We start from the raw sequence: 57,671 nt of genomic DNA, 5'->3' as shown, positions 1-57,671 counted from the left end.
GGCAGGAAAACGCGTTACTTTTAATAGATAAGCTATGAAAATAAGATTATATATTTTGATTATTCTATGTTTTTCGGTGCTGTCATGTGGTGAAAATATTGTAAAAAAGCCTCAAAAATTTCTTTCGGAAAGAGAAATGCAGAATTTGATGTATGATTTAATCCTTTTAGACGCTATAAAAAGTACAGATTACACAATGATGGACACATTAAATATCTCTTTTCAGGAATTGATATACAAAAAATATGAAATTGATAGTTTAATTTTAGCTCAAAATATGGAATATTATGCTTCTTTTCCTCAAAAATATGATACAATAATCAAAAATGTTGAGTTACGATTGAAACGAGAACGAGATAGCATCATTCCAGAAATTGATGCAACATCAGTCACACCTTTAGAAGTAGACTAAAAAATACAGAACCTTGGAAAGTCATCTATTATCTCCGCCTTTTTTATCCTGGATTTTCCCATTATTCCTCTTTGTTTTTGGGGTTATAGCCTTTATGAAAATGGTTTATCCCAATCATTTTTCGGAATATGTAAAATTACCATTAAATGATAAGTACATTGTGATTTACGAGAAAAAAGAACGAAAAATACATCTTTTTACGTTTTTTTTATTTTTTTTGCAATGGTTTTCGTTGAGCTTATTTTTCTATGTTTGTGGACAGATATATGATCTACAGTTTCCTGTTAGTACTGGATTTTTATTTTTAGACATCGCTGTATTACTTCTGTTGCTTTTAGGTTTAAAGCTTGTTGTACAAACTTCTATAGCTCAAGTGTTTGAGTTGAGAGGGTTTAGTAAGGGGTACATGTTTAGTCGTATAGCATATTCAAGTTATGGAGCTATTTTGGTGGTTGTAATGTTATTCTTTATTCTATATGCAGTGTCTTTAGAAAAAAAATACATCTATTTACTTTTCGGCATACTATTAATAATCAACGTATTAGGTTGGATTTCGATTGTAAAATCCAATCAAAAGATGATAAAACCTTACATTATTTATTTTATTTTGTATCTTTGCACCCTTGAAATAGCACCGTATGTCTTCTTTATCTATGGGATTAGATTTTTATAGAAACAAATTCGGTGAACTAATAACATCCGTAGGATTTATTTAGCACAAAGCAAACAGTAATTATTTATGAAAGTAAAAAGTATCTTGGTTTCACAACCAGAGCCGAAGGCAGAAAACTCTCCGTATGCTCATATTATTGAAAATCAAAGGGTTAAAATTGATTTTATTCCATTCATAAAAGTCGAAGGGGTTAGTGCTAAAGATATACGTTTACAGAAAATAGATTTAACAAAATTTTCTGCTATTATATTAACCAGCAGAAAATCTGTGGATCATTATTTTAGAATTGCAGAAGAAATGCGTTTTAAGGTACCTGACACCATGAAATATTTCTGTCAATCTGAAGCGATTGCATTCTACTTGCAAAAGTACATCACTTACAGAAAAAGAAAAATTTATGTAGGAAAGAAAGAATTTTCTGATTTGTTGCCTATTTTGAAAAAATACAAAGAGGAAAACTTCTTATTCCCCGGTTCAGATACTTGTAAGGCAGAACTTGCCACAGCTCTTAATGATTTGAAAATCAAATGGGAAAGAGCAATTTTTTATAGGACTGTTCATTCTGATTTATCAGGAATAAGCAACTTTAATTACGATATTTTGGCTTTCTTTAGTCCTGCAGGTATTGAATCGTTGTTTAAAAATTTTCCTAATTTCACCCAGAATAACACAAAAATAGCCGTTTATGGTGATTCAACTTTAAAAGCAGCCCAAGAGGCGGGGTTGGTCATCGACATAAAGGCTCCTTCTCCTGAAACGCCTTCAATGACAATGGCTTTGGAGCAGTATATTTCAAAAGTAAATGGAAAAAAATAGTTAGGGCGATCAATGATACAAGTTATATAATCTGAAGGCAATAGTGGAATCTAATTTGCCTTTAGCTTTTAGTACAACACTAAAGTTTTACCCTATTCCATGAAATGACCTGAGTGCCATCGGAATAGTGACAAAGGTGATAGTTAGGTGATAAAGAAATGTTTTTCAGATGATAATTTATATTTAATTTGTTTATTTTCAGACCTCTAAGATTCCATTCTTGATGATGTATGTCATACCGAAACAAAGATTCTTTTATATCTAAAAACAGGCAATAACGTTCTGTAAGCCAAAGGTCTAAAGGTGTCTTTTCAAGTATAATTTCCTCTATGTCAAATGATACGTCCAAAAGGAAATTCTTGTTTTTGTTTTCTGAATTATATTGATTATCAGCACGTTTTATCGTTGCAAACTCATATGGAAGTCCTGATAAGCATTTCGCTACAATAGCTGATAGTAGTTTTCCTGCTTCAATATTTAAAAAATAGACCCCTTTTTTACCATCTTTTTCTACATACGTTCGGATATTTATCTCATGAAAGTCAGAAATAAAGGAAATGGCGGGTAGTTGTTTTGGTCTTATTTTCTCCATAGTGAATGCTACTAACGAGATGTAGCAATCATTATTGTAACTATCTAATTGTAAGCCGGTTGGAACTAATTGACGCAACAACTCATAAGGTACTTTATAATGTAAAAACAAGGCTCGATTCCACTCTTGATAGTATGTCCAATTGCCTTTCGGAAGTGGATATGGTCGATGTTCGTTGTTTTTTAAAATGTTTGTGATAATGCTCATTTTAGGTTTGTTCAGTTATTTTCTCTTCTTTTGGAAAAGCTTTTTTGTTGAACATAAGCAATAGCCCTACGGCAACGCATATGGCAGAATCGGCAACATTGAAAACTGGTTCAAAAAACTGAAAACGGTTACCTCCCCAAATTGGCAACCATTCAGGAAGAGTAGTGTCAATCAAAGGGAAGTAGAACATGTCTACTACTTTGCCGTGAAACCAAGTCCCATAGGGTTGTTCTGAGAACAGAGTCGCTACGTTGTTGTAGCTATGGTCAAAAATCACTCCGTAGAAAACAGAATCAATAATATTACCTAATGCTCCTGCTAAAATCATTGATATAGAAATGATTAAAATAGGATGCCGTTGCTTTTTTATGGATGATATCAACCAATAGCCTATCCCGAAAACCGCAAAAATACGGAAAAGTGTTAAGGCTAGTTTTCCATAAACTCCGGGGATTTCAGCTCCCCATGCGGCTCCGTTGTTTTCAATGAAATAGATTTTAAACCAACTAAAAACGTCTACACTTTCATTCAGAATAAAATTTGTTTTAATGTATATTTTACTAACTTGGTCAATGATTAATATCGCAAGAATGATAAAAATGGCGTGTTTTAATTTCATAGAATTATAAGTATATGAGGGGCAAAAGTAAGTCTTTTTTGGTAAATAAGCTAAAAAACTTAGTATTGAACTTACTTAAATTTGCATTTACTAATAGGTTTAAAATTTCAACAATTGTGTAAAGAATCTATTTTGGTTACATGAATTTCAATAACTCTTCGAGATGTTCTCGGCTATTGGAAAGTCGTGGCACTTTGTTTTGTCCTCCTAGTTTTCCTTTGTTTTTGAGCCAATCGTGAAACAGATTTTGTCGGGCTACATGAACGGTAGGCATGTTAAGAGTCATGTTATTATAACGCTTAGCTTCGTAGTCGGAGTTTACTTTTTTGAGTTCTTCATCTAATATTTCGGTGAATTTTTCGATGTTCAAAGGTTCTTTATCGAACTCAATGATCCACTCATGTCCGCCTTTGAGTTTATCTTTCATGAAGATAGGAGCTACTGTATAATCTTTCACATGGCTATTGGTAAGTTCACAAGCTTTTTTTAGTCCTTTTTCCGTATTTTCGATAATAAGTTCTTCTCCAAAAACATTGATAAAGTGCTTGGTACGTCCTGTAATTTTGATACGATAAGGTGAAACAGAGGTGAAACGAATCGTATCTCCGATGATGTATCGCCAAAGTCCTGCATTTGTGGTGATTACCATTGCGTAGTTCTTTCCGAGTTCTACTTCGGATAGAGGAATCACTTTTTGTTGGTTGGTTCCGAAAGTATCCATCGGAATAAATTCGTAGAACACACCATAGTCTAGCATCAAAAGCAATTCATCGGAATTATTTCTGTCTTGAATCCCAAAAAATCCTTCTGAGGCATTGTAAATTTCATAGTAGCGGAAAGTATCGGAAGGGATTATTTTTTTGTATTGTTCGCGATATGGGACAAAACTAACTCCTCCGTGAAAATATACTTCCAAATTTTTCCATATTTCGAGTAAATTATTTTTTCCAGTTTCTTCTAACACTCGGTTGAGTAGGACAAGCATCCATGAGGGAACTCCAGCCATGCTGGTTACATTTGCGTTTTTAGCTTCTTTGACAATAGCTTGTAGTTTTGTTTCCCATTCGCTCATGAGCGACACCTTATTGCTTGGAGTAGAACTAAATTCTGCCCAAAATGGTAAGTTTTCAATTAGTATTGCTGATAAATCACCGAAATAAGTGTCGTTCTCTTGATATAGTTCTTTGCTTCCTCCAAGGCGTAAACTCTTACCTGTAAATAGATTAGAGTTTTCATTATTGTTTAAGTATAAACAAAGCATATCTTTGCCTGATTTGTAATGACAATCCTGCAAAGCCTCTTCGCTGACGGGAATAAATTTACTCTTAGCATTAGTTGTCCCACTACTTTTAGCAAACCATTTGATGGGAGAATGCCAAAGAACGTTACGTTCACCCTTTCTGGCTCGGTCAATATAGGGTTCAAATTCCTCGTAGGTTACCAAGGGTGTATTTCGTACGAATTGCTGGTAATTTTCAATTTCGGAAAAACCATATTTTTTTCCAATTTCGGTGTCTTTAGCAGCGTTTAGCAATTCCGCTAAAACACGCTCCTGTGTCTGGTGGGGGTTATTTACAAATTGCTGAATTTGGTCAATACGTCGTCTTAAAAACCAAGAGGTTATCGAATTAAATAGTGCTAATGGCATTTTTAATGTTTTTTAAAATTGATTGAAACTTCCGATATGATTTGTTCAATTGCTTTTTATCTCTCGCATATCGTTTGTATAATAGATTTTGATAATCAGAACTTTACAGAGTTTTGTTGTTGTTTATCAAATACATTTTTCTCAAAAGTTATTACGAATCTGTTAAAATTAAAAATTCCTTAATACAAACAGAATGAATAAAATCTAAATTTTGCACAGTCCTAAACTTCCGTAAAAATGAGGGGTAAATTCTAATTGAAATAAAACATGTGCCTGAAATTATTACTTTTGCAACACAAATGATTATATCATCGAATATATATTCTGAATATACCACCTTCTAAAATCGGGTAAATTTAATAAAAAAAATAGATATGTTTCAAGGAGTATTACAAAAAATGATGACCGAAATGGCAAATCCTGTACGCTACTACTTGCAATTGGAGAACGATTTTTTATCGGTCAATAGTTTGCTAAATCAACAGATTAAAATAGAATTATCTCATTTTCAATGTTTAAGCTGCGGAAATAACGAACCTATTTTTCGACAAGGGTTTTGCAAAAAATGTTTTTTTGAAATTCCACAAGCCGCCGATTGGATTATGCATCCAGAACTTAGCAAAGCTCATTTAGATATTGAAGATCGGGATTTGGACTACGAAAAACAGATGCAACTGCAGCCTCATTATGTGTATTTGGCAAATTCAAGTAAAGTGAAGGTGGGGGTTACGCGTCATTCACAGGTGCCTACACGCTGGATAGATCAAGGAGCTCATGAAGCTTTGGTAATAGCTGAACTTCCAAACCGTTATTTGGCAGGAATTACTGAAGTTGCTTTGAAAGAGCATGTTTCGGATAAAACCGATTGGCGAAAAATGCTTACGAATACTCTGGAAGACATTGATTTAAAAGAAATTAGAAATCAGCTGTTTACATTCTTTCCTGAGGAAACGAAATCTTATTTTATTGACAATGGTGAAGAGGTTCATATCCAATTTCCTGTGGAACAGTTTCCTCAGAAGGTACATTCTCTTAATTTAATCAATACGCCAGTGTACAATGGAGTGTTGAAAGGAATCAAGGGACAGTACCTCATCTTTGAAGATGGGACGGTTTTCAATGTGCGAGGTAATGAGGGGTATTACGTAAAGTTCTCTATGTAGGAAATGTGTTTGTATCTTTGAACAACAACGTAGGTTCTAGAATGTATATCATGTCAAAACACTAAAAAGATAAAGAAATGAACAAAATAATAAATGTAGGATTAGCTTCTTTTGGGATGAGCGGACGTTTGTTTCACGCTCCATTTGTAGCAAATCACCCACTTTTTCGGTTACAAGCTGTGGTGGAAAGGCATAAAAACGATTCACGAGAAAAGTATTCTCAATCAAAATTGTATCGCTCTTTCAATGAGTTGCTCCATGACGAAATCATTGATTTGATTGTGATCAACACTCCCGTACAAACACATTATGAATACACTAAAGAGGCATTGGAACTAGGGAAAAATGTATTGGTGGAAAAGCCTTTTACCGTTACGAGCGACCAAGCAAAAGAGTTACAGCAATTGGCAGATTCAAACGATTGTTTTTTAAGCGTTTACCAAAACAGGCGTTATGATGGAGATTATCTTAAGGTTAAAGAAATTATTGAAAGTGGAGCTTTAGGAACCATTAAAGAAGTAGAAATCCGATTCGATCGTTTTCGCACCTCAATCAGTGAAAAAAATCATAAAGAAGCTCCCATAGCAGGAGCAGGAGCTCTGCATGATTTGGGAACTCATCTTATTGATCAAGCATTGCAACTATTTGGTTATCCAAAGTTTATATATGCTGATTTAGGATTCCTACGCGAAAAAACACAAACGAATGATTATTTTGAACTCATTCTATTTTATGAAAACGAACTTCGTGTACGCCTAAAATCTTCAACCATATCAAAGGAAAAAGGCTGGGAATATATCGTACACGGTGATCGAGGCAGTTTTTTACAACAACGATTTGACGCTCAAGAGGATATGCTTTCAAAGGGAATTACTCCAACTACCGAAAATTGGCTTCCTAAAGTGCAATATCCGAACGGCATATTACACACCTCTACCGTTTACGAGCAGACCGTAGCTCAACACGGAAACTACATGGATTTTTATCAAAATGTATATGAATCAATGGTTTATGGAAAATCAAATCCTGTTCCTGCTGACCAAGCTGTGCAAACCATGTCTCTGATTGACAAGGCTATTGAAAGTTTTTCTCAAGGAAGGAAAATATCGCTATAGAGATGATTCTATAACATATTCGTTTTAGATGTTAAAAGTCATGAACAACCATTGATGATAACCATTGAGAGGCTTAGCGAAATTGAAAGCCTCTGTTTCGATAAAATAGTATTAATATAACTTTTAAAAACCTCTAGCTATGAAGTGGTTTTTTGTATCTTTGCGGTTCTAAATTTTCTATTTATAAAATTAATAAAATGCAACAATATCACGATTTATTACGACATATTTTAGAACACGGACACAAAAAAGAAGACCGCACTGGAACGGGAACCATTAGCGTATTCGGCTACCAAATGCGGTTCGATTTAAGCAAGGGATTTCCCGTTGTTACCACCAAAAAACTACATTTAAAATCTATTATTCACGAGCTTCTTTGGTTTTTAAAAGGCGATACCAATATTAAGTATTTATCTGACAATGGTGTTCGCATCTGGAACGAGTGGGCTGATGAAAATGGTGACTTAGGCCCTGTGTATGGACATCAGTGGCGTAACTGGAACAACGAAGACATTGACCAAATTAAGCAAGTAATCGAAACCATCAAGAAAAACCCTGATAGTCGTCGTATTATTGTGGCAGCTTGGAATCCTTCTGTATTGCCTGACACTTCAAAATCCTTTTGTGAGAATGTTGCCAACGGAAAGGCCGCTTTACCTCCGTGCCACGCCTTTTTTCAATTCTATGTGGCAGACGGAAAACTTTCCTGTCAGCTTTATCAACGTAGTGCTGACGTGTTTTTAGGGGTACCTTTCAACATAGCTTCGTATGCCTTATTAACAATAATGGTAGCTCAAGTTTGTAAACTGGAAGTTGGCGAGTTTGTACACACTTTTGGAGATGTTCACATTTATAACAATCATCTTGAACAAGTAAAATTACAACTGAGTCGTGAGCCACGTCCTTTACCCATAATGAAGCTCAATCCAGAGGTAACCGACTTATTTTCTTTTAAATATGAAGACTTTACACTAGAAGGTTACGACCCTTATCCTGCCATAAAAGGAGAAGTTTCGGTGTAGATACTTAACAATCAACACATAAAACATTTCAAAAAACATAGCGATGCAATCTTCATATACCATTTACAATGCCTCGGCGGGTTCTGGAAAAACTTATGGTTTGGTAAAGGCCTATTTGAAAATCATTTTAAGCGATGAAAAAATAGACTCTTTTCGTCGCTTATTGGCTATCACATTTACCAATAAAGCTGTTTTTGAAATGAAGGATCGGGTAATTGAAATGCTTACCGAATTTTCAGATATAAAAAGCCTTACCGAAGCTAATTCGATGTTTGAAGAGCTTAGGCAAGAATTGAAAATTGCTCCCGAGAAATTGCGTTCGCGTTCCGAGTCTGTCTTGAAACACATACTCCATAATTATGCTGCTTTCAACATCAGCACTATTGATGGATTCAATCATCAATTGATACGTAACTTTGCCTTCGATTTACAATTAAATCAATTTTTTGAGGTACAGTTAGATCAAAAAACCATACTGCGTACGGCGGTTGACAATCTGATGAGCAGGGCTGGAGAAGATGCTGAAATTACCCAATTACTTATTGATTTTTCAGAAGACAAAATGAAAGAAGACAAGAATTGGGACACTACCAAAGAACTGCTGGAAGTAGCAGAGATGCTCACCAAAGAAAATCACTACACAGCTCTTAAAGAACTGAAAGAGAAGACACTATCTGACTTCATAGCTCTAAAAAAAATACTACAACAAAAACTATCACAAAGCATAGAAACCATACGGCAAATCACCACTGATTTTTTTACACTATTGAATGAAAACGATTTAGATGAAAATATTTTCTCTGGAAAATACATGTTTAACTTTTTCAAAAAAATACAAAACGATCCTAAAAGGGAACCTGTTTGGGGTGCAAACTGGCAATTAAATTTGGAAACAAAACCTTTATACGCTGAATCAAATAAGAAAGGATTAAATACAGCTCTAATTGACAGCCTACAACCTGAATTTGTACGACAGTTCAAAACTGTACAACAACAATTTGGAGAATATAATTTTGTAAAAAATGCACTGCAGTATGTAGTTCCTTTGGCTTTGCTAAATCGTATTCAAAATGAAATAGAATTAATTAAACAGGAAGAAAATATTCTTCCGATTTGGGAGTTTAACTCGGTGATTTCCAACGAAATTACAAAACAAACTATTCCATTTATCTATGAGCGTATTGGTGAGCGTTTCCAGCACTATTTTATTGACGAGTTTCAAGATACATCAGAATTGCAGTGGAATAACCTTAAAGAGTTGATATCCAATGTAGTATCAAGCGAAGATATGAATCAACAACAAGGCTCTGTATTGTTAGTGGGAGATGCCAAACAATCAATTTATCGATGGCGAGGAAGTAAAGCTGAGCAATTTATGGATTTATATCTCAATAAAAAACAGCCTTTTACGATAGGGGGGATTGTCGTAAATTTAGAGGAAAATTACCGAAGTTTAGAAACTATTATTGATTTCAATAATAAATTCTTCAAATTTACTTCCACCTTTTTTGAGTCTGAAGAATATCAAAATTTGTATGCTAATGCCACCCAAAATTACCCCGAATACAAAAGAAATAATCAAAATTTCCCTATTGGATATGTAGATATTCGATTTGTAGATGTTGAACAAGAGGAAGAAAACTACGAAGAGGAAAATATAGCCGATGAATTGGGATATACTCCAAGAGAACTGACTTATTGCAAAGAGGTTTGGGAAACAGTCAAACATGCCAATGAATCGGGAGCCAAAGACGAAGATATTACTATTTTAGTTCGTAAAAAACGTGAGGGATTGGCATTAGCCTCCTATCTTTCTGCACAAGGAAAAAAAATTATTTCTCCTGATTCCCTTTTGTTGAAAAATGTGCCATCAATTCGTTTTCTGATTTCGCTACTACGAGCAGTACAAAATCCTGATAGCAAAGAGTTAAAAGTCAATATGTTATTCGATTTTATCAGTGTAAAAAATACAGCTGATGTACACAACTTCATTACCGAATATATTGACCAACCTATCGATTCTTTTTTTGAAAAATATGGCTTTTCATTGGCTCAATTCAATGGTTATTCCCTTTACGAAGGTATGGCATTAGCAGTCAATCGCTTTGATTTAGCTAACGATTCAGACGCTTACATAGCAAGTTTTCTGGACATCATTTTTGAGTTTAAAAACACCAACAAAGGTGGAATTTCCGATTTTCTTTTGTACTGGGAAGAAAATCAAGACGCTTTAAGTATTAGTTCTCCGGAAGGATTAGATGCTATTTCGATAATGACGGTGCATAAAAGTAAAGGATTATCAGCTCCGGTGATTATCTATGCCTTTGCCGATAGCGAGTTAGTGGATACGAAAAAAGACACGCTTTGGTATCCAGTAGATGCGGAAAATTTTGGTGGTTTTTCACATTTGTTAGTGCGATTCAATAAAGGAATAATCAATTTTGAAACTCAAAGCCAAGAGATTATCAATCAACATAACGAACAAAATAAATTAGACCAAATCAATGTGCTGTATGTGGCAATGACTCGCCCTGAATCCTTCCTTTATGTGATAACAGCTTTACCAAAATCACCTAAAAAGCAAACCTATGGTACACTTCTAAAGGAATTTGCTGGATTACACATTTCCCTTCTGAACCAAAACGAGAAAATACAATGTAACGTTAATGAAAATCAGTCGCATTACACCTTCGGCAGCCCTATTTTCCCACAAAGAAAAAAACAAAAGCAAATTGGCTCAGATGGCTTCATTAAATTTCAGAAGGATTGGAAAACTCCTAACTATAAAATTGCTACTGGAGCTTCTCTTTTGTGGGATACTACTCGAAAAGAGGCTATTGAGCGAGGAAATCTGATGCATAAACTATTAGCCGAAATCAAATATAAGAGTGACATTCAAAAAGTATTAGAAAAAAACCTACAAAATGGTACTATTTCACAAGCTCAACATGAATTGATTGAGAAGCAATTGATTGAGTTGTTACAACGAAAAGAAATACAACCCTATTTCACAGACAGATACAACTACTACATTGAAAGAGAGTTTGTCGATTCTAATGGTAACTATTTCCGTCCAGATCGCATTGCCTATTCTACCGAAGAAAAAATTGCTGTTATCATTGATTATAAGACAGGAAAACCTAATGAAAAAGACGTACAACAGATGTCCTATTATGCCAATAATTTATCCCTGTTAGGCTGGAACATCACCCAAAAGATATTGGTTTATTTGAACACGAGTGAAATCATTTTTGGATAAAGTTACACCTTTCTTAATCTTTAAAAAACGAATCTACGAATTCGTATTTATTGAAGACCTGCAAATGTTCTATGCCTTCCCCTACTCCAATGTACTTCACCGGAATTTGGAATTCGTCTGAAATTCCGATGACTACACCTCCTTTAGCGGTTCCATCTAATTTGGTAACAGCCAAAGCCGACACTTCGGTTGCTTTGGTAAATTGCTTGGCTTGTTCAAAAGCGTTTTGTCCTGTTGAGCCATCCAAAACAAGTAATACATCGTGTGGAGCGTCAGCAATGACTTTTTGCATTACTCGCTTCACTTTAGTCAATTCATTCATCAGATTGATTTTGTTGTGCAAACGTCCGGCCGTATCAATTATAACAACATCAACATCTTGTGCTACAGCCGATGCTAAAGTATCGTAAGCTACAGAAGCTGGGTCACTTCCTGTTTGTTGCTTAACAATTGGCACACCGACTCTGTCTGCCCACACTTGTAATTGGTCAATGGCGGCTGCACGAAATGTGTCTGCTGCACCAAGCATAACTTTATATCCTTTCTTCTTAAATTGATATGCCAACTTACCAATGGTAGTGGTTTTCCCCGCACCGTTGACCCCAACAACCATCATGACATACGGTTTTTTATCCACAGGAATAACAAAATCAGTATCTTCACCGCTGTTAGTCCCTGATAAAAGTCCAGCGATTTCTTCTCGAAGAATTCTATTCAACTCATTAGTTCCTAGGTATTTATCACGAGCTACTCGTTTTTCAATCCGTTCGATAACTTTCAAAGTGGTACTTACGCCGAGATCACTGCTAACTAAAACTCCTTCAAGCTCATCCAGCACATCGTCATCTACTTTGGATTTACCTGCAATTGCCCGACCTAATTTGTCAAAAAAACTTACTTTTGACTTTTCTAGTCCTTTATCAAGAGTTTCTTTTTTTTCCGAAGAAAATATTTTCTTAAAAAAATTCATTGCCATGGACTTCCTGTTTCTAGTTAAATTTTATTGCTTAATATTGTTGTTTTATCATACAAATCAGAATCAAACCCCTATTTTTTCACAAAATTTGCTAAATGTATGAAAGCTACATTCCTTATTTTGGGTGCTAAAATACGGAATAAATTGAAATGTAAAAATTTCTTAGTAATGTATTTCAAATCAAGAAATAAGACAAATCTGCATATCTGTCAAACACATTTTCTGATTTGGACTTTCCTCTCGTATAACTAACTGACATACAACATACATTCACTTCAAAAAAATGGAAATGATTAAAATACTCATATTGTACCTCAAAGAGTGTTCTGCAAAGTTATAAAATTATTTTGAAAATTTTATTTCAAATCTTGGTATAATCCAGTTTTCCAATTATTTTGATGGATGAATTTTAGTAGTTTTTCAAATCGGGAAATCATTTTTTCGCCTGAATTTCGCATTACATAATTCGGAAAATTAAATTCTTTCTGATGCAAATTGGTAAATTCCCAAGGATGAAAATACAATGTAGCGTAATTTCTGTACTTCATCGTTCTTTTTAAAAGAAAATGGTAAAACCACTGCGGAAAGTTGTGAAAAGAAAGCCAAAAAAGAGGAATACGAAATAGCGGACTCACAGCGGCAGGAATTTGCAGAAGTCCTTTTTCAATAAAAATGTGTTTTGATACGTGTAATTTATTGTATCTACCCGGTAGAATGGTCGGGTTTACGGACGAATTATAAATATATCCTGCTTCTTTTACCTCGTTTGCCTCTATTTCTGCCATTCTTGGCATACGAAGTCCTTTTATTTCAGTTTGAAATTGTTTTTCTAAGGCTTCTTTGGACATTTTGAGATGAGAAATTTCAAAATTAGAATGATAATAGGTGTGTGAAGCCAATTCGTGTCCTTCCATCAAAAGACGTTCTATTAAATCAGGACAATTCTGTGCAAAAACAACCGTTGAAAAAAATGTAGCCTTGGCGCTGTATTTTTTTAAAAGGTCTAAAATGGCGATTGTTCCTTCACGTGATATGGCTATTTGTCTTTGGAAATCAATGTTGTAGCCATATTCTTTTGGCATATCAAATTCTTCGATGTCGAATGAAAGATAAATCATTGTGAATTATGTTTTCTAAAAATTTCTTTCTTGAATGATGTAATTGGGTCTGTCTTTAGTTTGTTTAAATATTTTTCCGATATAAATTCCGATAATTCCAAGAATGATCAGTTGTAATCCGCCAAAGAAAACAACTGTCATAATCAGTGATGCCCACCCTGATATTTCTGTTCCGTTTATAAATGAAAAAATCACATAAGGAACGTATAAAATAGATAATAATGAAAAGGCAAAACCAAGATACACAGCAAAATGCAATGGTTTTACACTGAACGCTGTAGCTCCTACCATTGCCAGATGAAGCATTTTTTTTAGAGTATATTTGGTTTTTCCAGAAAATCTTTTCTGTGCAATATACGGAATGTAAACCTGACGAAATCCAGTCCACGGAACCATTCCTCGCAGAAAAGGTTCATTTTCACTCATTGATCGAATTACTGATACCACTGACTTGTCCAACAACCGAAAATCTGCAGCACCATCTTTTATCTCAATATCAGTAATGAAATTCAGTATTTTATAAAAATAAGTAGACGATTTTTTTATCTTATTTGCCGCATCAGGAGCATATTTACGTATCGTAGCCACTACTTGATTTCCTTCTTGCCATTTTCTGACAAGTTCAGGAATGAGAGAAGGTGGGTGTTGCAAATCAGCGTCCATTGAAATTACAGCATCACCAAAAGCATTGTCTAAACCTGCTTTTACAGCCAATTGATGCCCAAAGTTTCTCGAAAAGGAAATATACTTCACATTTTTATACCTCTGACACATTTCTTTTAAAATCTGTAGCGAATCATCAGTGCTTCCGTCATTGACAAAAATAAGGTTAAACGTGTAATTTTCAAGTGATTTTTCTTGAAAAATAGCTTGTACCGAGTCGTATAATACTCGAATATTTCCTGATTCGTTATAACAAGGAACTACGATGTCAATCTGTTTTTTTTGCATTTCTTTAATCATTTCGATTTTCAAAGAGCAATCTGTCTTTATAATTCAAAAAACACATTTCCCAAATCATTACTAACCAAACAATTGCCACAGGAATTGCCCGTAGCGAATATTTAATAATATAAGGTTCTTTTAGGGGTTTAAATATGTCTGTAGGTGAGAGTGATGCTAGTATTGTAAGGGACAAAAGACTTATTTTTAACCATTTGTTTTGGTTCGGACTTGCTACAAACCATATTCCAATACCTACATAAGCTATTATATAAGTACTATTTTCCGTTCCTGTGCTAAACAGACATAAAAACATACTTACAGAGGCTAAAAACATCAACCGAAAATTTTTATTTTGATACTGATTAAAACGTAAATAAGGCAACGTGAATAGTACTAATCCGGTTACAATTACCACTAAATTATTATTAAAAACCCCCGTTCGTTGCAGAAATCCTAATAAGGATAGATTTTGAAGGTTGTATTGTAAAGCATTCATATTCGAATTGTTCTTGACTGCCAATCGTTCAAACCATTCTTGATACTGAGAGATAACATATTGCGGTGAGGAATAAAGCATTGGTAAACAAAATAAAATCACCAACCAAAGTAGTCCCGACCCTATGAATCGTATCTTATCTTTTGAAAAGAAGAAAAAAGCAAGTCCTACAATGCCATAAATTTTTGTTAAAATCCCTATAACAATCAGCAATGTAGCCCAATGGCTTTTCCCTTTTTCTATGAAAACAAATGCTCCTACTAAAATGGCTATTATACTGATATTGAATTGTTGCATTGCTGCTGCGGTATATAAATCGTGAGCTGCAATAAGTAATATTCCTATTATTTGCCATTGTTTCAAAGGCAGTTGACGTATCGCCCAATACAGAAAGAGTACGTTGCTCATAATCCAAAGTGAACAACCTAACCAATTAGGCAAAACAGCGAACGGAGCAATTATAGCGCTAAACAAAATTCCATAATGATTTACATCAAAGTACTCTGTTGGATATTCAGCGTAAAGCGATAGTTTTCCAATGGTGTGACGGAAGACTCCTTCAAAAATCAAATAGTTATTATACTTCCCTCGTATAAAAACATTCTGAATTACGGTAGCAAGAGCCAAACCGAACCACAGCAATGTAACGAAGCGAAAATCCTTAAACAACCGTAGCATCATTTTTTTTTGCAAATATAACTATTTCTGTGAAAAAAGTAATTTATTTTGAAAAACAACGCACATAGGTCTCGTAAAATCATTATCTTTGCCCTTATTGATTTTTATTTATCTAAATTATATGCGTAAATTAACATTATACTTTTCAGCATTGCTTTTATTACTCTCTATAAATGAAGCAAATGCACAGCTTTTCAAAAGCAAGAAGAAAAAAGCCCAAATTGAGGCTGAGGCAAAGAAAAAAGCCGAAGCCGCCAAACCTAAGGGATTTGATGCTATTATCCCAAAAACGGCAAAAACTACACAAGGATTGTTTACCATTCATAAGGTAAACGACAAGTATTTTTATCAGATTCCCGATTCGCTTTTAGGGAAAGAAATGCTGATGGTTACTCGTATTTCCAAAACAGCAACGGGCATCGGTTTTGGAGGAGAAGAAGCTAACAATCAAGTAATTAGATGGGAAAAGAAAGATAAAAAAATATTAGTGAGAATGGTCTCACACAGCATCATTGCTAATGATAGTTTGCCTATTTATGAGGCAGTTATCAACTCGAACGTCGAACCTATTTTAGCTAGTTTCGATATTAAAACACGAGGAAAAGACAGCATTTCATCAGTGATTGAAGTCAATGAGCTTTTTGACAAAGACACCAAACCTTTTGGACTTTCGGAACGCTATCGAAAACAATACAAAATTGGCGGAATAGACACTAAACGAAGTTTTATCGAGCGAATAAAAACATTCCCAAAAAATATTGAAGTGCGTAGTATAAAAACGTACAACGCTTCTGAGCCACCTGCTTATACCAGTCGCATTGCGGGAATTATCACTGTGGAAATCAACAATTCAATGATTTTACTTCCTGAAAATCCTATGAAACGCAGGTATTTCGATGAGCGTGTAGGTTGGTTCACAACCAGTCAAACCGATTACGGACTTCCTGTACAAAGAACAAAATCAGTAACTTATCTTGACAGATGGCGATTAGAAGTAAAAGATGAAGATATCGAAAAATTCAAACGAGGTGAACTTGTTGAACCTAAAAAACCTATCGTCTATTACATCGACCGAGCTACACCCAAAGAGTGGGCTCCGTACATAAAACAAGGTATTGAAGATTGGCAAAAAGCCTTTGAAGCTGCGGGATTCAAAAATGCCATCATCGCGAAAGACCCGCCAACAAAAGAAGAAGACCCTGATTGGGACCCTGACGATATGCGATACTCGGTGGTGCGTTATTTGGCGTCTCCCATACCAAATGCCAATGGCCCACACATTAGCGACCCACGCACAGGTGAAATTCTAAATGCCAATATCAATTGGTATCACAATGTTATGACCTTGCTTCGCAATTGGTTTTTTGTACAAACGGCAGCCATCAATCCTGATGCTCAAAAACCGGAATTTAAAACCGAAATTATGGGACGTTTGATTCGATTTGTGTCTTCACACGAAGTGGGTCACACTCTCGGATTGCCTCATAATATGGGAAGTAGCCACGCTTATCCTGTAGATTCGTTGCGTTCGGCTTCTTTCACCAAAAAACACGGAACAGCTCCTTCCATTATGGATTATGCCCGATTTAACTACATCGCTCAACCTGAGGATAAAGGCGTGGCTTTAATGCCTGAAATCGGGATTTATGACAAATATTCCATCGCTTGGGGATACCGCCCGATTTTGGACAAATCCGCCGAAGAGGAAAAAGAAATATTGAATCAGTGGATTTTAAAACACGCTGGTGACCCGCTTTATCGCTTTGGGCATCAGCAAATGGGACACATCGTTGACCCAAGTTCACAGTCAGAAGATTTGGGAGACGATGCGATGAAAGCAAGTGCCTACGGAATTGCTAACCTTAAACGTATCGTGCCAAATTTGATAAAATGGACAACCAAAGAAGGAGAAACGTATGAGGATTTAAAAAGCCTTTACGGTCAGGTTTTAGGGCAATATCGTCTTTATATCGGACACGTTTCGGCTAACGTTGGAGGTGTTTACGAACATTACAAAACCGCTGACCAATCGGGCGAAGTGTATGTTTATGTTCCGAAAGATATTCAAAAACGAGCTGTTCAATTTCTTAGTAAAGAGGTATTTAAAACGCCATCTTGGCTCATTGATAATGCCATCATCAAACGTATTGAATATGCTGGAACGTTGGAACGTATTAAAAATACACAAGCTATTGGTTTATCACATTTGTTAGACATCGCACGATTGCACAGAGTAATTGAAAATGAAGCTCTTAATGGAGAGAAAGCATACAAAATTACCGAATTGATGAGTGACATCCGAAAAGGTGTATGGACAGAACTCACAACAGGAGCAAAGATTGATGCTTACCGCAGAAATTTACAACGTTCACACGTGGAAATTTTAGGAAAAATATTGCTCGAAACCAAAGCATTGCCTCCTGCTCCACCTAGTCCGTATTTTAAAGGAACGAGTGCTAATGCTCACACCTCAGACATTAAGGCGGCTGTTCGTGCCGAACTTTCACAAATTCGCACGATGGCTCGTTCAGCTTCTTCCTCAGATGCTATGACTCAAAACCACTTGAAAGACATCGTTGCTCGTATTGACAAGCTATTTGATACGAAATAAAATCTTTTCATTTTTTTCAAAAGGAATTATTAATCTCTAAAAAATTGGATTAATAATTCCTTTTTTTCTCTCATAAAATATGAATAATTAACCCAATAGAATACTTTTTCTTACATTTGCATTGTCAATTATTTAGATTTATTATGAATAAATTATTCAAATCTATAAAAAAAGTAGTAGTACCATTGTTTGTACTACTAAACATAAGTTTTCTATTTGCACAAGATAAGGATAATAAAATCCATTGGGGGATTAAAGGAGGTTTGAATTATTCAAGGTTAGCAGCCGTTTACCCTTTGCAAGATGGCCTTCAGGGTAAAGACGATATTTTCTTTGGAGGATTTGCGACCGTAAAAACATCTTTACCTGCTGTCAATTCATTTCTTTTTGAGCTAACTTACTCAGGTCAAGGAGTTTATTATGAAGATATGATTGAAAATCGATACATACATTACAACCTACCTCACCTCTCGATTGGTTACAAAGCTCGTTTCAAACTTCACGAACATATTTTCTATCAATTAGGATTTTCTACCGATTTCTTGTTACGAAAAAATGATATCACTTCGGAATTTCAAAATTTTGACACTACAGTTTCGCTATTCGGATTTGAATTTATCTTCAGCAAAAAAATAAGTGTTTTCTTAGATGGGAAAATAGGTCTCCGACGATCAAATATTAAAAATGATATTATTCCCTTTGAACGTAATGTAACGAATCGTGTGGTTCGTTTTGGAGTTTGCTACTACATTAAATAACTAAATATAAGTTAATTATGAAAAATATATTCTGTGTATTATTTTTCTTTCCGTTTGTGCTAATTGCTCAACAAGATAACAGCACACTGCGTTGGGGAGTTGAAGGAGGTCTAAATTTATCCATTTTTCGTAGTCAGACAGAAAATTTCCACAGTAGCACTGGGGTCAAACCTGATATGTACATGGGGTTTTTCGCTATCAATCAATTTCTGGAGGAGACCGATCTAAAACTTAGTGCTTCTTATTCTCGACAGGGGAGTTATATTCAGGAAAAAAATACTACTAAACACACTATAACAATTGATTATATATCTTTCGGGAACGTATGGAAAGTAGGAGTATGGCGTAGTATTTACTTAGATGTAGGCTTAGTTCTTGACGTAGTAATCAATAATCCGTCAGTTCCTTTTCTGAATAGTAGTAACCTAAAAGGAAAAATTGGAGGAACATTTTTCTTAACAGATAAAATAGCGTTAGAACTCAGCGTCAAAGAATCGTTTTCAGGTATCCATAACCATCTTATGAAACAAATTCCTCCTTTTGATGGTTATATGAGCAATAGAGTTTTTCAGTTTGGCTTGATCTATTTTTTCAAACCCTATGAGCAAAAAGCTATCTTTAAATAGGTTGTCTAGAAAGGAAATCTTAAAGAAAAAGTCTGGCTTAATAAGTTTTTAACCTCATAACAATAGGTATTTCAAATATTTTTATATCTTTGTAGTTTGTGTACAAATTAAGCATAGCGTATGGGACTTGTAAATGCGAAAGAGGTTGCCAAGGCACTCAACATTGATAAATATGGCTTTGTAGGTACTTTTGCAGGGTGGTTACTGATGAAAATCCTTCGGTTATCAAAACTGAATAGGATTTATGATCGTAATAAACATTTGCAAGGAATTGATTTTTTAAATCGGCTATTGGATGAATTTGAAGTTCAGTATGACATGCCAGATGAAGATTTGCAAAACATTCCTAAAGAAGGAGCTTTCATAACTATATCCAATCATCCACTGGGAGCCATGGATGGAGTGTTGCTTTTGAAATTATTAGGAGAGAAACGCCCTGATTTTAAGGTAATGGCGAATTTTCTGTTGCAACGCATTGAACCTCTGTCAAACTATGTGATGCCTGTAAATCCGTTTGAAAATCGTAAAGATGTAAAATCCAGCGTTTTAGGATTTAAACAATCGATTCAACATCTCAAAGAAGGAAAGCCTTTGGGTATATTTCCTGCTGGAGAAGTGTCTACTCAAAAAGAAGGTAAATTTATCGTTGATAAACAGTGGGAAGAAGTAGCTATGCGTTTGGCAAAAAAGGCACAAGTGCCTATCATCCCAATTTATTTCCATGCAAAAAACAGTAAATTGTTTTATTCACTCGCCAAAATCAACGATTCGCTTCGTACGGCAAAACTTCCGTCTGAAATGTTGAGCCAACGAAAAAGACCTATTCACGTACGGATTGGGAAGCCTATATCGGTAAAGACTCAAAACGAGCATACTGATTTAGAATCTTATACTGATTTTTTGCGTAAAAAAACCTATCTATTGGCGAATACATTTGACAAAACTAAGAAAAAGAATCCGCTTACATCCGTATTGAATAAGTCCAATAAATCGGCAGAAACCCCTGAAGAAATCATAGAACCTATTGACATTCAATTGATTGAAAAAGAAATTTCTCTTATTACTGAAAAAGACCTACGACTTTTCAAGAGTAACAATTATGAGGTTTTTCTGGCTCCGTATGAAGACATTCCAAATATTATGACCGAAATTGGAAGGCTTCGCGAAGTTACCTTTCGAGAGGTTGGGGAAGGAACTAATGCATGTATTGACATCGACGATTTTGATGTTTACTATCACCATATGTTTTTATGGGATGCCGATGCTAAAAAAATTGCAGGAGCCTACCGAATGGGATTAGGTGCATACATATTCCCTAAATATGGCATTGATGGTTTTTACACACATAGTTTATTTCGTTTTGAACCTGAACTTTACGATATGATGAGTAAAACCATTGAAATGGGACGTGCTTTTGTGATTTCTGAATATCAACAGCGTCCAATGCCTTTATTTTTACTGTGGAAAGGAATTGCTCACACAACGCTCCGCTATCCTGAACACCACTATTTGTTAGGAGGAGTGAGTATCAGTAATCAGTTCTCAAATTTCTCAAAATCACTCATGATTGAGTTCATGAAATCGAATTACTACGACCCTTATATCGCTCAGTATGTACGACCTAAAAAAGAATTTAAGGTTAAACTCAAAGATGCTGATAAGGATTTTATTTTCGACGAAACCAAGGCAGACCTAAATAAGTTTGACAAAATTATTGATGAGTTGGAACCTGGAACATTACGTTTGCCCGTACTTATCAAAAAATATATCAAACAAAATGCCCGTGTTGTAGCCTTCAACGTTGACCCAAAATTCAATAATGCCATAGACGGGCTAATGTATATCCGAATTGCAGATCTGCCTGAAAGCACCATGAAGCCTGTGATTGAAGAGTTTCAGATTGAAATTGAAGCAAAATTGAAAGAAAATATAACATAAAAAATTTAAAATGAGGGTTTTAAAGCACATTTTTACACTCTGTTTATCCTTTATCTCAATTGACAGTATCGCTCAATCTGAGAAGGAAATACTTGTCATTGAAAATAATATCTTAAAAAAATGTGATTGTGAAAAAATCCCTGCCAATGGACATGTAGTGATACCTTATTTCGTGAAAACCATTGCAAAAGAAGCTTTTAAAGGCTGTCACCGATTAAAATCTATTGAAATTCCAAATACGGTTGAAATTGTTGAGGAAAGAGCTTTTTTTGATTGTTATAACCTAAATAAAATAGACTTATCTCGAGTTTTTGAAATCAAAAAAAGTGCTTTTGCATATTGCACCAATTTGACTGAAATTACCTTAGGGGATGGATTGAAGTCTATTGAAGATAATGCCTTTGAATCATGTTTCAAATTACAGAGTATCACACTTCCCAACTCATTGACCACTTTGGGAAACGAGGCTTTTTCGCAATGTAAGGAACTCGCAAATGTAACTCTTTCAGAAAATCTCATACACCTTCCTTTTAAGGTTTTTTACGAATGTAAAAGTCTAAAAATCATTGAAATACCTAAAAAAACACTCCACATTAGAGCCAGTGCTTTTGCTTTTTGCGAATCGCTGACTTCAGTTTATTTTTTGGGGAATTTAGAAAGTATTGGTAATGATGCTTTTGAACATTGTGTGTCACTCAAAGAGATAGAACTCCCTGATTCTGTGGTACATCTCGGAGCAAGTGCTTTCTTCAATTGCTCGGCATTAGAGTGGATAGGATTACCTGCCTACCTTACTCAAATTAAAAATGACACTTTTTCAGGATGTAATAGCTTGAAAGAGATACATTTCCCTTCGGGTATAGAAAAAATAGGAATGCATGCTTTTCGGAATTGTAGTAGTTTGATTTCCTTGGACTTGCCTATATCTCTAACAGATATTTTATTTGGTGCGTTTAATGAATGTACAAGTTTAAAAATTATAAAATTTGCTGAGAATGTGAATTATATAGGTATTTTTGCCTTTGCCAATTGTGTGAGTTTGGAAAAAGTAGAGCTACCCAAATCTGTTGTAAAAATTGAAGATAGAGTTTTTTACGATTGTAAGAACTTAGCTTCCGTAAAACTATCGAGTCACACAAATAGCATCGGTGTTCAGGCGTTCAGTGGATGTGAAAAGCTAAAAAAAATAGATCTTCCTGCTACGTTAAACTACATAGGTGTGGAAGCTTTTCGCAATTGTAGTTCGTTGGAAGAAATTATCTGTCGAGCAAGTACGCCTCCACAGGTAAATCTATCGTTGGGATATAAGGGTGTAGTAATTGTTCCAAAAAAAAGTCAAGAAGCCTATCTACAAGATGATATTTGGAAGCAAATGATTATCAAATAGTTGATTTTGATAAATCCCTATATACTTCATTATATGAATAAACCTATTTACAACGAAACAGAAATTCCCGCATAAGGCATAAATCCAGAAGCAAAAACACTTGAATCTTTATTGTAAAGTAAGTTATATCTCATCCCCAGTTCTGCATAGGCTTTTCCTCCTATCTGATGGCGATATCCCACACTCACAAACAAGGCATTTTCACTCCTTTTAGCAATATTTTCTGTGATTTTTACTTTTGTCGAAGACATCAAATGTTGATAGGATGTTCCAAAAACAAATCCTTGATAAACATAACTTAAGTAAGGCCCCACACCAAGAGTCCGCATACTAACACTTTTAGTGTTACGAAACGTATAACTTACACTTGCGCCTAATTCTAAATTTTCGATAATTCTATAACCCACACGTGGGGCAATTTGAATATCTAATCTTTCAGAATCAATATTAGCTCCAATGTTTCCACCAATAATCCATTTTCCATCGGAATTGAAAGTTGATGAACTTGACTTTTGAGGAAGTAAAATATTCTGAGAATATCCCATTCCCATGATAAATATACCGAACAAGAAAAATATACTTCTCATAAAGCAAATGCTTTTAGGTTTAATAACACAAATGTATATATTTTTATTGAACAAAACATCATTTCAATAAATTTTTAACAATGGTATACAAAAATAAAAATTGCCTAAAAAATTGTTTTTAAGTTATAACAAATCTACATTCGTGATTTGTTGCTAAAAATCAGCTGGTTGCAAAGCGACTATAAACCCTGAAGTTCATACTGATTATAGTGGATTTAATTCAAAACAATATCTTTTAGGCAATTTTACAGAAAACACTTATTGTTTACAAGTCAGAATAAGTATTTTTTCTTTTCAGCAAAAACTACTTTTTAGCTTTCAGATGTTTTTCTAAAAATTGATCTTGTTCCCAAAGGGTGTGCAATATGCTTTCTTTTGCTTGATATCCATGGCTTTCTAATGGCAGAAGTACCATACGTACTGGAGCTCCCAAGTTTTTAAGAGCTTGGAAATAACGTTCCGTTTGGAAAGTAAACGTTCCTGCATTGTTGTCTGCTGCACCATGAATTAACAAAAGAGGTTTTTTCATTTTGTGAGCGTTCATGAAGGGAGACATGGTGTTATACACCTCAGGAGCATCCCAATAATTTCGTTGCTCTGATTGAAAACCAAAAGGAGTCAGCGTACGGTTATAGGCTCCGCTTCGAGCTATTCCACAAACGAACAAATCAGAGTGTGTGAGTAAATTAGCCGTCATAAACGCTCCGTAAGAGTGTCCTCCCACAGCGACTCTTTTTCTGTCGATATAACCTAATTTATCCAATGCATCAATAGCAGCTTCTCCATTGGCTACTAACTGCTCAATAAAGGTGTCATTAGGTTCTTGCTTATCTTCACCTACAATCGGGAAAGCAGCATCATCCAATACGGCATACCCCTTTGTGACCCAATATATAAAGGAACCATAGTAAGGATACGTAAACTCATTAGGGTTTGCCGTACTTTGCCCTGCTGTGCTTTTACTTTTGTATTCACGCGGATACGCCCAGATGAGTAAAGGCAATTTTTCTTTCTTTTTGAAATCATAATTTTTAGGAAGATACAATGTACCACTCAAAGCAACTCCGTCTTTGCGTGTGTAGTTAATAACTTCTTTATGAATTCCTTTCAAGGATTCAAACGGATTTTTGAAGAAAGTAAGCTGTGTAGTTTTCCCTTTTTTATAATTCTTTACGAAATAATTTGGGTAATCCGTTGCCGATTGTAAACTTACCAACATATCCCCTTTTTTGATGTCCAACACCTCAATAATATTCTCTTTTTGATTTTTTAGTTTCGAGGTATACAGTCGATTTTTTTTCAACGTTTTCAAATCTAATTCATCAAGGAAAGGAAATTGCCCCTCTTTGGTATGTCCTGCTCCTAACCAATAGGTTTTCCCATTTTGAATTTGAAGAACATATCTGTTCCATTGATTTTTAATAGTTTGAGGAGAACCCGGATCATTGTAAACATCCTGATAATTTCGATCAATAATAACCTTTTGTGTGTTATTTTTTAAATTTAATAATATTGCTTTTTGGTTACGGGTATCGTACCAAAGTTCATACACTAAAGTATTTTCTTCATCGCCCCAAATAATGGAATTGAAACGTTGTTTTAGTTTTATCAAAGAAACAGGTGATTGATTGAAAGGAGCTTCCCACTGAAAAACTTCATCGCGGAACTCAGCCTTTTGGTTTTGGTCTCCTCCGTCCAGAGCCTCAACAAAAAACAGCGTGTGTGGCTTATCAGAACGCCAACTCATAGAACGTTTTCCTTTATGGGTCGACGAAAATCCTTTTGGCATATTTTCAATCAAAGGCAAACTATTTACCAGTGCAACTTCTTTTCCTTGAACATCATAAACTTTTGATTCTCTGGGGAAACGATTAAATGGCACAATGTATGAAAACGGTTTTTTAAGCTCGGTTATCATTAAATAGTTCCCATCGGGAGAGAAACTTTCTGAAAGATACATTCCTGCACCTTTAAAAAGGCTTTCTTTTCCATTTAAATCTATCTTTTTCAATTCCGAAGTAACCAAAACTTCAAAATTAAACTCATCAATTTTATTTTTCAACAAATCTTGATATGTTCTGTTTTGTGAAACTTGTCCCGTTCCCACTGATACAATAGGTCCTTTGGGAACGCTTTTAGCTTCGCTCTGTAATGCAGGACGGTTGGTTACCAAAGTTCTTACAAGTAAAAAAGAACCGTCGGGCGACCATGTGTAAGGCATTCCGAAATTAGCATTTAGCAAGTTGCTACTCAATCGTTTTGCTGTAGCCGTTTCCAAGTCAAGTACCCACAACTCTAAACCTTTATCAGTTGTGTGTGTAAAGGACATTTTTTTTTCATCAGGAGAAAACCCTAAATAAGCGATTTTAGCGTTTTCAGGTAGATTTTTCACCTGTTGAGTTTGTTTGTTTCCTACTTTTTGTACTTTTAAATTATTGATGTAAGTCAGGCTACTTGAGGCATTTATATTTGGATTCATTCGTAGACCTCCTAAACGAATTTCCTCTTGATTAAGTTCCTCCAAGTTTCGGTAAGTAGACCGATAGCTAAAAACCATCCACGTACGTTGGCTATTCATCATCACTGATGGAGCCCTTTCAAAATCAGCTAATTGCAAAATCTCCTCTGACGGTTTCTGATATGTCAGATTCTCTTGTGCTGTTAAATAACTCATTGATGAAACGAGTATAAGTGATAAAATTTTTCTCATATATTTAATTATTTTTTCCAATTCTTTAAGATGTCCGCAGGAACACCGTCTTTATGTAGCATAATAGCAGTAGTTTTGTAGGTTACAAATGCTTTGGTAACATACAAATATCCTTGATGGTCGTTGTTCACTCCCCATGAATTTTTTACGATGTAGTACTCCCTCCCGTTTTGATCTTTGGCAAGTCCAACGATGTGCATTGCGTGGTCGTCCGTAGTTTCGTAATTATCGAATGCTTTTTGACGCATTTCCGCAGTGATAGTTCTTTCCTGAGTTGGCGGAGCGTTAAACAACATTTTTTGTTCATCTAAAGTCATTTGATCCAAATCTTTTTCAGGAACAAAAGCTACACCATTTCTCCAACTGAAATAACGCTCACTCACATCCGATGCCCATGCTACAGTAAATCCTTTTTTTAAGGCGTTGTCTATAACTTTAACAAAATCAGCCATTTGAACGTTATAAGCCTGATCGAAGCTCCAGTTATCAGGCACAGCCATTAGCACATTTTTATATTTAGGTTGATCCTCATACGAAATCATCTCCACATAATGATCAGGATTGATACCTACCACCTCTTTAGCAAAGGTCTGTGGGGTGTACTTCTTACCTGCATGTAAGAATGTTTCAGGAACCTGACCCAAATAAGCATCAATCGCTACAGTAAAGGCTTTTTCCCAATTGGGTGTCAATTTTTTGATTTTTTCACGCTTAACGAGTCCCTCTAAAAATCCTTTGAGCACAGCCTGCATTTCGGAAAAGTCATTGCGTGAAGTTCCGTAGTTCAATCCTGAGTAAATATATTGAGGTACAGCTCCATATTTTGCATACATGTTGATAATGTCGTGCAATTCACCTCCGTCACCATAATCCAAATTACCATGAAAACGAACATATTGCTTTGCTTTTTCGATATACGTATTTCTTGCGGTATAAATTTCAGCCAAATCTACTGGCTTTTTACCCATACGACTCATTTCACTTTCTAAAAATGAAGCTCCAGCGTAGCTCCAACATGTACCGCTACTGCCTTGATCTTTCACTTCCATACGTTCTAAATTAATCACAGGTGTAAACTTAAATCCTGCATTTTCACTTTGATTCCCTGCCACGGCACGAATCAGATTGTCTTGTGCCGTTGCTCCAAAAAATGAACCCACAGCAAAAAATAACGCTATTTTTTTCATTTTGATTATATAATTTTAGATGATTATTTTTAACCCTACAAACGTAAGAGTTTATTTTGGAAAATCAAAGAATTTGAAAGAAATGATTACAAATAGTAATGGAATTTAAGCGTTTCGTTTCCATTGTATTGAAGGCTTAATAATCTCTCTTTACTATTGAGAATAGACACTTTAACACATCACATAGCGGACATTTTGTCAGTAATTTTGTTTTGGTATTTTTTTTGCCAAAGCAATTTTCGTAAGTCAAAAATCGTTTGATTTTTTGAGCTTTTTTAATCTTTTAATCATTAAATTATCTCATAAGAAATGAAAGGAAATATTAATGTTTCGGTGGAAAATATTTTTCCACTTATCAAGAAATTTTTATACAGCGACCACGAAATTTTCCTTCGGGAACTCATCTCTAACGCTACCGATGCTACGCTGAAATTAAAGCACTTAACCCAAATTGGCGAAGCAAAAGTGGAGTACGGAAATCCTATCATCGAAGTGAAAATCGATAAGGAAAATAAAACTTTGCATATCATTGATGAGGGCATTGGGATGTCGGGCGAAGAAGTGGAAAAGTATATCAATCAGATTGCTTTTTCAGGAGCAGAAGAATTTTTAGAAAAATACAAAGATACTGCCAAAGATGCAGGTGTAATTGGGCATTTCGGGCTTGGGTTTTACTCTGCTTTTATGGTGGCAAACCAAGTGGAAATCATTACCAAATCGTACACTGACGCTCCTGCCGTAAAATGGACGTGTGACGGCTCTCCTGAATATACTCTTGAACCTGCCGAAAAGTCAGAAAGAGGTACGGAAATCATCTTACACATAGCCGAAGATTCTACCGAGTTTTTGGAAGAATATCGCATCGAGGAATTGTTGCGTAAATACAACAAATTTATGCCAATTCCGATTAAATTCGGAACCAAACAAGAACCGCTTCCTCGTCCTGAAAATGCTGACGAAAATTACAAAACCGAATATCAAACGGTTGACAATATCGTAAATAACCCAAATCCGGCGTGGACAAAACAACCTGCCGATTTGCAAGACGAGGACTATAAAAACTTCTATCGTGAACTTTATCCGATGCAGTTTGACGACCCCTTGTTTCACATTCACCTAAATGTGGATTATCCGTTCAATTTAACGGGAATTTTGTATTTTCCAAAACTATCAGTGGATATGCAAATCCAAAAAGACCGCATTCAATTGTATCAAAATCAAGTTTTTGTAACGGATAATGTGGAGGGAATTGTTCCAGAATTTTTGACAATGCTTAAAGGAGTTATCGATTCGCCAGACATTCCGCTCAACGTGTCGCGTTCGTACTTACAAGCCGATGGCAACGTAAAGAAAATCGCAAATTATATTACCCGAAAGGTTTCCGATAAGTTAAAATCGCTTTTCAATAACAATCGAGAAGATTTTCAATCGAAATGGAACGATATTAAGATTGTTTTGGAATACGGAATGCTTTCCGAACCGAAATTCTACGAAAAAGCGGGCGAATTTGTGCTTTATCCTACGGTGGACGACAAATATTACACGCTTTCGGAGCTTAAAGAAGCCATCAAAGACCAACAAACCGACAAAGATGGAAAATTAGTAGTGCTTTATGCTCAAAATAAAGAGGTACAACACGCTGCCATTGAGGAAGCGAAGGAAAAAGGATATCAAGTGTTGCTTTTGGATTCGCCCATCGTGTCGCATTTGATTCAGAAATTGGAACACGACAACGAAAAGCTGACTTTTGCACGCGTGGATTCGGCTCCGATTGCCAAACTGATTCAAAAAGAAGATACTGCGATTTCCAAATTTTCGGAAGAGGAAAAAACATCGCTTAAAGAAAGCATCGAAAAAAGCATTCCGAGTGAAGGTTTTGTGGTGCAATTGGAAGATTTGGATAGCGACAGCACGCCTTTTAGCATCAATCAGCCCGAATTTATGCGTCGGATGAAAGAAATGAGTGCTACCGGCGGTGGCGGAATGTTCGGAATGGGTAATTTCCCCGAAATGTATCATTTGGTGGTCAATACCAATTCACCTTTGGCAACTTCCATACTTAATGCAAAAAACGAAAACGAAAAACAAAGCCTCATCAAGCAAGCCTTCGATTTGGCACGACTTTCGCAAGGACTTCTGAAAGGGAAAGAACTCACCGATTTCATTAAACGAAATTTTCAGGAATTGAAATAATGATAACTTTTCCATAACTATTGAAAAGCGATGCACAGAAATAGTGTATCGCTTTTCTTTTTGCCCTACATAGGAGGCTCAAAAAAAAATCTGTAAAAGAGCCAATTAGTATCAAAAGACACTTTCTATATTCATACTTTTACAAAGAAATTCACATATTTAAACAGAGAAAATCGTTTCCTCTACTTTCTAAGAAGAATATAGACTCAAGATAAGGAAGGGAAACTCTTTGTCTTTGAAAAACAAATTAGAAAACCACAAAAGTCTTTAAAATACTTTTCACATATCAATTTTAGGTATATTCCACCACATACTTTAGGTAGCACTTCATCTTAGACAAAAAAGAATAACTTAGTTCCTAGAGGCATAACAACTGCAGCATTTTTGGCATAATATCTATTTTATATATGATAATCAATTAGATATAACAACTTTACTTCATAAAAAAAGCGGATGCTAATCATCCGCCCATATCTCGTTCTACTTGCTTTATTTCTTTCAAAAATTCAATAATCTTATTTACTTCATCAATTTTATCAGCTTCAATCGGAATTTGAATTTTACTGTATTCCCACTTGATAACTAAGTTAATTTTAGTTTCACTAATTCCCTCAAAAGTAATTTCCAAAGATTCTTGTAGCTCTTTTAGTTTTTCTACAGGAACTTTAATTTCAATAGCATTCTCATTAGGATCGTAACTATAAGCTCCCCATGCATCTGCATCGTAGTTAAGCACTACTGTCCACTCTTTTTCCTCTGGAGTAATAAAAATGGCATATCGTCCCACCTTAGTGGCCTTTCCCCCAAAAAGTACATTCTGCTGAAAGGTAATATTGGTAGCCTCATTAGCTCCTACTCGCCATACTTTCCCGAACGGAACTAACTCCCCAAACACTTTACGCCCTCGAACGCTGGGGCGTCCATAATCCACAGAAATTTTGGTAACTGAAAATTGCTGGGAAACCACTTGACGCGGACTTGCCATGGGATACTTAAAATCTTGTGAGTATCCAAAAAAAACACTGAAAATCAGCGCTATAAATATCATTCTTTTCATCTCATTATGCATTAATTACTTTTTAACAAGCAAAATCTATTCCAAAGTAAGATTAATCAAGAAACCTCTTGACTTCAATCCATTTAAATTTTTCGTCCAAGGGCTGTCTGGTTTATGGTCAGGAACCAACTCGTTTCTAACTGAAAAAAGCCCTCTGATAGATGGGGATAGTCTGAAAAAAGGAGTATATATGTCCAATCCAAAACCAAGTTCATAGAAAAAAACGTTTGTTTTGGTTCGGAACACCAAGTCATAATTATCAATCGTCAAATTTTGATTGCTACTCAGGTTGATAGTCATAGACCCCCCTGCTGTGACATAAGGTTTAAAATTGTACCAACGTTCAGCACTAAATTTGACCAATAAAGGGATATAAATATACGTAGATTTTACATCTCGCAAATAGTCCCTCTTTTCGGTCATATTGTAGAAATAAATTTCTTTTCGGTTATAGACCAATCCTGGTTCAAGGCGCAGGTCAATATATTTCATCAATCGTGCAGAACCCGTTAGTCCTACGTTAAAACCGAACATTTTGTGGGTTTGAACTTCCAACAGCGAAGTGTTGGTGTACTGAAGATCTCTATAATCAAATTTTAAATCAAACATATTTCCCCCGAAATAATAGCCCCATTGCAAAGGTTTCTCATCAAAATTCTCCAAATTAGTCAACGGAGATTTGAGTTGTCCAAAGGCAATAAGAATATTAAAAAGGAAAAACAATAAGAAGATTCTCTTTTTCATATTATAAAATGCTATTTAGATTTATTCCCTACATAAATGGTAGCAACTCCACCGAGAGTTTTGGGGTAGTATTTTGTGTTAGCAAAACCGATTTTTTCCAAGATAGTTTTAAACTTTTTCCCATAAGGAAATGCAGAAGCAGATTTAGACAAATAGGTGTAGGCGGAACGATCTTTCGAGAAAACTTTTCCGATAAGAGGCATAACAAATTTAGTGTAAGCAAAATACCCTTGTCGGAACGGAAATTTCTCAGGAACAGAGGTTTCCAAAACAACCAAGCGTCCACCAGGACGAATTACGCGAAAAATTTCAGAAAGCCCTTTCTCTAAATTCTCAAAATTACGTACGCCAAAAGCTACTGTTACAGCGTCAAAATAATTATCCGCAAAAGGTAAATTTTCACTATCTCCCAGAATCAACTCTACGCGATTGGATAACTGTTTTTTTGCAATTTTTTCACGTCCTACGGTAAGCATTCCTTCTGAAATATCTAGGCCTACAACTTTCACACCGTCAATCTCAGTTAAAGCAATTGCCAAGTCTCCTGTACCCGTTGCTACGTCCAATACTTTTTGAGGACGCAACTCAGCTACTTTTTCAACAACAAATTTCCGCCATTTGATGTCTGAACCCCAAGAAATTACACGATTAAGACCATCGTAAGTTCCTGAAATAGAGTCAAACATCTGTGCCACTTGTTTCTTTTTCCCATCGGTGGAATTTTTGTAAGGAGTAATTTTATCAGACATATATCATCTCTTTTTCAAAATAAATTGCAAAGATAAAGAAACTCCCTAAAAAACAATATGATAAATGTATTTTTACGAAAATAATAACATTTAACCATAAAAAACTTCGCCAAAACACAACCTTTTGGCGAAGTATATTCTCATATCATATTGTGAATAAACACCTTAACGTCTGTCTAAGTATTTTTATCGATAAAAGACTGAAAACTACTTCTTTCAGGCGAAAGTGCTTTAGCTAACTTTCCATTGAGCAAAGTGTAGCAATGTGCTTTGGATTTAGGACTGATAATTTTATACAAATCATAAATATCATTTGAGGATATGAAATTTGAATGAAAGGTATATTGGGGAGCTAACTCAAGCACTCCTTCTTTATTTTCAAACAAAAATGTTCTAAATCCATCTTCTTTTCTTACGTAAAGCAACATCTGATTGACATCGGAAAAATCTACTTCGTCTTTTTCTGATTGAGTGTAAATCACGATGCCAGCCAAGTTGTCATTATTGATTTCTGGTAAGTGGAATCGACTAAAAATATCTTCCTCCGAAGGAATATAATCACAAAGTTTATCACAAAATGAAGAATTGAACGATAACAAAGACAAATCATCAGAAGGGAGGTATCTGGTTGTGTTTACCTTCTTCTGTAAAAGAATTACTTCTTTTGCTTTACCAGAATCGGCTGTTTGGCACGTTTTTAGCCCTTTCCGAGTTTCGTGGCAACCCATTAAGATAAATGTTGCTGTAACGTAAAACAACATTTTTGTGTAAAATTTAGCTGTTTTCATGGTAACATTTTTTAATTAGGTTAATAAACTCATTTAAATTTCACTCGAAAGATACAAAAAAAAAAACGACATAAGCAAATATTTTCGCGAAAAAATAAGACTAAGTGCATAGAAACACTATTTTTTAGAGCTATTATAATTAAACCACATAGAAACATAGTTTTTTTCTATGTCTCTATGTGGTTCTTAACTTAATTTGCTGGAAACTTTGTTTTTCTGTAAATATTTAAGATTGAAAAAAGTGATTACCTCAACAAACGGTCAGGTTCTTTATTTTTATCAATTTTCAGATCCGAAAGCATACTGGCTTTAATTCCGATGAAGAAATACCACGAATTGTACTGACCTATAGGGGTAAACTGAAAACTCATTCTAAAGCTATTCAAATCACGTTCAAAACGGAATTGGGTGTATGTAATTCCCTTATTCACAAAATCATATCCACTTGAAATTCCCACTTGCAATTTGGGTGAAAGCTCCACATTTCCTGAAAACATAAGTGAGTTGTTAGAAATACGTCTTTCACGTGACATATTTGAATACGAAAGTGAATAAGCTATGTTCAAATCCCAAGGGATACGAGCATGATAAAATTTCGTTTTTTTATCCTCAGGTTCTTCTTTTTTTTCTTCCACTTGATTGTCGTTTACAGGTCGTGACGAACCAAACAAATCGTCGGAACGTCCTCCCGAAGCTCTGTTATCAGTTGTTTTTTTATCAGATTTATTTCTATTTGAAAATGAATAGTTTGTAGATATGTTTGCGTTAGTTAATCGGAAAAGACTTCCTCCATTGTTAATATTAAAAGTTTCCAATTGTCTTCCATTCGCATCAATAGCGTATGGATTGAATGTAGCTCCAAAATTTAATGGCAATTTTCCATTGAAAAGAGTTGTTCCTCCAGTCATGGTAACGGGACTAAATTGTTTTGTAATAACGTTATAGTTCGTATTGAAATTCAAACTATTGAGCAATGAAATCTTTTTAGGTTCAACCTCCGTACTATCTTTGGATCGCACTTTTGCTTCTAAAGTATTGCTTAACGATAACCCGATGGATTGCGATTCATTAAGTCCTGGGACTCCGTAAATACCTCCTTCAAAACGAGTGTATTGAGAAACTTTGCCAAAAGCATCTGAAATATAATTTTCGTAGTACTGATCGAATGCAGGTGTATAACCATAGCTCATTGAAGGACGCATTACGTGTCGAATCGCTTGAATTTTTCTGTCTTTTTTAAACTGAAATGTACCATAGACCGTAGTACCCAAACTCGCTCCCATATTGTAGGTCAAAAAACGGTCAAAGCCATTAATGGTGTCCATACCACTCCTACCCGAAGCTGCGTTGAAATCTGTTCTGCGGATGGTTTTAAACTGCCAAGTTTCGTTCAAGGAGGAATTTAACCCTAAAGTTATGTATTTAAACAGTTTAGCAGTCGTACTCACGGGGATAGAATGTCTAAATCCGTTTTTAGCTTCACTAAACATTTGCTTTGAGAAAAACAAACTATCGGTTGTTGAAAAACGGTTATCTCCTTGGGAAGAGTATTGAAAATTTAAGTTTTTAAGCAATCCTTTTTTACTTTCACCTTGTTTAGCAAATGGATAAATACGTTCCATACTCAAACGAAGTGCGGGGAGGGTCATCTCAATACTTTGTGTATTGGTATTCTGAGAATGTGATGCCGTTAAGGACAGATTCATCGAGGGATAGGATGGAAATGTTTTTGAATAAGATACTGATGAGGATAAGGTATTATTCAACACATTAGGCGAATTAATCTGATTATATGAGTTTTGATAAAAACGACTACTTCCCAAGTTTACAGAAGCTGAAAAATTTGAGTTTGGATTCGATTTTGAATCTTTCGAATGCGTCCATTGGATGTTGTAAAACATTGAATTGCTGTAATCAGGCAAACCTCGAATACTGTATATCTGATTCTCATAACTGAAATTAAAGTTTCCAGAAAATTTGTAACGCTTCTTATACGTTGATTGAGCTTTGAACCCATAACTTCCATTGGTGAAATAATCTCCCGTTACAGCCAAATCAAAATAGTCACTAATGACAAAGTAATATCCTCCATTTTGAATGAAATAACCTCTGTTATTTGCCTCTCCGAAAGTTGGGAAAATAAGTCCCGATGAACGTCCCGATACCATTGGATAGTACGCAAATGGGATTGCTAAAGGTGTGGGAATATCTACTATGTACATATTGCTCAACCCTGCAACCACTTTTTTTCCAGGGACAAATTTTGCTTTTCGTACTTTGATGTAGTAATCAGGATCATCCAAATCTTCTGCAGTGGTAATGATGGCATTTTGCATGAAGTAAGTAGAATCATTCTCCTTTTTAATGATTTGACCTTTGATGTTATTTTCATCTTGTTTGGTGTATGCATTACGGATAATGGCTCGTTGGGTTTTATAGTTAAACCGAATGGAATCGGGTTCTATAATGTCATCACCTTGCTTAAAAACAGGATGTTGCACCAATTCTCCAACTGAATCCTTAATACGACCTGCGTATACCTCCGCCAAATCATATTTGATATTGGTTATTCCTGAAGTGATGTCAATATCGGTGTATTGCACTTGTGTTTCATTGTAAAGAATGATGCTATTTTTAGTCTTATTGAAAACAATACTATCCTTTGCTTTATATCTGACTACATCCTCTAAAATACTTTTAGATTTCTTTGACATACTGTCTTTTGACAGGGAATCCTTTGGCAGGGTATCTTTAGTTCGCTTTAGCGAATCCAACAAGATTCGTCTGTTTTGATTAGTAGTGTCTTTTAGAAGTCGGTTAGCTTTCTTGAGCGTGTCTATGATTGAAAACGTTTGGAAATAGGCGTAGCCCGTTTTCTTTGAAGCAAACGAGCTAGTGTACCAACAACACGTGCTGATAAACAACAAACTAATCAGTAAAACTATCTGCCGTCGACGTTTTTGCAAAGCAATACATTTTTAGGGGTCAAACTTACGGATTTTTTCCAAGATCTGAAAGAAAAATTTTAGAATTGCAAAATTAGTTAGTACTTTTGTGCTTTGTCAGAATATTAATTCATTGTTTACTTTATGGAAAATTCTTTGTTTACTTTTTTACTGTTTTGCATTCCTGCATTAATTGTTGGCGGAATTGCGTATTACTTTTTCTACCTACATATAAAAAACGAGGAAAAACGCCGTCTTTTCTTACTTCAAAAGGAAAATCAGAAAATTTCATTACCTTTACGACTACAAGCATATGAACGAATGACGTTATTCTTGGAGCGTATAAGTCCACAACAACTATTATTGCGAATACCAGCTAGAAATCTTCCAAAAAAAGAATATGAAACATTATTGGTTCATTCAATTGACGAAGAGTTTGAGCATAATTTGGCACAACAAATTTATCTCAGTGAAAATTTATGGAATATCATCCGTGCAGCAAAAATGGCTACTATTCAAATCATCCGTAAAGCTACACACGATGAAGAATTGGAGGACTCCAAAGCTATGACAGAATTTATTTTCAAAGAATTTATCAATAAGCCTACACCTTCGTCAAATGCGTTAAGTCATCTAAAAAACGAAGTGAGAGAAATTTTGTAGAATAATTCTCTCCCCATTAGTCAATAAAGAAAAAGGCTGTCCGAAAAGGTGCATTTTAAAACAAGAACCATCTATAAATTATTAATTATCAGGTGTTTATTTTTTTAAAAAATTAAACTTTTCCGATAGCCTTTTATTATTTCTAAACGTTACTTTTAACTTCAATCTAAACTTGTTCTAATGGAGGTTCCTTAGATTTTCTGCGTTTCAATAACACGAAAATTCCAATAATGATAAGAATCAGCAAAATTGCAATAACGGGTCGGTAGAAGAGCCAAGCCGTAGCGATAACAATCAAAGACCAAGCTATCCCAACAACACCTGCCACAACATAGACTCCTTTCTCAACAATATTTCCAAGAAACGGAACGACTTTAAACAGCATGGAAACAAATCCAAACATTGTCCTGATAGCTGTAATTATCAATATCGCTCCCAACATGCGAAGTCCCCACGTCATTTCTTCGTTATCCGCATGAGCAGCTTCAAACATCTGCTGTGCTGAAACCTCTCCTTTTGCTACTTCCACAACTGTTCTGCCATTACTAGCTTTGTACATTTCAAATGAATTCCCTTTCACACTAGCCAACAACGAAATCACTGTAGGTTCCGTTTTTTCTACGGTAACCCTCACATCACCAACACCTGGTTTGTTGAACGATTTACCAATGTAAAGAACATTATCATTCACATGTGTCATTTTCGGTTTTTCTTGCTCTTCATCGTTGTCAGAAGGCTCTATTGATTTTCGAACTCGTTTTTTGGCAGACAATCTGACCTTTTCGGCCTCCTTTTCTAAAATTTCATTTTGTTCTTTTGAAAGATTTATCTTGGCAGGAGTACTATTTTGAATCAATTGTAGAATAAACTCAGGCAATTTGTAAGCTCCGAAATGAACGTTAGTGTTCAAAATCTCCTTATCGGGCAACTCTGCCAGGACAAAATTCTCATTCCGATACTCAGGATCGTGAAAATCCAGAGAATTTATTGGAGAACTCGACCATTCTTTTTTGTAGTGATATGTTGTTATTGTTTCCTCGCTCCCTCCCATATTCTGTACGGTCTCTGTCTCTGAGTACTCTACCCATTGATAGTATTCCACCTTACGACTCAATCCAATAGCTAATTCTCTAACCCCTAACATATTGTCGTAAATAGAATCTTGAGGAGAAGCGAATCCTGAGGCATGAATAAATTTACCTTCAAACTCTGGATTAATCGTATTAATATCCACAAGAGCAACCACTTCTGCAGCAGCTTCATTGAGGGCTTTTTTAGTTTTTACATAATTACCCTCATTCCAAAATAAAGTAAAAGTACCGGCAACAAGTAATACCAATCCTACGATAATGTTTTTTAAGGAATTACCCAAACGCCGCCCATAACCTGTCCTGGTCGTTTCTGTGTAAGCCATTTTAATTATATTTAAGTTGTTCTTTCTTATTATTTCTCCACAAAGGTAATTTAATTACATCGAAAGAACAACTTTCTTAACAATAAAAAGAATTTCTCCATCGTATTCACAAAGGTAGCCTGTTTTCAGACCTCAGATGATGGATGTTAAAATCTGTTTTCTACGGCGATATAGAGAATTTAATCAATCGAATGTCAAGCGTAACAGCAACTTTCAATCTGTCGCCTATTGATTTTGCTCAGTTCGACCTGTATAGCACAATCTACGTCAAGCAGTTAGGAAGCCCTATTCATGCCTATATCAGTAACCTACACAGCAGGAGAATTTGCTACGGTGGAAATGCTTAGAATAAGCCCCGATGAAAAAAATAACAATTAACAATTAATAATTACGAATTACGTAATTCGTCATTTGAAATTCGTAATTGTTAATTGTCTAGTGTACTAATTACCAATTTCGAGGGTCTTTATTAAAAATGATACAGTACCAAAAAACTACAAATGTAAAAAGTAGATAAAAAAAAGACACAATCATAAAAGGCAATGAAAGGACTATCCAAGTTTCAAAATCAATAAAGTATAGCAGTGAAAACCAAAATACGGTAAAGAGTAATAACCAATGTCGCTTTTTCATAACATCAAATTTTTATATCACAAAGATACAAAAAAAATATGGCAATAAATAGTAAATATTGTCGGCATGGGACAGGTACTGGTGATGGTACAGGGTGTAATTCCATCCACTCCTATTAATGAGCATGATGTTTTTGAAGCTCTGAAAGAATGCAGTTTTCAGTACAAACTTGTAAGTTTTGAGCATATTACCGATGATAAAGAGGTTATTTTGTACGGTTATCGTTGGATTTTATGGAAAAAAGAAGTAAATTTGTAAGGTAAAAGTTTGGGTTATGAATAATATTTTAAATAGTTTAGGTAATTTTTTCCTTTGGATATTTGCTATATGCATAGGTGTACTTGCAGGAGTTGTTTGGTTTATGTCTGAATATTGGTATATCGCTCTTGGAGTGGCTGTTATTATCTGTTTTTTATCGATATTGGTTCCTACTGATGGAAAGAACGAACAGATAAAGAAATGGGAACGTGAAGAACGTGAAAAGCTAAAACAACTAAGAATGAGACGAAGAGAAGAGAATAAATGGAAAAAATATTTGCGTAATTAAAGCCTAACTTTACTTGTCCTTTCGTAAAATCGGATTGATATGGAAAAATTCCATATCAATCCGATTTTTTTATGGCACAAAATACCATTACCACAAAAGGCGCTTTTAATTATTAACGACAAACAAAAAAGACTCCATTATAACGAAAATTGAATAATAAAAGCTAAAGCAGTTTCTAAAAGTAAAATATGGAGACTTTACGTTTTACTTTCGTGTTTAAATAAAATCGAAAAAAAATAACCCGCTGTAGAACAGCGAGTTATTTTAAAATCCGTGATCACGGCAGGATTCGAACCTGCGACCGTCTGCTTAGAAGGCAGATGCTCTATCCAGCTGAGCTACGTGACCGCTCTAACCAAAAAATATATTTCAAAAATGCTATGACATTAATGAAATATATTCTAAGCTGTCGGGGCGGCAGGATTCGAACCTGCGACCTCCTGGTCCCAAACCAGGCGCGATGACCGGACTACGCTACGCCCCGTAAAATTATTTAAAAATTGATGCGGAGAGACTGGGACTCGAACCCAGGCATCGGTTACCCGATGACAGATTAGCAATCTGCTCCGTTACCACTCCGGCACCTCTCCTCACTTATTGTTATGAACGTCTTTATTTCTGTTTTGCGAGTGCAAATATATAATCTTTTTTTTTCTTACGCAAATATATTTCAAACTTTTTAAAAAAAATATCTTACGTCATTGATTATCAAATTAAAAAAAATATACATGATAAAATGTCTTACAAGATGTTACTTTAAATATATTTTTTTATCTTTGTGAAAAATCACCTTAACAATGAAAAGAAAACTTTTTTTAATCTTTTTACTACATTTTTTCGCAATAAAGGCACAGGAATCAAATAACTCCGTCTCACTGCTGTTTATGGGCGACATCATGGGACACAGCCCTCAAATTGAGGGAGCGTATGACAACGAAAAAAAAGCATATGATTATATTCCTGTGTTTGAAAAAGTTAAACATATTTTTCAAAAGCACGATTTTGTTATCGGGAATTTAGAAGTTACTCTAGCTGGGAAACCTTTTAAAGGGTATCCACAATTTTCATCACCTGATGAACTCGCTGTAGCTTGTAAAGAAAGTGGTATCGGAGTATTGGTTACTGCAAACAATCACTCCTGTGACCGAGGTAAACAGGGGATTATTAGAACGTTGGACGTATTAGATTCTCTGCAAATTGCACACACGGGAACGTTTCGTAATCAAGAGGAGTTTGAAAAGAACAACCTGCTCGTACTGTCCAAAAACCACATCACCATAGGGATTCTGAACTATACATATGGCACTAACGGACTGCCAATTCCTAAGCCTACTGTCGTAAATTTGATTGATTTAGAAAAAATGAAAGTTGACATTCAAAAAGCTAAAGAACAGGTGTTGGATCAGCTAATTGTAGTGATCCATTGGGGAGTCGAATATCAACAAATTCAGCATAAAGAACAGGAAAAAATAGCTGATTTTTTGTTTAACAATGGTGTAGACATCATCATTGGTGGGCATCCACATGTGTTACAACCGATGCACTACTATCCAAAAAACGCATTACACAACGGGCGTTTACTCGTTTATTCCTTAGGAAATTTCGTGTCGAATCAGCGGAAACCAAATACTGACGGTGGAGCTATGTTTGAACTAACATTGCTCAAAGACGAACAAGGTACACATATCGTGGATTCAGGGTATCACTTGGTATGGGTAAACCGAAGTCCAAAAGAAAATAAAAAGTATTTATACGAAGTCCTACCTTGTAGGGAATATGAAAACGCTAATTTCAAGGATTTAGATGTGAAAGCGATTGAATCTATGAAAACTTTTATCCAGAATTCAAGAGATTTATTCAAACGTAATACATTTATAGAAGAGAAATAAGAGAATAACTAAACAAGCGTTTTCCCTATTACCAAAGTAAATAAAGACAGAAAATGGCAGAGATTTGTTTTGTATGATTCAGAATAGGTTTTTTATTAGAGTAAAAAAGGAAAAGAAATGACATAAGTACATATGAATCAATTATATACAAAAAAAGTTTCAGATAACAATACTTTTAAGGGTTGTTATCTGAAACTTCTGTTTTTGAAATATTTACTTACTTGGCTTCAGTTGAAGGAGTTGCGTTTGCCTTTTTTGACATTTCCAAGGAAATAGCGGAACGTTCAAATTTTATTTTTCCCGCCAAGGTTTCGATGACACAGCTATCATCGGTCAATTCAACGATTTTTCCGTGCATACCTCCTTTGGTAACAACTTTATCGCCTTTTTTCATGTCTTGAATAAACTTTCTTTCTTGTTTTTGTCGGTTCATCTGTGGGCGAATCATCAAAAAATAGACAACCGCAAGCATCAGAACAGGAATTAATAAATTAGAAAAATTAGGATCCATTGTATATAAATTTTAAAATTATTACTTTTTCTTACAGAAGCCCTCTGCCAACCTTTTTCAACTCTTTTTTCTCGTCAAATTCTTTGGCTAAACTATCCAAAATACCATTGATAAAGATGTTACTTTTATCTGTTGAGTATTCTTTAGCAATCTCAAGATACTCATTTAATGTTACTTTTACAGGGATTGTTGGGAATCTTAAAAACTCACAAATTGCCATTTTGATGATGATATTATCCAATTTGGCAACTCGCTCTTTATCCCAATTCTGAGTTTTATCATCAATGTAATTTTGGTATTTTTCATCGTTCAACACTACTTTTTTCAATAAATCTTGAGCAAAAAGTTTATCATCATCATTCTTATAAAGCTTCGGAACGAAATATTTTTCACTCTCATTCCCCTTAACTCCTTTCAATAATTTAAGAATAAAGGTATTAACTATTGGGAAATCGTCTGTCCATGTCAGGTTAAAATCATTGATATACTCATACAATTTATCCTCACAGGCGATTATCTCCTTAAATATATTGATTAAGAACTCCTTATCTTTATCGAAATTCGTGGTTTTCTCGGCCATGTACTCATTATAGCACTTACTTTCGAGAATCTTCTTGTAGATAATTTTAACGTATTCGGAATCTAAATCCCATCGATTCATACGAGCGTTATCAATAGTTTCATCCAACAATTCATTGCTCACAATCATTGTTAGTAGTCTATTATCAATAAACTTTCTATTTGGATTTTTCTCGGCGGCGGTTGCTAAATATTTTCTTTGAGCTATCTCAATCTGCTGAGATGCCATTTTGTGAAGTTCCTTAAACAGTGCAAAAGTCAGCAAATAAAGATTGTACATATCTTCGGTGCTACGCTGCAAAAACTTTACCTCTTTGTCTAAATTTTGACTTTGACTTAGCTCCATCGCATAAATGGATTGCATTACTTTTACTCTGACATGTCTTCTTGTGAGCATAACTTTAAGAACTATGATAATGGTATTGTAAAATAAAAATATATATCGTTAAATCGGCGGCAAAAATAGGGTAAAAAAATGAAACTATCACAAAAAAAGGAAATTTAATCAGATCTTTTTAATGAAATTAAAAAACTACCCAAAAAAGAATGTCTTACAAAATTAATTCCTTAACGGAATTAAACACCCTTTCTTGGATAGTTTCAACAAATGTTTTTATAGGAAAAGCCTATTGTTGTACAGTTCCTTTGATTCGCAAAGCCACAACTGGTTTTGTTTTAGCGTTTGAAGTTATAGTAACTGTTTTGCTGATTGGGCCAACACGATTTGTGTCATATTTCACCTCAATTTTCCCTTTTTCTCCTGGCATAATTGGCTTTCCTTTAGGGAAAGAAGGGACTGTACATCCACAACTTGAAGTAGCGTTAGCAATCACTAAAGGAGCTTTTCCTGTATTTGTAAATTCAAAAACACGCACTCCGTCGCTTCCAGCTTTGATTGTTCCGTAGTCAATTTCTTCCGCTGTGAAAGTGATTTCAGCTGTTGCCTCTTGTGCATAAGTTACAAGACCAAACGTAGCTACGAATAAAAATGTTAAAAACTTTTTCATGGTACAAAAAATTAAAATAATTAGTTATCTATATCATTGTTATTATCAATAAACATGCCAAGGTTTGTATTTTTCGGTTAAAAGTTTAATAAACCATAGTTAATAGAACGCTAAATATGACACTTAGAACACCTCAAACATATTCATTAAAAACGTGGAGCAAAGATAAAAATTTTCTTTAAATAAACAATTATGTTTTATATTTGCACTCAGATTTTGTAACACTCAATATTAACACTTAAAATAAAGAAAGTATCTTCATGGAAATCCCTTCAAAATATTTACCCAATTCGGTAGAAGCCAAATGGTACGAATACTGGATGAAACACAATTTCTTCCACTCAACTCCCGATGAAAGAACACCTTACACCATTGTAATTCCCCCGCCAAATGTTACGGGAATTTTGCATATGGGACATATGCTCAATAACACAATTCAAGATGTACTTATACGCCGTGCAAGGCTAAAAGGCTTCAATGCTTGTTGGGTGCCGGGTACCGACCACGCTTCTATTGCCACTGAAGCCAAAGTAGTGGCAAAGCTCAAAGAACAAGGCATCGACAAAGCCAACCTCACGCGTGAGGAATTCCTCAAACACGCTTGGGATTGGACGCATCAGTATGGTGGCGTTATCCTTGAGCAACTCAAAAAACTCGGCTGTTCGTGCGATTGGGACAGAACCAAATTCACCCTCGATGATGACCTTTATGCTTCAGTGATAAAGGTGTTTGTCGATTTATACAATAAAGGATACATCTATCGCGGATACCGAATGGTGAATTGGGATCCCGAAGCCAAAACCACTCTTTCGGATGAAGAGGTTATTTATAAAGAACAGAACGGAAAACTTTTCTATCTGAAATACAAAATTGAAGGTTCAGAGGAATTCCTCTTGGTTGCCACCACGCGTCCTGAAACGATTTTCGGTGATGTGGCGGTTTGCATCAATCCCAATGATGAGCGTTACAAACATCTGAAAGGCAAAAAGGTAATCGTGCCGATTGTTAATCGTGTTGTGCCAATTATCGAAGACGAATACGTGGATATTGAGTTTGGAACGGGAGCTTTGAAAATCACTCCGGCTCACGACAAAAACGACTATGAAATCGGCGAACGCCATAAACTCGAAATCATCGACGCCTTTACCGACGATGCCAAACTGAATCATCACGGATTGCATTACGAAGGAAAAGACCGATTTGTGGTTCGCAAAGAGATAGTTAAAGAACTCGAAGCAAAAGATTTATTGCTGAAAACGGAAGATTACCTTAATAAAGTCGGCACATCGGAGCGTACAGGGGCTGTTATCGAACAACGCCCACTCGACCAATGGTTTTTGAAGATGGAAGATTTGGTAAAACCTGCCATCAGCGGAGTTTTGGAAAGTGAAGAAATCAATTTCTTCCCAAAAAGATATGAAAATACCTATCGCCATTGGATGGAAAATATCCGCGATTGGAATATTTCGCGTCAGCTTTGGTGGGGACAACAAATTCCGGCGTATTATTATGGTAGTGGAAAAGAAGATTTCGTAGTTGCCGAAACCAAAGAAAAAGCCTTAGAATTGGCAAAAGCAAAATCTAATAACTATTCTCTAACCACTAATGACTTAAAGCAGGACGAAGACGCTCTCGATACGTGGTTCTCTTCGTGGTTGTGGCCAATGAGCGTTTTTGGCGGAATTTTAGACCCCGAAAACGAAGAATACAATTATTATTATCCTACCAATGATTTGGTTACAGGTCCTGATATTATTTTCTTTTGGGTGGCGAGAATGATTATGGCAGGGTACGAATTCAAAGGAAGAAAACCTTTTACCAATGTCTATTTCACGGGGATTGTTCGCGACAAACAGGGACGAAAAATGTCCAAACAATTAGGTAATTCGCCCGATGCGTTGAAATTGATTGATGACTTTGGTGCGGACGGCGTTCGTGTGGGGCTTTTGTTATCGTCCGCAGCAGGAAATGACTTACTTTTCGATGAGGCACTTTGTCAGCAAGGTAGCGGATTTGCTAACAAGATTTGGAATGCCTTCCGACTCGTAAAAGGTTGGGAAATTTCGGAGGCTAATCAGCCTGAAAACAACCGAATTGCCATAGAATGGTACCAAAATAAGTTCCAAAAGGTACTTGCCGAAACCGAAGACGATTTTGCAAAATACAGAATCTCCGATGCCTTGATGAAAATCTACAAATTGGTGTGGGACGACTTCTGTTCGTGGCTTTTGGAGATGGTAAAACCTGCTTACGGTCAGCCGATTGACCAAAAAACGTTTGCGGAAATTATCGCCATTTTTGAGGATAACCTCAAATTGTTGCATCCGTTTATGCCTTTCATCACGGAGGAAATCTGGCAACATATCACCGAACGAAAACCTGAGGAGGCTCTGGTAGTGGCAAAATATCCTCAAATAACTTCGTTCGATGAGCAGATTTTAGCCGAATTTGATACCGCTGCCGAAGTAATTTCGGGCATCAGAACCATCCGAAAAGAGAAAAACATTCCGTTTAAGGAGGAAATTTCGCTTTCTGTTTTGAACAACGAACAGATGGCAACCACTTTTGATGTGATTATCGCTAAGTTGGGCAATTTGTCTGAAATAAAATACGTTAGCCAAAAGGTAGAGGGAGCGATTTCGTTCCGAGTGAAGTCCAACGAGTATTTTATCCCGATGCAGGGTAACATCAATGTAGAGGAGGAAATCAAAAAACTCGAAGAGGAACTCAAATATACGCAAGGCTTTTTGGCTTCGGTGGAGAAAAAACTTTCCAACGAGAAGTTTGTCAGCTCCGCTCCTGAAAAAGTGGTGGAAATGGAACGCAAAAAACAAGCCGACGCACTGGCGAAGATTGAAACCATTCAGGAAAGCCTTAAAAACCTGCGCGGATAAGGAAAAGGAAAAAGTGTAAAGGATAAATAGCAATGTAGGGGCGTATCGCATACGCCCTTTTTCAGGTGTAGCAAATAATAGGTACGAAACATATTTCGCCCGTTGCGTGAAAACATATCGTAATAAACGAAAGACTTTTTCCCATTATATAAAAACAAAGGTTTGTGGGCGTATCACATACGCCCCTACATTACTAACAAATGGGGCAAGCAAAATGTATTTTACCGCTCCATACATAGAAATAAAAAGTTAAAAGATGAGCATTAACCAATATGTAGAGAATTTAAATAAAAAATATGCCTTAGGAAACACCACCGAACACACCTTTCGAGGCGATTTGGCAACGCTTATTCAAGAGCTTGTACCGAATATTTTGGCAACCAACGAACCCAAACGACAAGCCTGTGGCGCCCCCGATTATATTCTGACAAAAAACTCCTTACCCATTGGTTTTATCGAAGCCAAAGACATAGGCGATAAGGATTTACCGGGCGAAAACCGCAACAAAGAACAATTTGACCGATATAAAACTTCGCTCGAAAACATCATTTTTACCGATTATCTCTCTTTCTATTTCTACCGAAATCAACAATGCGTAGCTCAAATAGCAATTGCTCAAATTGTTAATGGAAAAATAAAGCCTATCACTGATAATTTTTCAGAGTTTGAACAGCTTTTGCGTAACTTCTGTTCTTACAATATAGAGAATATTAAAACAGCATCACAACTGGCTGAATTGATGGCTCGCAAAGCAAAACTTTTAGCACAAGCTATTGAACAAGCTCTACTTCAAGATAAGGAAAATAAAGAAGAAAGCTCACTATATGACCAATTTAAAGCCTTTAAGGAAATACTCATTCACGATATTTCTGAGAAGAACTTCGCCGATGTCTATGCACAAACCATTACCTATGGGCTTTTTACCGCTCGGTATCACGACCCTACTTTGCCCACTTTTTCCCGAATAGAAGCCTATAATTTATTACCCAAAAGCAATCCGTTTTTGAAAAAATTATTTGGTTACTTGGCAGGGCTTGAAGTAGATAAACGTATTGAATGGATTGCTGATGATTTAATTCAGGTATTTTTGGCGTGTGATGTTACCACAATGCTCAATACCTACGACTACAAACAATACAAAGACCCCATAGTGCATTTCTATGAAGATTTTTTGGAAAAGTATGACCCCGCACAGCGTAAAGCAATGGGCGTATGGTACACCCCAATACCCGTTGTTAATTTTATGGTACAAGCTCTTGACCACATTCTTAAAAAACATTTTAACCTACCCAAAGGGCTTGCCGACAACTCAAAAGTAAAGGTAAATATTAAACGAACAAGCAAAGACGAAGGAGGATATGACCAAATAGAGAAAGAATTTCACCGCGTACAACTGCTTGACCCTGCCACTGGTACAGGAACGTTTTTGGCACAAGTAGTTGATTATATCCACCAAAAAATGCAAACCCAACAAGGTATGTGGCAAGGCTACGTACAAGACCACCTACTCCCACGCATTAACGGATTTGAAATACTAATGGCTTCTTATGCCATTGCCCATTTAAAATTAGACCTGCTTTTACAGAAAACAGGGTTTAAATACAGCGACAACCAACGCCTACAAGTGTATTTGACCAATAGTTTGGAAGAACCCCAAGATGACCGCCATACCCCTTTTGCCAAATGGCTCTCCGACGAAGCAAACGAAGCCAACCATATAAAACGGGAAACCCCCGTAATGTGCGTACTGGGAAATCCGCCGTATGCAATTAGTAGTAATAACAAGGGAAAATGGATTGAAAATCTTGTGGCAGATTACAAAAAAGAACTTAATGAAAAAAGTTTCAATTCGCTTTCTGATGATTACGTAAAATTTATCCGCTATGGAGAAAAGTTTATAGAAAAAAATGGAGCGGGTGTACTTGCTTATATTTCTAATAATAGCTTTTTAGACGGAATTGTTTTCCGCCGTATGCGAGAAAAACTCCTTAAAACTTTTGATTCTATTTATATCATAGACCTACACGGCAACAGCAAGAAAAAAGAAACCGCTCCCGATGGCAGTAAAGACGAAAACGTATTTAACATTATGCAGGGAGTATCTATCAATCTGTTTGTAAAACATAACCCATATTCCGACAAAAAAGAAAAGCCCTTAGCCAACGTTTTTCATTATGACCTATGGGGGAAACGAGCCGAAAAATTTGCTTTTTTAGAAGAAAACTCTTTGGAAACCATTTCTTGGACTTCCTTACAGATGAAAGCTCCCAATTACTTCTTTGTCCCAAAAGATTTTTCTCTGCAAGAAGAATACAACAAAGGTTTTTCGGTTACTGAACTTTTTAATAAGTATATTAGTGGAATTCAAACGGGAAGAGATAACCTTTTTATTGATAGAGATAAGAAAATTTTATCTAAAAGAATTCAAAGATTATTAACTAATGATTTTGAAGAAGAATTTGTTAAAAAGTATAATATAAAAGATTCAAGTGGATATAATTTATTAGATAGAATTAAAAAAGGTGAATATTCAATTGATAAAATCACGAAATATCAATATCGTCCTTTTGACGAATCGTATATTTACTACGATAATAAGTTGGTTAAAAGGGCTTTTTTTTCTATAATGAAACATTTCATTAAAGGAGAAAATATCGGAATGCTCATTCCACGTCAAGCTATTACAGAAAAGTTTGGTTTTTTTATTTGTAATAACATTTGTGATATAAATTATACAGGGACAGCAGGACAATTTGGAGCAGGTCTTGTCTTCCCACTTTATTTATTTCCTGAAAATAATGACCCTTTACAATTTGAAACCGAGCGTGTAGCCAACTTTAACAAAGCGGTTGTACAAAAAATAGAAGCCTCACTATCGGATATAACCAAAGGAAAACCATTACAACCCCTACAACTGTTTGATTATGTGTATGCCGTGTTACATCACCCTACCTATCGCGAGCGTTATAAAGAATTTTTAAAGATTGATTTCCCAAAAATTCCGTATCCAAACGCTGAAACTTTTGTGCAAATGGTAAGTTTAGGAAAACAATTGCGTGAACTTCATCTGCTCGAAAGTTCTTGCCTTGACAATCCCATAGTAACATATCCAATAGCTGGAGACAATTGCATCGAAAAGCCATACATTACAAACGTTTCGCCATCGGAGGCTACCTCATTGCGTGTGTATATTAACGATACACAATATTTTGATAATGTGCCACTTTCGGCTTGGGAATTTTACATCGGGGGCTACCAACCTGCACAAAAGTGGCTCAAAGACCGCAAAGGACACGTTTTGGATTTTGATGACATTTTGCATTATCAAAAAATGATACTTGCTCTTGAAAAAACTGCTGAGCTAATGACTAAAATTGACCAAATAGCCATATAATTTTTAAACTCTGTCAAAGTTTTTAAGATTTTGGTAAAATTAGGACTTTCGACTTTACTCAAGTGTAAAAAACGTACGTTCTTAGCTTTCGGGCAAATACCTTAAGTTAAAAAACAGACGTTGGGAAGTTTAGAGTAAATGCCCAAAGCGAGAAAACAAGCGTTGTGAACCTTCGGGCAAATGCCCAAAACCAAAAAACACGTGTTAGGAGGTTTTGGGCAAATACTCAAAAGAAAAAAATAAATGCTCTGAACCTTCGGGCAAATGCTCAAAGCGAGAAAACAAGCGTTCTGAATATTTGGGCATTTGTACTAAGTACTATTTGCAAAAGCAAAAAATCAAATGTAAAAAATCTTCTTGAAATAAATTAATAAGTAAATTTATTTGTTACCTTTGTGGAAATTAAATTTTTAATTCTAAAACACTTACACTATGAACAAATTACATTCACACGTTCGCACTACCGAAATCGATGATGTTTCTGACTTACTTTTGGTGTTGTATCGCAAAGAAACTGCCTTGCAGGAAGAGGCTTTTTTGAAATCCACTTTTGCCGAAATCGAAACGCTTTCCCACGAAATTACCGAAGCTATCAAACGCGATGTGTCGCTCTCCAAACAGGAAGAAGCCGACTTGCGTAGGGATAATTTGGTGCGGTCACTCAATGCGGCATTGCTCGGTTATTGTGCGTTGCCTATCCCTCAGTTGAAAGAAAACGGCGAGAAATTGTTCGCTGTCTTCTCCAAATATGGGGTGAAAATCACGAAAGAGGCGTACGCTGTCGAATCATCGCTTATTGAATCGTTGTTAAAGGATTTGTCTGCCCCCGAGTTGGAGTCGGCAATTGCGTCGCTTCAGGGGATAAAAGAAATCATTTCGCAACTTCGCAATGAACAAACTGCCTTTACAGAGCTTCGTGCCGAGTATGAAAAAAGTATTTCCGAGCAGAAAAACACTCCTTCTGCCTCATCACTGAAAAAACCGCTGCTCGAAGCCATCAATGGGAAACTCATTCCGTATCTTATCGCAATGAAAATCGCTAACCCTACGCAATATAGTTCCCTTGCCAACGCTGTGGAACAAGTGATTGACACAACCAACAGTACTATAAAACGAAGAAACAATCAGGGAAAAGGAGATAGTGAAACTAAAAAGGAAAAGGAAAAAGACAAGTTATCTCAGTGAAATAAATGCCTAAAAGGGAGAAAAATATATTTCGTAACTTTAGGCATTTTTCTTAAGCAACACGTTGTATAAATCTAAATTATGAAGCAGATGAAAAAACGGACTAATATAACAACTGTACCTCTTTGAGTGAAAAATGTTTTTCACCCTCTTCGGTTTCAACTACCAACTCTCCAGATGGCAATACCCTACGGACGATACCCGAAAAATCACTTCCCTGTTGCGGACGAAATGCCGAAACTTCGTTTAATCGAAACAAATGGCTTCTGTACGCTGGGTACAACTCCTGAAAAGAGAAGTCTATCTGAGAAAACGTTTGCTGTAAATTAACTACAATTTTATTTATAATTTCCTCTATATCAAAACTTTTACCTGTTTCATTTTTCAATGAACTAGCTTTCGGAAGTCCTTCAAAATTAGTTTGGTTCACATTCAATCCAATACCTATGATACTTTTTTCTATTTTACCACCACGTATGATGTTTTCAATAAGTACGCCTCCAATTTTGTATTTATTCGATAAAATATCATTCGGCCATTTGATGTGTAAATTCGGAACACCTAAAGATTTTAGTGTAGTTACAATGGCAATTGATGTAAGCATGTTCAAAACAAAATATCGTTCCAAATCGAAATTTTCATGTATGTATAACACGCTAAAAGTCAAATTCTTGTAGGGTTCAGCCATCCATTTGGCTCCATACTGCCCGACTCCCTGCGTTTGATTCGGAGTCCAAACAGTCAAAAAATTAGACAATCCCTCTCCCGAATTGACCATTTTTTTCAAGAAAACATTTGTCGAATCTACGGAAGCTAACTTGATAATCTTCATAGTAATACAACCAAAAAAAATCTTTGTAAGGAACTCTTACAAAGATTTTTAAGTAACTTAAAATTTAATTTATTATGAGAAAAAGTTTTATTTATACATTACTTTATGTACTGCCTTCACCACATCGTTTGCATTCGGCAACCATTCTTTCAACAAAGCAGGTGAATAAGGGGCGGGAGCATCAGCCGTTGTGATTCGCTGAATAGGAGCGTCTAAGAAATCAAACACATTTTCTTGCACTTGGTAAGTAATTTCTGAAGCCACACTCGCGAAAGGCCAAGCTTCTTCCAAAATCACCAAGCGATTGGTTTTTTTCACAGAATTAAAGATAGCCTCTTTATCCATTGGACGTACGGTACGCAAATCAATAATTTCACATTCAATGCCTTCTTTTGCCAAAATATCGGCTGCAACAAACGCCTCTTTAATAATTTTCCCGAAAGAAACGATAGTTACATCTTTCCCTTCTCGTTTTACATCAGCAACACCTAATGGCAATACATACTCACCTTCAGGAACTTCACCTTTATCTCCGTACATTTGCTCTGACTCCATAAAAATCACTGGGTCGTTATCACGGATAGCAGCTTTCAACAAACCTTTGGCATCATAGGGCGTTGAAGGCACAACTACTTTCAGTCCTGGAGTGTTTGCAAACCAATTTTCAAACGCCTGTGAGTGCGTTGCTCCTAATTGTCCTGCAGAAGCCGTTGGCCCACGAAAAACAATCGGGATATTGAATTGACCGCCCGACATCTGGCGCATTTTAGCAGCGTTATTGATAATTTGGTCTATAGCCACCAACGAGAAGTTAAAAGTCATAAACTCCACTATGGGTCTATTTCCATTCATGGCCGCTCCCACGGAAATCCCAGCAAAACCAGCCTCCGCAATTGGAGTATCAATAACACGCTTGGGGCCAAACTCATCTAACATTCCTTTTGATGCTTTATAAGCTCCATTATATTCGGCAACCTCTTCCCCCATTAAGTAAATTGATTCATCGCGACGCATTTCCTCGCTCATCGCCTCACAAATAGCTTCTCTGAATTGTATTGTTCTCATTTTTATATGAATATTTAACCATAGTTGTGAAAGGCACAAAAATACACATATTTATTGAATTTTACATCGATGTTTATTTTTTTTTCGAATTTATATTTTTAATAAAAACGCCAATAATTGACTATCAACGATTTAAATATTTATTCATAATATTACTTTTGACGCTTAAGTCTTCTTTTTTTGAGCACAAAGTTTTCAAGCAGACAAACCTTATTTTCATGTAAAGAGGCACTCTATCAAAATGTGATGATTATCCCAAAAGTTTTATTATTTTTGTCAGCAAAATTAGAACCATTGTAATGAGCAAAAAAATACGGATAGGGAGTCGAGACAGCGAACTTGCTCTGTGGCAAGCACGTTTAGTAGAAAACAAACTAAACACCTTAAACTATGAAACTGAGATTGTTGCTGTAAAATCAGAGGGAGATTTAATATTAGACAAACCTCTGTATGAAATGGGAATCACAGGTATTTTTACGAAAACCTTAGATATAGCCATGTTAAAAAAGCAGGTCGACATTGCAGTACATAGCATGAAAGATGTGCCGACCGCACTCCCCAAAGGAATTGTACAAAAAGCAGTATTGAAACGTGCTAATGTACATGATATTCTGGTTTTTAAAGAAAATACATTGTTTTTAGAAAATCCCGAAGCTACAATTGCCACGGGCAGTTTACGCCGTAAGGCACAGTGGTTACATCGCTTCCCTACACATGAAGTAGTAAACCTACGTGGAAATGTAAACACTCGATTACAAAAATTGAATGACAACAATTGGAACGGAGCTATTTTTGCTTCTGCAGGATTGGAACGTATTGACAAAAAACCTGAAAATCACGTCGTTTTGGATTGGATGATTCCCGCCCCTGCACAAGGAGCTATGGTGGTAGTTGTCAACGAAGACGATTCTTTTTCATGCGAAGCAGTTGCCAAATTAAATGATCGAGAAACCGATATTTGCACCCACATCGAACGACAATTTTTACGCGTTTTAGAAGGCGGATGTACCGCTCCCATAGGAGCTTTTGCTCATTTTGAAGGAAACAAAATCATGTTTCAAGGAGCGTTGTTTTCATTGGACGGCAAACAAAAAATCAGCGTTTCAAAAGCCATATCAGAAACTGATTTCCACGAATTTGGAAAACAATGCGCTGAAGAAATACTCAGTAAAGGCGGAGCTGAGATAATAAAAACATTACGCTAAAGAACAAGTAGAGCATTATAATCACGGAATATTAAACCTTACAAATGAAGAAATTTTTACATGCTATATGTTGTATGATTTTGATAAGTTGTCAAAATCAAAACAATGACTTACAAGGAATTGAAATCAAAGAAAGACACACGTTTTCTTTGGAGGGGAAAAGTGTCCGAGCTATGGTTCTCTTGGATAAAAATATTGGGTTTGCAGGTTCAGAGGGTGTGTTGGGTTTCATAAACACCCAAAACCTCACGATGGAAAAAACGGATTTTTTAGATGTAGAGTATCGTTCGGTAGCAGCTACGACAAATGATTTTTATATGCTTTCGGTAGGCAGCCCTGCAATGCTTTTCAGCACACAATCGGATGGCTTCAAAAAAATGTATGAAGAAACTCATGAGAAAGCTTTCTACGACAGTATGTTATTCCTTGACAATCAGTTTGGAATTGCGGTTGGTGACCCCACTGATGATTGCATGTCTGTACTCACAACCCACGATGGAGGAAAAACATGGCAAAAAAAATCATGTGATCAAGCTCCAAAATTAGCAGTAGGTGAGGCTTTATTTGCCGCAAGTAATTCCAATATCGCCAATGTGGAGAACCTGATTTGGGTAATTACCGGAGGTTCAAAGAGTCGTATATTTTCATCGGAAGACAAGGGAGTCACTTGGAAATCAACAAACCTGCCGATTGTACAGGGAACCCCCTCACAGGGAGCCTTTTCGGTAAGCTTTTACGACAAAAATAATGGAATTGTAATGGGAGGAGATTATAAAAATCCAACATTAAAAGCAAAAAGTGGAGCTATTACCACGGATGGCGGAAAAACGTGGCAAGTAATTGACGAAACTTCCTCTCCTGGGTACATAAGTTGTGTGCGATATATCCCAAACAGTGAAGGTAAGGGACTTGTAGCTACTTCATCCAGCAACGGAATTTGGTCGTCAGTCGATAGCGGGAAAACTTGGAAAAAAATATCAGAAAAAGGATATCACAGTCTGTTATTCGTTGATGAAAACACTTTGGTGGCTTCAGGGAATGAAGAAATCACCCTATTCAAGTACAAAAAATATTGAAAATAATTTGGCAGATTAAAAAAAAGTCCGTTAATTTGCACCCTGATTTTAATAGTAAGGACAATACAATAATAATAGAGAAAAATGGCAAGAGTTTGTGAACTAACAGGAAAAAAAGCATTGGTGGGGAATAATGTATCTCACGCAATGAACAAAACAAAACGTAAATTCAACGTAAATTTAAGAACAAAACGTTTTTACATTCCTGAAGAGGATCGTTGGATTACATTGAAAGTGTCAACATCTGCTATCAAAACCATCAACAAAAAAGGGATTTCAGCAGTTTTAAGAGAAGTAGAACGTAACGGATACATTTAATAGTGTGTCGTTTTAACATATAAAACATACAGTACAATGGCTAAAAAAGGTAATAGAATACAGGTAATTATGGAATGTACAGAGCATAAAGAGTCAGGTATGCCAGGTACGTCTCGTTACATTACAACAAAGAATAAGAAAAACACACCTGATAGATTAGAACTTAAAAAATTCAATCCTATCTTGAAAAGGGTAACTGTTCATAAAGAAATTAAATAATAAGGGGTTATGGCAAAGAAAACAGTAGCAACATTACAGGGAAAATCAAAAAAATTAACTAAAGCCATTAAAATGGTAAAATCTCCTAAGACAGGTGCTTACACTTTCGTTGAAAGCGTTATGGCTCCTGAGTTGGTTGACGATTTTTTAAAGAAAAAATAATTATTTTCTCTATTTATCATAATGAAAGCTGTCGTGAGACGGCTTTTTTTATTTTATATATTTGGTCATAATATAATACAGCAAACAAAACAACAGTAGTTCACAAAATTTGAAAACTGTAGGATTTGTAGAAAAAGTAAGTTATCAAGAATATATGTAAAACTAAAATATAATCCTTATTTTTGTCAGCAAAAAATACAGTAAGTAGATTAAAAATGAATGGAGTTGTTTATAAATCAACAGGTAGTTGGTATTCAGTGAAAGCAGAGGACGGTGTATTTTACCAATGTCGTATCAAAGGAAGATTCCGTATTAAAGATATCAAAAACACAAATCCCATCGCGGTTGGCGATAGCGTTAGTTTTGAACTTGAAAAATCGGGTAACGGCGTTATTTTCGACATCCATGAACGAAAAAACTACATCATCCGTAAATCTGTAAACCTGTCTAAACAAACACATATCATCGCATCCAATATTGACATTGCTTTTTTGGTGGTAACCCTAAATAATCCTCCTACTCTCACCGCTTTTATTGACCGATTTTTGGTTACAGCAGAAGCATATAGCATACGTACAATATTGCTATTCAATAAGATAGACACTTACACCCCAGAAGAACTTGACGAAGTAAAATATTTAGCAGCCACTTACCGACAAATAGGCTATGAATGCCTTGGAATTTCGGCAATTACTCATAAAAACATCGACAAACTCAAGGAGTTAATGCAAAATAATACCTGTGTGATTTCAGGGCATTCAGGGGTAGGAAAAAGTACACTCATCAATGCCATTGCACCCGAACTAAATTTGAAAACGGCATCTCTTTCGGTGCAATTTCAGCAAGGACAACATACTACCACATTTGCTCAAATGTACGATTTGGATTTTGGAGGAAGAATCATTGACACTCCTGGCATCAAGGGATTTGGAATGGTTGACATTGAAAAAGAAGAACTTACAGATTATTTTCCTGAGTTTTTCAGATTAAAATCGGAATGCAAATTCAATAACTGTTTACATATTGATGAACCTAAATGTGCTGTGAAAACTGCTCTGGAAAAAGACCTAATCTCATGGTCTCGCTACAAAAATTATCTACAGATACTCAAAGGAGAAGAAGAACACTATCGCACTGATGAGGGAGAGGAGGAGTCTTAACACTACCCTTTCTCCTACTCTTCTCTACTAAAAACCTTTTTATATCATACAGCTATTATTTTGCTTAATTTTCCTAAAAAAGTTGTGAAGCTTCATTATTTTTGGTAATTTCGGGCAAAATATTCTATCTTTTTTTGAAAAAAATATTATTATTTTCACTCATAACAGTGATAATCAGTATAGTAAAATTAGAAAATTATCAAAATACTTACTACTTTGTTTTCAAAAAGTCAAGGCAATTCAATATATAAAAGTTATGGTTTTAAAACGTATCCTATTTTCTGCAATATTTCTTTCAATATTTACATTGACATTTTTATATCTTAGTGACATTTTTTATAGTAGAACATTAATTAGCCTGTTTATTATTGTTTATCTTGGGATATATTTGTATTTATGGTGGTTTAATAAGAGAAAAGAAATGTATATATCTCTAATAGCAATATTCTATCTATCTTGGTTGGCAACCAGATGAATGTTTCTCTGACTGTCTATTTTCTTATATCATCATACTTTTTACAGCACAGCCAAAAAAGATACAACTAATAATTATTTCCCATATTCTTCAAAAGTTGGAAAAACTTGCCTTCCATTTTCGTATGTAAAAATTTGTTCTTCTTTTCCCCTCGTTTTATTCTTTAACCACAACACAGCATTTTTAGGAGCTTTATAATATAATACAGGCTCTTTGGTTGCCTTTTGCTCTCCAAGTGAAATCCATCCTTTTTCTCCGCTGTTATAGAAAAGTTCATAAATATCACCCTCCTTAATGAAATTATCATCATTGCGAGGGATAATTTGTATAGTTTTTATCACTTGTTTTTTTCTTGATTCAAAAAAAATACTATTTCCCCAAGAGGCTGTTTCAAAAAAAGATACTGGATTGTTGTCATAGCAAT

50 protein-coding genes and 3 tRNA genes (2 of these 53 running past the window's edge) are annotated in these 57,671 nt (G+C 35.6%); 28 read left to right on the top strand and 25 right to left on the bottom strand.

Annotated elements, in window-relative coordinates:
• The 4 genes from CGC52_RS08495 to CGC52_RS08480 all read left to right on the top strand — a co-directional run.
• Positions 1-31: the 3' end of a dihydroorotase gene (locus CGC52_RS08495; protein ID WP_095894099.1), read on the top strand. It extends 1,307 nt beyond the left edge of the window; only the last 31 of its 1,338 coding nucleotides appear in the window; its start codon lies beyond the left edge, outside the window; the stop codon is at positions 29-31.
• Positions 32-34: 3 nt separating this feature from the next.
• Positions 35-412: a DUF4296 domain-containing protein gene (locus CGC52_RS08490; protein WP_042010233.1), complete on the top strand. Its 378-nt coding sequence runs from the start codon at positions 35-37 to the stop codon at positions 410-412.
• A 13-nt stretch (positions 413-425) separates the two neighbouring features.
• Entirely contained in the window at positions 426-1,085 is a 660-nt protein-coding gene (locus tag CGC52_RS08485) for a DUF4271 domain-containing protein (RefSeq protein WP_095894098.1), read from the top strand.
• A 66-nt stretch (positions 1,086-1,151) separates the two neighbouring features.
• The gene (locus CGC52_RS08480) at positions 1,152-1,901 is read left to right on the top strand and encodes a uroporphyrinogen-III synthase (protein WP_042010227.1); all 750 of its coding nucleotides are present in this window, start codon (positions 1,152-1,154) and stop codon (positions 1,899-1,901) included.
• Positions 1,902-1,980: 79 nt separating this feature from the next.
• Here CGC52_RS08480 and CGC52_RS08475 read toward each other — a convergent pair whose 3' ends face one another.
• The 3 genes from CGC52_RS08475 to CGC52_RS08465 all read right to left on the bottom strand — a co-directional run bounded on the left by CGC52_RS08475 (position 1,981) and on the right by CGC52_RS08465 (position 4,967).
• Positions 1,981-2,700: a YqjF family protein gene (locus CGC52_RS08475; RefSeq protein ID WP_095894097.1), complete on the bottom strand. Its 720-nt coding sequence runs from the start codon at positions 2,698-2,700 to the stop codon at positions 1,981-1,983.
• Position 2,701: 1 nt separating this feature from the next.
• Entirely contained in the window at positions 2,702-3,319 is a 618-nt protein-coding gene (locus tag CGC52_RS08470) for a lipoprotein signal peptidase (RefSeq protein ID WP_042347129.1), read from the bottom strand.
• 136 nt (positions 3,320-3,455) lie between these two features.
• Complete coding sequence (locus CGC52_RS08465) at positions 3,456-4,967, bottom strand: GH3 auxin-responsive promoter family protein (RefSeq protein WP_095894096.1); 1,512 nt, start codon at positions 4,965-4,967, stop codon at positions 3,456-3,458.
• Between the two features lie 374 nt (positions 4,968-5,341).
• Between CGC52_RS08465 and CGC52_RS08460 the strand changes: the two genes are divergently transcribed.
• The 4 genes from CGC52_RS08460 (at position 5,342) to CGC52_RS08445 (ending at position 11,526) form a co-directional block, all read left to right on the top strand.
• A complete protein-coding gene (locus CGC52_RS08460; RefSeq protein ID WP_042010215.1) occupies positions 5,342-6,130 on the top strand; it encodes a DUF2797 domain-containing protein in 789 nt (262 codons plus the stop codon).
• 77 nt (positions 6,131-6,207) lie between these two features.
• Complete coding sequence (locus CGC52_RS08455) at positions 6,208-7,245, top strand: Gfo/Idh/MocA family oxidoreductase (protein WP_095894095.1); 1,038 nt, start codon at positions 6,208-6,210, stop codon at positions 7,243-7,245.
• Positions 7,246-7,442: 197 nt separating this feature from the next.
• Positions 7,443-8,267, top strand: coding sequence for a thymidylate synthase (locus CGC52_RS08450; RefSeq protein WP_042345479.1), 825 nt, complete (start codon positions 7,443-7,445; stop codon positions 8,265-8,267).
• Positions 8,268-8,310: 43 nt separating this feature from the next.
• Entirely contained in the window at positions 8,311-11,526 is a 3,216-nt protein-coding gene (locus CGC52_RS08445; RefSeq protein ID WP_095894094.1) for an exodeoxyribonuclease V subunit beta, read from the top strand.
• Positions 11,527-11,539: 13 nt separating this feature from the next.
• Here CGC52_RS08445 and ftsY read toward each other — a convergent pair whose 3' ends face one another.
• From ftsY to CGC52_RS08425, 4 genes are all read right to left on the bottom strand, one after another.
• Positions 11,540-12,496, bottom strand: coding sequence for a signal recognition particle-docking protein FtsY (gene ftsY, locus CGC52_RS08440; RefSeq protein ID WP_042010304.1), 957 nt, complete (start codon positions 12,494-12,496; stop codon positions 11,540-11,542).
• 362 nt (positions 12,497-12,858) lie between these two features.
• The gene (locus CGC52_RS08435) at positions 12,859-13,620 is read right to left on the bottom strand and encodes a polysaccharide deacetylase family protein (protein WP_095894093.1); all 762 of its coding nucleotides are present in this window, start codon (positions 13,618-13,620) and stop codon (positions 12,859-12,861) included.
• 15 nt (positions 13,621-13,635) lie between these two features.
• Positions 13,636-14,571, bottom strand: a complete 936-nt coding sequence (locus CGC52_RS08430) for a glycosyltransferase family 2 protein (protein WP_164462312.1) — start codon at positions 14,569-14,571, stop codon at positions 13,636-13,638.
• A 4-nt stretch (positions 14,572-14,575) separates the two neighbouring features.
• Positions 14,576-15,742: a glycosyltransferase family 87 protein gene (locus tag CGC52_RS08425; RefSeq protein WP_095894091.1), complete on the bottom strand. Its 1,167-nt coding sequence runs from the start codon at positions 15,740-15,742 to the stop codon at positions 14,576-14,578.
• Between the two features lie 118 nt (positions 15,743-15,860).
• On the opposite strand from CGC52_RS08425, the gene CGC52_RS08420 reads away from it, so the two are divergent.
• The 5 genes from CGC52_RS08420 to CGC52_RS08400 all read left to right on the top strand — a co-directional run bounded on the left by CGC52_RS08420 (position 15,861) and on the right by CGC52_RS08400 (position 23,059).
• Positions 15,861-18,350, top strand: coding sequence for a zinc-dependent metalloprotease (locus CGC52_RS08420; RefSeq protein ID WP_095894090.1), 2,490 nt, complete (start codon positions 15,861-15,863; stop codon positions 18,348-18,350).
• Between the two features lie 143 nt (positions 18,351-18,493).
• On the top strand, positions 18,494-19,108 hold the full coding sequence (locus CGC52_RS08415) for an outer membrane beta-barrel protein (protein ID WP_095894089.1): 615 nt from the start codon (positions 18,494-18,496) through the stop codon (positions 19,106-19,108).
• A gap of 17 nt (positions 19,109-19,125) precedes the next feature.
• On the top strand, positions 19,126-19,734 hold the full coding sequence (locus CGC52_RS08410; protein ID WP_095894088.1) for a hypothetical protein: 609 nt from the start codon (positions 19,126-19,128) through the stop codon (positions 19,732-19,734).
• Positions 19,735-19,854: 120 nt separating this feature from the next.
• Positions 19,855-21,672, top strand: coding sequence for a lysophospholipid acyltransferase family protein (locus CGC52_RS08405; RefSeq protein WP_042010199.1), 1,818 nt, complete (start codon positions 19,855-19,857; stop codon positions 21,670-21,672).
• Between the two features lie 10 nt (positions 21,673-21,682).
• Positions 21,683-23,059, top strand: coding sequence for a leucine-rich repeat domain-containing protein (locus tag CGC52_RS08400; RefSeq protein WP_095894087.1), 1,377 nt, complete (start codon positions 21,683-21,685; stop codon positions 23,057-23,059).
• Positions 23,060-23,106: 47 nt separating this feature from the next.
• Here CGC52_RS08400 and CGC52_RS08395 read toward each other — a convergent pair whose 3' ends face one another.
• The 3 genes from CGC52_RS08395 to CGC52_RS08385 form a co-directional block, all read right to left on the bottom strand.
• Positions 23,107-23,646 (bottom strand): hypothetical protein, encoded by a 540-nt coding sequence (locus tag CGC52_RS08395; RefSeq protein WP_064504530.1) that lies wholly within the window; start codon positions 23,644-23,646, stop codon positions 23,107-23,109.
• 304 nt (positions 23,647-23,950) lie between these two features.
• Positions 23,951-26,356 carry a prolyl oligopeptidase family serine peptidase gene (locus tag CGC52_RS08390; protein ID WP_095894086.1) on the bottom strand — a complete coding sequence of 802 codons (2,406 nt, stop codon included), beginning with the start codon at positions 26,354-26,356 and terminating at the stop codon, positions 23,951-23,953.
• Between the two features lie 8 nt (positions 26,357-26,364).
• Positions 26,365-27,543, bottom strand: a complete 1,179-nt coding sequence (locus CGC52_RS08385) for an aminopeptidase C (RefSeq protein WP_095894085.1) — start codon at positions 27,541-27,543, stop codon at positions 26,365-26,367.
• Positions 27,544-27,852: 309 nt separating this feature from the next.
• Here CGC52_RS08385 and htpG point away from each other — a divergent pair, with 309 nt between their 5' ends.
• Positions 27,853-29,736 (top strand): molecular chaperone HtpG, encoded by a 1,884-nt coding sequence (gene htpG / locus CGC52_RS08380; protein WP_095894084.1) that lies wholly within the window; start codon positions 27,853-27,855, stop codon positions 29,734-29,736.
• Positions 29,737-30,196: 460 nt separating this feature from the next.
• Here the strand turns inward: htpG and CGC52_RS08375 are convergent, their stop codons facing one another.
• The 5 genes from CGC52_RS08375 to CGC52_RS08355 all read right to left on the bottom strand — a co-directional run bounded on the left by CGC52_RS08375 (position 30,197) and on the right by CGC52_RS08355 (position 35,854).
• Positions 30,197-30,793, bottom strand: a complete 597-nt coding sequence (locus CGC52_RS08375; RefSeq protein ID WP_172918179.1) for a DUF2911 domain-containing protein — start codon at positions 30,791-30,793, stop codon at positions 30,197-30,199.
• A 36-nt stretch (positions 30,794-30,829) separates the two neighbouring features.
• A complete protein-coding gene (locus tag CGC52_RS08370) occupies positions 30,830-31,537 on the bottom strand; it encodes a porin family protein (protein WP_042010191.1) in 708 nt (235 codons plus the stop codon).
• Positions 31,538-31,548: 11 nt separating this feature from the next.
• Positions 31,549-32,286, bottom strand: coding sequence for a bifunctional demethylmenaquinone methyltransferase/2-methoxy-6-polyprenyl-1,4-benzoquinol methylase UbiE (gene ubiE / locus CGC52_RS08365; protein ID WP_042010190.1), 738 nt, complete (start codon positions 32,284-32,286; stop codon positions 31,549-31,551).
• 176 nt (positions 32,287-32,462) lie between these two features.
• On the bottom strand, positions 32,463-33,074 hold the full coding sequence (locus CGC52_RS08360) for a hypothetical protein (RefSeq protein ID WP_095894083.1): 612 nt from the start codon (positions 33,072-33,074) through the stop codon (positions 32,463-32,465).
• Between the two features lie 245 nt (positions 33,075-33,319).
• Positions 33,320-35,854 carry a putative LPS assembly protein LptD gene (locus CGC52_RS08355; protein ID WP_369800759.1) on the bottom strand — a complete coding sequence of 845 codons (2,535 nt, stop codon included), beginning with the start codon at positions 35,852-35,854 and terminating at the stop codon, positions 33,320-33,322.
• A 309-nt stretch (positions 35,855-36,163) separates the two neighbouring features.
• Here CGC52_RS08355 and CGC52_RS08350 point away from each other — a divergent pair, with 309 nt between their 5' ends.
• The gene (locus CGC52_RS08350) at positions 36,164-36,682 is read left to right on the top strand and encodes a hypothetical protein (protein WP_095894081.1); all 519 of its coding nucleotides are present in this window, start codon (positions 36,164-36,166) and stop codon (positions 36,680-36,682) included.
• Between the two features lie 166 nt (positions 36,683-36,848).
• Here the strand turns inward: CGC52_RS08350 and CGC52_RS08345 are convergent, their stop codons facing one another.
• On the bottom strand, positions 36,849-38,096 hold the full coding sequence (locus CGC52_RS08345; RefSeq protein ID WP_095894080.1) for a TMEM43 family protein: 1,248 nt from the start codon (positions 38,094-38,096) through the stop codon (positions 36,849-36,851).
• Positions 38,097-38,239: 143 nt separating this feature from the next.
• On the opposite strand from CGC52_RS08345, the gene CGC52_RS11255 reads away from it, so the two are divergent.
• The 3 genes from CGC52_RS11255 (at position 38,240) to CGC52_RS08335 (ending at position 39,276) form a co-directional block, all read left to right on the top strand.
• Positions 38,240-38,443 (top strand): hypothetical protein, encoded by a 204-nt coding sequence (locus CGC52_RS11255; RefSeq protein ID WP_157909130.1) that lies wholly within the window; start codon positions 38,240-38,242, stop codon positions 38,441-38,443.
• A gap of 352 nt (positions 38,444-38,795) precedes the next feature.
• The gene (locus tag CGC52_RS08340) at positions 38,796-38,987 is read left to right on the top strand and encodes a hypothetical protein (RefSeq protein ID WP_095894079.1); all 192 of its coding nucleotides are present in this window, start codon (positions 38,796-38,798) and stop codon (positions 38,985-38,987) included.
• 16 nt (positions 38,988-39,003) lie between these two features.
• Entirely contained in the window at positions 39,004-39,276 is a 273-nt protein-coding gene (locus CGC52_RS08335) for a hypothetical protein (RefSeq protein WP_095894078.1), read from the top strand.
• 274 nt (positions 39,277-39,550) lie between these two features.
• Here CGC52_RS08335 and CGC52_RS08330 read toward each other — a convergent pair.
• The 3 genes from CGC52_RS08330 to CGC52_RS08320 all read right to left on the bottom strand — a co-directional run bounded on the left by CGC52_RS08330 (position 39,551) and on the right by CGC52_RS08320 (position 39,866).
• Positions 39,551-39,624: transfer RNA gene (locus CGC52_RS08330), tRNA-Arg, on the bottom strand.
• A 61-nt stretch (positions 39,625-39,685) separates the two neighbouring features.
• A tRNA-Pro gene (locus CGC52_RS08325) sits at positions 39,686-39,760 on the bottom strand.
• A gap of 22 nt (positions 39,761-39,782) precedes the next feature.
• A tRNA-Ser gene (locus CGC52_RS08320) sits at positions 39,783-39,866 on the bottom strand.
• Positions 39,867-40,073: 207 nt separating this feature from the next.
• Between CGC52_RS08320 and CGC52_RS08315 the strand changes: the two genes are divergently transcribed.
• The gene (locus CGC52_RS08315; protein ID WP_042347523.1) at positions 40,074-41,165 is read left to right on the top strand and encodes a CapA family protein; all 1,092 of its coding nucleotides are present in this window, start codon (positions 40,074-40,076) and stop codon (positions 41,163-41,165) included.
• A gap of 217 nt (positions 41,166-41,382) precedes the next feature.
• On the opposite strand, the gene yajC is transcribed toward CGC52_RS08315, so the two are convergent.
• The 3 genes from yajC to CGC52_RS08300 all read right to left on the bottom strand — a co-directional run bounded on the left by yajC (position 41,383) and on the right by CGC52_RS08300 (position 43,262).
• Positions 41,383-41,676 (bottom strand): preprotein translocase subunit YajC, encoded by a 294-nt coding sequence (gene yajC, locus CGC52_RS08310; RefSeq protein WP_042007899.1) that lies wholly within the window; start codon positions 41,674-41,676, stop codon positions 41,383-41,385.
• A 31-nt stretch (positions 41,677-41,707) separates the two neighbouring features.
• Positions 41,708-42,652, bottom strand: a complete 945-nt coding sequence (gene nusB, locus CGC52_RS08305; RefSeq protein ID WP_095894077.1) for a transcription antitermination factor NusB — start codon at positions 42,650-42,652, stop codon at positions 41,708-41,710.
• A gap of 229 nt (positions 42,653-42,881) precedes the next feature.
• The gene (locus CGC52_RS08300; protein WP_042007894.1) at positions 42,882-43,262 is read right to left on the bottom strand and encodes a DUF1573 domain-containing protein; all 381 of its coding nucleotides are present in this window, start codon (positions 43,260-43,262) and stop codon (positions 42,882-42,884) included.
• A gap of 260 nt (positions 43,263-43,522) precedes the next feature.
• Between CGC52_RS08300 and CGC52_RS08295 the strand changes: the two genes are divergently transcribed.
• From CGC52_RS08295 to CGC52_RS08285, 3 genes are all read left to right on the top strand, one after another.
• Positions 43,523-46,156, top strand: a complete 2,634-nt coding sequence (locus CGC52_RS08295) for a valine--tRNA ligase (protein ID WP_095894076.1) — start codon at positions 43,523-43,525, stop codon at positions 46,154-46,156.
• A 256-nt stretch (positions 46,157-46,412) separates the two neighbouring features.
• Positions 46,413-49,550: a type ISP restriction/modification enzyme gene (locus CGC52_RS08290; RefSeq protein ID WP_095894075.1), complete on the top strand. Its 3,138-nt coding sequence runs from the start codon at positions 46,413-46,415 to the stop codon at positions 49,548-49,550.
• 432 nt (positions 49,551-49,982) lie between these two features.
• A complete protein-coding gene (locus tag CGC52_RS08285; RefSeq protein WP_095894074.1) occupies positions 49,983-50,735 on the top strand; it encodes a DUF6261 family protein in 753 nt (250 codons plus the stop codon).
• Between the two features lie 103 nt (positions 50,736-50,838).
• Here the strand turns inward: CGC52_RS08285 and CGC52_RS08280 are convergent, their stop codons facing one another.
• Both CGC52_RS08280 and CGC52_RS08275 read right to left on the bottom strand, forming a co-directional pair.
• Positions 50,839-51,567, bottom strand: a complete 729-nt coding sequence (locus tag CGC52_RS08280) for a biotin--[acetyl-CoA-carboxylase] ligase (RefSeq protein ID WP_042347530.1) — start codon at positions 51,565-51,567, stop codon at positions 50,839-50,841.
• A gap of 87 nt (positions 51,568-51,654) precedes the next feature.
• A complete protein-coding gene (locus CGC52_RS08275) occupies positions 51,655-52,632 on the bottom strand; it encodes a pyruvate dehydrogenase complex E1 component subunit beta (protein ID WP_042007884.1) in 978 nt (325 codons plus the stop codon).
• Positions 52,633-52,931: 299 nt separating this feature from the next.
• Between CGC52_RS08275 and hemC the strand changes: the two genes are divergently transcribed.
• The 6 genes from hemC to rsgA all read left to right on the top strand — a co-directional run bounded on the left by hemC (position 52,932) and on the right by rsgA (position 56,772).
• Positions 52,932-53,837, top strand: a complete 906-nt coding sequence (gene hemC / locus CGC52_RS08270) for a hydroxymethylbilane synthase (RefSeq protein ID WP_095894073.1) — start codon at positions 52,932-52,934, stop codon at positions 53,835-53,837.
• Between the two features lie 44 nt (positions 53,838-53,881).
• On the top strand, positions 53,882-54,913 hold the full coding sequence (locus tag CGC52_RS08265) for a hypothetical protein (RefSeq protein WP_095894072.1): 1,032 nt from the start codon (positions 53,882-53,884) through the stop codon (positions 54,911-54,913).
• Positions 54,914-54,997: 84 nt separating this feature from the next.
• Positions 54,998-55,231, top strand: a complete 234-nt coding sequence (gene rpmB, locus CGC52_RS08260; RefSeq protein WP_042007881.1) for a 50S ribosomal protein L28 — start codon at positions 54,998-55,000, stop codon at positions 55,229-55,231.
• 36 nt (positions 55,232-55,267) lie between these two features.
• Positions 55,268-55,450: a 50S ribosomal protein L33 gene (rpmG, locus tag CGC52_RS08255; protein WP_042007879.1), complete on the top strand. Its 183-nt coding sequence runs from the start codon at positions 55,268-55,270 to the stop codon at positions 55,448-55,450.
• Between the two features lie 9 nt (positions 55,451-55,459).
• Positions 55,460-55,612, top strand: coding sequence for a DUF4295 domain-containing protein (locus CGC52_RS08250; protein ID WP_064504531.1), 153 nt, complete (start codon positions 55,460-55,462; stop codon positions 55,610-55,612).
• Between the two features lie 215 nt (positions 55,613-55,827).
• Complete coding sequence (rsgA, locus tag CGC52_RS08245; protein WP_095894071.1) at positions 55,828-56,772, top strand: ribosome small subunit-dependent GTPase A; 945 nt, start codon at positions 55,828-55,830, stop codon at positions 56,770-56,772.
• A 549-nt stretch (positions 56,773-57,321) separates the two neighbouring features.
• On the opposite strand, the gene CGC52_RS08240 is transcribed toward rsgA, so the two are convergent.
• Positions 57,322-57,671 carry the 3' portion of a hypothetical protein gene (locus tag CGC52_RS08240; protein WP_095894070.1) on the bottom strand. It continues 1,570 nt past the right edge of the window, so the window shows 350 of its 1,920 coding nt (coding positions 1,571-1,920); the start codon falls outside the window, past its right edge; its stop codon occupies positions 57,322-57,324.

The organism is Capnocytophaga sp. H2931, assembly GCF_002302535.1.
GTDB lineage: Bacteria > Bacteroidota > Bacteroidia > Flavobacteriales > Flavobacteriaceae > Capnocytophaga > Capnocytophaga canis.
Note: the sequence above shows the minus strand (reverse complement) of the source record. Positions and strands in the feature narration are given on the sequence as shown.

Coding starts and splice junctions, on each gene's coding strand:
- CGC52_RS08490 (WP_042010233.1), top strand. CDS start 35: ATGAAAATAAGATTATATATTTTGATTATTCTATGTTTTTCGGTGCTG.
- CGC52_RS08480 (WP_042010227.1), top strand. CDS start 1,152: ATGAAAGTAAAAAGTATCTTGGTTTCACAACCAGAGCCGAAGGCAGAA.
- CGC52_RS08475 (WP_095894097.1), bottom strand. CDS start 2,700: ATGAGCATTATCACAAACATTTTAAAAAACAACGAACATCGACCATAT.
- CGC52_RS08470 (WP_042347129.1), bottom strand. CDS start 3,319: ATGAAATTAAAACACGCCATTTTTATCATTCTTGCGATATTAATCATT.
- CGC52_RS08465 (WP_095894096.1), bottom strand. CDS start 4,967: ATGCCATTAGCACTATTTAATTCGATAACCTCTTGGTTTTTAAGACGA.
- CGC52_RS08460 (WP_042010215.1), top strand. CDS start 5,342: ATGTTTCAAGGAGTATTACAAAAAATGATGACCGAAATGGCAAATCCT.
- CGC52_RS08455 (WP_095894095.1), top strand. CDS start 6,208: ATGAACAAAATAATAAATGTAGGATTAGCTTCTTTTGGGATGAGCGGA.
- CGC52_RS08450 (WP_042345479.1), top strand. CDS start 7,443: ATGCAACAATATCACGATTTATTACGACATATTTTAGAACACGGACAC.
- CGC52_RS08445 (WP_095894094.1), top strand. CDS start 8,311: ATGCAATCTTCATATACCATTTACAATGCCTCGGCGGGTTCTGGAAAA.
- ftsY (WP_042010304.1), bottom strand. CDS start 12,496: ATGAATTTTTTTAAGAAAATATTTTCTTCGGAAAAAAAAGAAACTCTT.
- CGC52_RS08435 (WP_095894093.1), bottom strand. CDS start 13,620: ATGATTTATCTTTCATTCGACATCGAAGAATTTGATATGCCAAAAGAA.
- CGC52_RS08430 (WP_164462312.1), bottom strand. CDS start 14,571: ATGCAAAAAAAACAGATTGACATCGTAGTTCCTTGTTATAACGAATCA.
- CGC52_RS08425 (WP_095894091.1), bottom strand. CDS start 15,742: ATGATGCTACGGTTGTTTAAGGATTTTCGCTTCGTTACATTGCTGTGG.
- CGC52_RS08420 (WP_095894090.1), top strand. CDS start 15,861: ATGCGTAAATTAACATTATACTTTTCAGCATTGCTTTTATTACTCTCT.
- CGC52_RS08415 (WP_095894089.1), top strand. CDS start 18,494: ATGAATAAATTATTCAAATCTATAAAAAAAGTAGTAGTACCATTGTTT.
- CGC52_RS08410 (WP_095894088.1), top strand. CDS start 19,126: ATGAAAAATATATTCTGTGTATTATTTTTCTTTCCGTTTGTGCTAATT.
- CGC52_RS08405 (WP_042010199.1), top strand. CDS start 19,855: ATGGGACTTGTAAATGCGAAAGAGGTTGCCAAGGCACTCAACATTGAT.
- CGC52_RS08400 (WP_095894087.1), top strand. CDS start 21,683: ATGAGGGTTTTAAAGCACATTTTTACACTCTGTTTATCCTTTATCTCA.
- CGC52_RS08395 (WP_064504530.1), bottom strand. CDS start 23,646: ATGAGAAGTATATTTTTCTTGTTCGGTATATTTATCATGGGAATGGGA.
- CGC52_RS08390 (WP_095894086.1), bottom strand. CDS start 26,356: ATGAGAAAAATTTTATCACTTATACTCGTTTCATCAATGAGTTATTTA.
- CGC52_RS08385 (WP_095894085.1), bottom strand. CDS start 27,543: ATGAAAAAAATAGCGTTATTTTTTGCTGTGGGTTCATTTTTTGGAGCA.
- htpG (WP_095894084.1), top strand. CDS start 27,853: ATGAAAGGAAATATTAATGTTTCGGTGGAAAATATTTTTCCACTTATC.
- CGC52_RS08375 (WP_172918179.1), bottom strand. CDS start 30,793: ATGAAAAGAATGATATTTATAGCGCTGATTTTCAGTGTTTTTTTTGGA.
- CGC52_RS08370 (WP_042010191.1), bottom strand. CDS start 31,537: ATGAAAAAGAGAATCTTCTTATTGTTTTTCCTTTTTAATATTCTTATT.
- ubiE (WP_042010190.1), bottom strand. CDS start 32,286: ATGTCTGATAAAATTACTCCTTACAAAAATTCCACCGATGGGAAAAAG.
- CGC52_RS08360 (WP_095894083.1), bottom strand. CDS start 33,074: ATGAAAACAGCTAAATTTTACACAAAAATGTTGTTTTACGTTACAGCA.
- CGC52_RS08350 (WP_095894081.1), top strand. CDS start 36,164: ATGGAAAATTCTTTGTTTACTTTTTTACTGTTTTGCATTCCTGCATTA.
- CGC52_RS08345 (WP_095894080.1), bottom strand. CDS start 38,096: ATGGCTTACACAGAAACGACCAGGACAGGTTATGGGCGGCGTTTGGGT.
- CGC52_RS11255 (WP_157909130.1), top strand. CDS start 38,240: ATGTTAAAATCTGTTTTCTACGGCGATATAGAGAATTTAATCAATCGA.
- CGC52_RS08340 (WP_095894079.1), top strand. CDS start 38,796: ATGGGACAGGTACTGGTGATGGTACAGGGTGTAATTCCATCCACTCCT.
- CGC52_RS08335 (WP_095894078.1), top strand. CDS start 39,004: ATGAATAATATTTTAAATAGTTTAGGTAATTTTTTCCTTTGGATATTT.
- CGC52_RS08315 (WP_042347523.1), top strand. CDS start 40,074: ATGAAAAGAAAACTTTTTTTAATCTTTTTACTACATTTTTTCGCAATA.
- yajC (WP_042007899.1), bottom strand. CDS start 41,676: ATGGATCCTAATTTTTCTAATTTATTAATTCCTGTTCTGATGCTTGCG.
- nusB (WP_095894077.1), bottom strand. CDS start 42,652: ATGCTCACAAGAAGACATGTCAGAGTAAAAGTAATGCAATCCATTTAT.
- CGC52_RS08300 (WP_042007894.1), bottom strand. CDS start 43,262: ATGAAAAAGTTTTTAACATTTTTATTCGTAGCTACGTTTGGTCTTGTA.
- CGC52_RS08295 (WP_095894076.1), top strand. CDS start 43,523: ATGGAAATCCCTTCAAAATATTTACCCAATTCGGTAGAAGCCAAATGG.
- CGC52_RS08290 (WP_095894075.1), top strand. CDS start 46,413: ATGAGCATTAACCAATATGTAGAGAATTTAAATAAAAAATATGCCTTA.
- CGC52_RS08285 (WP_095894074.1), top strand. CDS start 49,983: ATGAACAAATTACATTCACACGTTCGCACTACCGAAATCGATGATGTT.
- CGC52_RS08280 (WP_042347530.1), bottom strand. CDS start 51,567: ATGAAGATTATCAAGTTAGCTTCCGTAGATTCGACAAATGTTTTCTTG.
- CGC52_RS08275 (WP_042007884.1), bottom strand. CDS start 52,632: ATGAGAACAATACAATTCAGAGAAGCTATTTGTGAGGCGATGAGCGAG.
- hemC (WP_095894073.1), top strand. CDS start 52,932: ATGAGCAAAAAAATACGGATAGGGAGTCGAGACAGCGAACTTGCTCTG.
- CGC52_RS08265 (WP_095894072.1), top strand. CDS start 53,882: ATGAAGAAATTTTTACATGCTATATGTTGTATGATTTTGATAAGTTGT.
- rpmB (WP_042007881.1), top strand. CDS start 54,998: ATGGCAAGAGTTTGTGAACTAACAGGAAAAAAAGCATTGGTGGGGAAT.
- rpmG (WP_042007879.1), top strand. CDS start 55,268: ATGGCTAAAAAAGGTAATAGAATACAGGTAATTATGGAATGTACAGAG.
- CGC52_RS08250 (WP_064504531.1), top strand. CDS start 55,460: ATGGCAAAGAAAACAGTAGCAACATTACAGGGAAAATCAAAAAAATTA.
- rsgA (WP_095894071.1), top strand. CDS start 55,828: ATGAATGGAGTTGTTTATAAATCAACAGGTAGTTGGTATTCAGTGAAA.